The 57,671-nt window shown below is 69.0% G+C and carries 48 protein-coding genes, 1 tRNA gene and 1 pseudogene (2 of these 50 cut by a window edge); 35 read left to right on the top strand and 15 right to left on the bottom strand.

Going from position 1 to position 57,671, the window contains the following annotated elements; all coding sequences use genetic code 11:
• The 3 genes from FZ033_RS05320 to FZ033_RS05330 all read right to left on the bottom strand — a co-directional run.
• Window positions 1-807 carry the beginning of an efflux RND transporter permease subunit gene (locus tag FZ033_RS05320; protein WP_149575124.1) on the bottom strand. The gene continues 2,289 nt to the left of window position 1, outside the view, so the window shows 807 of its 3,096 coding nt (coding positions 1-807); the start codon lies at window positions 805-807; the stop codon falls past the left edge of the window.
• Window positions 804-1,928 carry an efflux RND transporter periplasmic adaptor subunit gene (locus tag FZ033_RS05325; RefSeq protein ID WP_149575125.1) on the bottom strand — a complete coding sequence of 375 codons (1,125 nt, stop codon included), beginning with the start codon at window positions 1,926-1,928 and terminating at the stop codon, window positions 804-806. Before FZ033_RS05325 ends, FZ033_RS05320 begins: the two co-directional genes overlap by 4 nt.
• A 118-nt stretch (window positions 1,929-2,046) precedes the next feature.
• Complete coding sequence (locus tag FZ033_RS05330) at window positions 2,047-3,381, bottom strand: sugar porter family MFS transporter (protein WP_149575126.1); 1,335 nt, start codon at window positions 3,379-3,381, stop codon at window positions 2,047-2,049.
• Window positions 3,382-3,539: 158 nt separating this feature from the next.
• Here FZ033_RS05330 and FZ033_RS05335 point away from each other — a divergent pair, with 158 nt between their 5' ends.
• The 3 genes from FZ033_RS05335 (at window position 3,540) to FZ033_RS05345 (ending at window position 8,359) form a co-directional block, all read left to right on the top strand.
• A complete protein-coding gene (locus tag FZ033_RS05335; RefSeq protein WP_149575127.1) occupies window positions 3,540-4,862 on the top strand; it encodes a DegT/DnrJ/EryC1/StrS family aminotransferase in 1,323 nt (440 codons plus the stop codon).
• 124 nt (window positions 4,863-4,986) lie between these two features.
• Window positions 4,987-6,720: a sugar porter family MFS transporter gene (locus tag FZ033_RS05340; protein ID WP_232847339.1), complete on the top strand. Its 1,734-nt coding sequence runs from the start codon at window positions 4,987-4,989 to the stop codon at window positions 6,718-6,720.
• Window positions 6,713-8,359, top strand: a complete 1,647-nt coding sequence (locus tag FZ033_RS05345) for a GMC oxidoreductase (protein ID WP_149575128.1) — start codon at window positions 6,713-6,715, stop codon at window positions 8,357-8,359. Before FZ033_RS05340 ends, FZ033_RS05345 begins: the two co-directional genes overlap by 8 nt.
• 32 nt (window positions 8,360-8,391) lie before the next feature.
• Here FZ033_RS05345 and FZ033_RS05350 read toward each other — a convergent pair whose 3' ends face one another.
• The 3 genes from FZ033_RS05350 to FZ033_RS05360 form a co-directional block, all read right to left on the bottom strand.
• Window positions 8,392-9,219 (bottom strand): sulfite exporter TauE/SafE family protein, encoded by an 828-nt coding sequence (locus tag FZ033_RS05350; protein WP_149575129.1) that lies wholly within the window; start codon window positions 9,217-9,219, stop codon window positions 8,392-8,394.
• Window positions 9,220-9,273: 54 nt separating this feature from the next.
• Window positions 9,274-9,606 (bottom strand): hypothetical protein, encoded by a 333-nt coding sequence (locus FZ033_RS05355; RefSeq protein ID WP_149575130.1) that lies wholly within the window; start codon window positions 9,604-9,606, stop codon window positions 9,274-9,276.
• A 153-nt stretch (window positions 9,607-9,759) separates the two neighbouring features.
• On the bottom strand, window positions 9,760-10,248 hold the full coding sequence (locus FZ033_RS05360) for a VOC family protein (protein WP_149575131.1): 489 nt from the start codon (window positions 10,246-10,248) through the stop codon (window positions 9,760-9,762).
• Window positions 10,249-10,489: 241 nt separating this feature from the next.
• Between FZ033_RS05360 and FZ033_RS05365 the strand changes: the two genes are divergently transcribed.
• The gene (locus tag FZ033_RS05365) at window positions 10,490-11,614 is read left to right on the top strand and encodes an NAD(P)-dependent alcohol dehydrogenase (protein ID WP_149575132.1); all 1,125 of its coding nucleotides are present in this window, start codon (window positions 10,490-10,492) and stop codon (window positions 11,612-11,614) included.
• 56 nt (window positions 11,615-11,670) lie between these two features.
• On the top strand, window positions 11,671-13,296 hold the full coding sequence (locus FZ033_RS05370) for a bifunctional aminoglycoside phosphotransferase/ATP-binding protein (RefSeq protein WP_149575133.1): 1,626 nt from the start codon (window positions 11,671-11,673) through the stop codon (window positions 13,294-13,296).
• On the opposite strand, the gene FZ033_RS05375 is transcribed toward FZ033_RS05370, so the two are convergent.
• The 4 genes from FZ033_RS05375 to FZ033_RS05390 form a co-directional block, all read right to left on the bottom strand.
• On the bottom strand, window positions 13,250-13,642 hold the full coding sequence (locus tag FZ033_RS05375; RefSeq protein WP_149575134.1) for a hypothetical protein: 393 nt from the start codon (window positions 13,640-13,642) through the stop codon (window positions 13,250-13,252). The genes FZ033_RS05370 and FZ033_RS05375 overlap by 47 nt on opposite strands.
• Window positions 13,643-13,740: 98 nt before the next feature.
• Window positions 13,741-14,793: a selenide, water dikinase SelD gene (gene selD / locus FZ033_RS05380; RefSeq protein ID WP_149575135.1), complete on the bottom strand. Its 1,053-nt coding sequence runs from the start codon at window positions 14,791-14,793 to the stop codon at window positions 13,741-13,743.
• A gap of 233 nt (window positions 14,794-15,026) precedes the next feature.
• Window positions 15,027-16,157 carry a transglutaminase-like domain-containing protein gene (locus tag FZ033_RS05385; protein ID WP_149575136.1) on the bottom strand — a complete coding sequence of 377 codons (1,131 nt, stop codon included), beginning with the start codon at window positions 16,155-16,157 and terminating at the stop codon, window positions 15,027-15,029.
• A 1-nt stretch (window position 16,158) separates the two neighbouring features.
• Window positions 16,159-16,803, bottom strand: coding sequence for a TlpA family protein disulfide reductase (locus FZ033_RS05390; RefSeq protein WP_188079319.1), 645 nt, complete (start codon window positions 16,801-16,803; stop codon window positions 16,159-16,161).
• A 394-nt stretch (window positions 16,804-17,197) separates the two neighbouring features.
• Between FZ033_RS05390 and fdnG the strand changes: the two genes are divergently transcribed.
• From fdnG to FZ033_RS05445, 11 genes and pseudogenes are all read left to right on the top strand, one after another.
• A complete protein-coding gene (gene fdnG, locus FZ033_RS05395; RefSeq protein ID WP_149575138.1) occupies window positions 17,198-20,284 on the top strand; it encodes a formate dehydrogenase-N subunit alpha in 3,087 nt (1,028 codons plus the stop codon).
• 18 nt (window positions 20,285-20,302) lie between these two features.
• Window positions 20,303-21,274 (top strand): formate dehydrogenase subunit beta, encoded by a 972-nt coding sequence (gene fdxH / locus FZ033_RS05400; protein WP_149575139.1) that lies wholly within the window; start codon window positions 20,303-20,305, stop codon window positions 21,272-21,274.
• On the top strand, window positions 21,271-21,990 hold the full coding sequence (locus FZ033_RS05405; RefSeq protein ID WP_149575140.1) for a formate dehydrogenase subunit gamma: 720 nt from the start codon (window positions 21,271-21,273) through the stop codon (window positions 21,988-21,990). The genes fdxH and FZ033_RS05405 overlap by 4 nt, the downstream gene beginning before the upstream one ends.
• An 82-nt stretch (window positions 21,991-22,072) precedes the next feature.
• A complete protein-coding gene (gene fdhE / locus FZ033_RS05410; RefSeq protein ID WP_149575141.1) occupies window positions 22,073-23,014 on the top strand; it encodes a formate dehydrogenase accessory protein FdhE in 942 nt (313 codons plus the stop codon).
• A 10-nt stretch (window positions 23,015-23,024) separates the two neighbouring features.
• Window positions 23,025-24,464, top strand: a complete 1,440-nt coding sequence (gene selA, locus FZ033_RS05415) for an L-seryl-tRNA(Sec) selenium transferase (RefSeq protein WP_149575142.1) — start codon at window positions 23,025-23,027, stop codon at window positions 24,462-24,464.
• A gap of 553 nt (window positions 24,465-25,017) precedes the next feature.
• On the top strand, window positions 25,018-25,746 hold the full coding sequence (locus FZ033_RS05420; protein WP_149575414.1) for a tetratricopeptide repeat protein: 729 nt from the start codon (window positions 25,018-25,020) through the stop codon (window positions 25,744-25,746).
• A 1-nt stretch (window position 25,747) separates the two neighbouring features.
• Window positions 25,748-27,643: pseudogene (gene selB, locus FZ033_RS05425) on the top strand (selenocysteine-specific translation elongation factor); the annotation flags it as partial.
• 93 nt (window positions 27,644-27,736) lie between these two features.
• Window positions 27,737-27,832 (top strand) — tRNA-Sec (locus FZ033_RS05430).
• 29 nt (window positions 27,833-27,861) lie between these two features.
• Window positions 27,862-28,368, top strand: coding sequence for a hypothetical protein (locus FZ033_RS05435; protein WP_149575143.1), 507 nt, complete (start codon window positions 27,862-27,864; stop codon window positions 28,366-28,368).
• A gap of 96 nt (window positions 28,369-28,464) precedes the next feature.
• Window positions 28,465-28,962, top strand: a complete 498-nt coding sequence (locus tag FZ033_RS05440) for a hypothetical protein (protein WP_149575144.1) — start codon at window positions 28,465-28,467, stop codon at window positions 28,960-28,962.
• A 72-nt stretch (window positions 28,963-29,034) separates the two neighbouring features.
• Window positions 29,035-29,442: a hypothetical protein gene (locus FZ033_RS05445; RefSeq protein ID WP_232847340.1), complete on the top strand. Its 408-nt coding sequence runs from the start codon at window positions 29,035-29,037 to the stop codon at window positions 29,440-29,442.
• A 101-nt stretch (window positions 29,443-29,543) separates the two neighbouring features.
• Here FZ033_RS05445 and FZ033_RS05450 read toward each other — a convergent pair whose 3' ends face one another.
• Entirely contained in the window at window positions 29,544-30,245 is a 702-nt protein-coding gene (locus tag FZ033_RS05450) for a M15 family metallopeptidase (RefSeq protein ID WP_232847341.1), read from the bottom strand.
• 426 nt (window positions 30,246-30,671) lie between these two features.
• On the opposite strand from FZ033_RS05450, the gene FZ033_RS05455 reads away from it, so the two are divergent.
• On the top strand, window positions 30,672-31,424 hold the full coding sequence (locus FZ033_RS05455) for a sulfite exporter TauE/SafE family protein (protein ID WP_149575145.1): 753 nt from the start codon (window positions 30,672-30,674) through the stop codon (window positions 31,422-31,424).
• Window positions 31,425-31,498: 74 nt separating this feature from the next.
• On the opposite strand, the gene FZ033_RS05460 is transcribed toward FZ033_RS05455, so the two are convergent.
• Entirely contained in the window at window positions 31,499-32,011 is a 513-nt protein-coding gene (locus FZ033_RS05460) for a MarR family winged helix-turn-helix transcriptional regulator (RefSeq protein ID WP_232847342.1), read from the bottom strand.
• Window positions 32,012-32,179: 168 nt separating this feature from the next.
• Between FZ033_RS05460 and FZ033_RS05465 the strand changes: the two genes are divergently transcribed.
• From FZ033_RS05465 to FZ033_RS05545, 17 genes are all read left to right on the top strand, one after another.
• A complete protein-coding gene (locus FZ033_RS05465) occupies window positions 32,180-33,457 on the top strand; it encodes an amidohydrolase/deacetylase family metallohydrolase (protein WP_149575146.1) in 1,278 nt (425 codons plus the stop codon).
• Entirely contained in the window at window positions 33,454-34,308 is an 855-nt protein-coding gene (locus FZ033_RS05470) for an alpha/beta hydrolase (protein WP_149575147.1), read from the top strand. Before FZ033_RS05465 ends, FZ033_RS05470 begins: the two co-directional genes overlap by 4 nt.
• Window positions 34,305-36,692, top strand: coding sequence for a xanthine dehydrogenase family protein molybdopterin-binding subunit (locus FZ033_RS05475; protein ID WP_149575148.1), 2,388 nt, complete (start codon window positions 34,305-34,307; stop codon window positions 36,690-36,692). Before FZ033_RS05470 ends, FZ033_RS05475 begins: the two co-directional genes overlap by 4 nt.
• Complete coding sequence (locus tag FZ033_RS05480) at window positions 36,689-37,552, top strand: FAD binding domain-containing protein (RefSeq protein WP_149575149.1); 864 nt, start codon at window positions 36,689-36,691, stop codon at window positions 37,550-37,552. Before FZ033_RS05475 ends, FZ033_RS05480 begins: the two co-directional genes overlap by 4 nt.
• The gene (locus tag FZ033_RS05485) at window positions 37,549-38,766 is read left to right on the top strand and encodes a xanthine dehydrogenase family Fe-S subunit (protein ID WP_149575150.1); all 1,218 of its coding nucleotides are present in this window, start codon (window positions 37,549-37,551) and stop codon (window positions 38,764-38,766) included. Before FZ033_RS05480 ends, FZ033_RS05485 begins: the two co-directional genes overlap by 4 nt.
• A 31-nt stretch (window positions 38,767-38,797) precedes the next feature.
• Window positions 38,798-39,958: an ABC transporter substrate-binding protein gene (locus FZ033_RS05490; protein WP_408068467.1), complete on the top strand. Its 1,161-nt coding sequence runs from the start codon at window positions 38,798-38,800 to the stop codon at window positions 39,956-39,958.
• A 197-nt stretch (window positions 39,959-40,155) separates the two neighbouring features.
• A complete protein-coding gene (locus tag FZ033_RS05495) occupies window positions 40,156-41,028 on the top strand; it encodes a branched-chain amino acid ABC transporter permease (RefSeq protein ID WP_138401675.1) in 873 nt (290 codons plus the stop codon).
• Window positions 41,025-42,068, top strand: coding sequence for a branched-chain amino acid ABC transporter permease (locus FZ033_RS05500; RefSeq protein ID WP_149575151.1), 1,044 nt, complete (start codon window positions 41,025-41,027; stop codon window positions 42,066-42,068). The genes FZ033_RS05495 and FZ033_RS05500 overlap by 4 nt, the downstream gene beginning before the upstream one ends.
• A complete protein-coding gene (locus FZ033_RS05505) occupies window positions 42,065-42,889 on the top strand; it encodes an ABC transporter ATP-binding protein (RefSeq protein WP_149575152.1) in 825 nt (274 codons plus the stop codon). The genes FZ033_RS05500 and FZ033_RS05505 overlap by 4 nt, the downstream gene beginning before the upstream one ends.
• Window positions 42,882-43,586: an ABC transporter ATP-binding protein gene (locus FZ033_RS05510; RefSeq protein WP_149575153.1), complete on the top strand. Its 705-nt coding sequence runs from the start codon at window positions 42,882-42,884 to the stop codon at window positions 43,584-43,586. Before FZ033_RS05505 ends, FZ033_RS05510 begins: the two co-directional genes overlap by 8 nt.
• A 131-nt stretch (window positions 43,587-43,717) precedes the next feature.
• Window positions 43,718-46,075 carry an Orn/Lys/Arg family decarboxylase gene (locus tag FZ033_RS05515; protein ID WP_149575154.1) on the top strand — a complete coding sequence of 786 codons (2,358 nt, stop codon included), beginning with the start codon at window positions 43,718-43,720 and terminating at the stop codon, window positions 46,073-46,075.
• Window positions 46,076-46,108: 33 nt separating this feature from the next.
• Window positions 46,109-46,669, top strand: coding sequence for a GNAT family N-acetyltransferase (locus tag FZ033_RS05520; protein WP_149575155.1), 561 nt, complete (start codon window positions 46,109-46,111; stop codon window positions 46,667-46,669).
• A 332-nt stretch (window positions 46,670-47,001) separates the two neighbouring features.
• Entirely contained in the window at window positions 47,002-47,814 is an 813-nt protein-coding gene (locus FZ033_RS05525) for an amino acid kinase family protein (protein WP_149575156.1), read from the top strand.
• 12 nt (window positions 47,815-47,826) lie between these two features.
• Window positions 47,827-48,660, top strand: a complete 834-nt coding sequence (locus tag FZ033_RS05530; protein WP_149575157.1) for an amino acid kinase family protein — start codon at window positions 47,827-47,829, stop codon at window positions 48,658-48,660.
• A gap of 170 nt (window positions 48,661-48,830) precedes the next feature.
• Window positions 48,831-49,244 carry a hypothetical protein gene (locus tag FZ033_RS05535; RefSeq protein WP_232847343.1) on the top strand — a complete coding sequence of 138 codons (414 nt, stop codon included), beginning with the start codon at window positions 48,831-48,833 and terminating at the stop codon, window positions 49,242-49,244.
• Window positions 49,241-50,215, top strand: coding sequence for an SH3 domain-containing protein (locus tag FZ033_RS05540; RefSeq protein ID WP_149575158.1), 975 nt, complete (start codon window positions 49,241-49,243; stop codon window positions 50,213-50,215). Before FZ033_RS05535 ends, FZ033_RS05540 begins: the two co-directional genes overlap by 4 nt.
• A gap of 219 nt (window positions 50,216-50,434) precedes the next feature.
• A complete protein-coding gene (locus FZ033_RS05545; RefSeq protein WP_149575159.1) occupies window positions 50,435-51,211 on the top strand; it encodes a response regulator in 777 nt (258 codons plus the stop codon).
• Window positions 51,212-51,301: 90 nt separating this feature from the next.
• Here the strand turns inward: FZ033_RS05545 and FZ033_RS05550 are convergent, their stop codons facing one another.
• Both FZ033_RS05550 and FZ033_RS05555 read right to left on the bottom strand, forming a co-directional pair.
• Window positions 51,302-51,775: a globin family protein gene (locus FZ033_RS05550; RefSeq protein ID WP_149575160.1), complete on the bottom strand. Its 474-nt coding sequence runs from the start codon at window positions 51,773-51,775 to the stop codon at window positions 51,302-51,304.
• 57 nt (window positions 51,776-51,832) lie between these two features.
• Complete coding sequence (locus tag FZ033_RS05555) at window positions 51,833-53,920, bottom strand: hybrid sensor histidine kinase/response regulator (RefSeq protein WP_149575161.1); 2,088 nt, start codon at window positions 53,918-53,920, stop codon at window positions 51,833-51,835.
• A gap of 359 nt (window positions 53,921-54,279) precedes the next feature.
• On the opposite strand from FZ033_RS05555, the gene mgtA reads away from it, so the two are divergent.
• Window positions 54,280-56,856, top strand: a complete 2,577-nt coding sequence (mgtA, locus tag FZ033_RS05560; RefSeq protein WP_188079320.1) for a magnesium-translocating P-type ATPase — start codon at window positions 54,280-54,282, stop codon at window positions 56,854-56,856.
• Between the two features lie 24 nt (window positions 56,857-56,880).
• On the opposite strand, the gene FZ033_RS05565 is transcribed toward mgtA, so the two are convergent.
• A protein-coding gene (locus FZ033_RS05565; RefSeq protein ID WP_149575162.1) for a LysR family transcriptional regulator crosses the window boundary here: on the bottom strand, window positions 56,881-57,671 show its 3' portion. The gene runs 88 nt beyond the window's last position; the window shows 791 of its 879 coding nt (coding positions 89-879); its start codon lies beyond the right edge, outside the window — the gene reads right to left on this strand; it ends in the stop codon at window positions 56,881-56,883.

A 57,671-nucleotide genomic window follows, 5' to 3' on the forward strand; every position in this document is an offset into this window, starting at 1 on the left:
ATAGCCGCGCCGGATGGTGGCGATGTCGGCGAGGCGGATGAGCCGGCCGTTCACCACGAAGTTCACGTTGGCAACGTCCGCCTCCGAGGTGAAGGCGCCGGACACGCGGATGGAGATGTTCTCCGCCCCGGTCTGGATCTCGCCCGAGGGGCGCACGATGTTCTGGCTCTGAAGCGCCGACAGCACCGCCGCGCGGTCGATGCCGAGGCTGGCGAGCTCACGCATGGAGAACTCGATGAAGATGCGCTCGTCCTGCGCGCCGAGGATCTCGATCTTCGAGACATCCGGCACGTGCAGCAGCTCGGAGCGCACGTCCTCCACATAATCGCGCAGCTCGCGATGGGAGAAGCCGTCGGCGGTGAAGCCGTAGATGATGCCGAAGGTGTCGCCGAACTCGTCGTTGAAGAACGGCCCCACGATGCCCTGCGGCAGGGTGTGGCGGATATCGCCCACGCTCTTGCGCACATGGTACCAGATGTCCGGCACCTCGGCCGCCGTGGCCGAGCCCTTCAGGTGGACGAAGATGGTGGTGGTGCCGGGCTTGGTGAAGCTCTCCAGATAGTCGAGCTTGGGCACTTCCTGGAGCTTGCGCTCCAGCCGCTCGCTCACCTGCCGGAAGGTCTCGTCCAGGGTGGCGCCGGGCCAGTTGGCCTGCACCACCATGGTCTTGATGACGAAGGTCGGATCTTCCGCCCGGCCAAGGTTCTTGAAGGCCATGATGCCGGCCACCACCGAGATGGCCATGAGATAGATGATGACCGAGCGGTGCCTCAGCGCCCAGGCGGAGAGATTGAAGCCGCCGCTCACAGCTGCGTCCCCAGAAGGCGCACCTTCTGCCCCGGGTGGAGCGCCTGCACGCCCGCCGTCACCACGATCTCGGAGGGCTTGAGCCCCTCGGCCACACTCACGGTGGCGGGGCTGAAGCGCAGCACCTCCACGTTGCGTAGGGAGACGGTCTGCGCCTTCGGGTCCACCACCCACACCGCCGGCTTGTCATTGAAGCGGGTGAGCGCGCTGGCCGGGATCTCGATCACCGGGCCGCTGTCCACCACCACCCGGCCGATGACCGTGGTGCCGAGCCGCAGCCCCTCCGGCGGATCGATGAGGCCGACGCGCACGCGGAAGGTGCGGGTCACCGGATCCGCCTGGGGCGCCACCTCGCGCACCCGGCCGATGGCCCTGACGGCGGGATCGCCCGAAAGGGTCACCTCCACCTCGGGATCGCCCGGCAGGGAGGTGAGCAGGGCGGCCGGCACCTCGAACACGGCGTCGCGGCCGTCGCGGCGCGCCACCTCGACCACCGGCTGGCCGGCCTGCACCACCTCGCCGGGCTCGGCCCGCCGCTGGGTGACGACGCCGGCGGAATCCGCCTTCAGATCGGTGAAGCCGAGGCGATCCTCGGCCATCCGCAGGCGGGCCTCGGTGTCCTCCACCTGGGAGCGGGCGTTGAGGAAAGCCTGCTCGGCCTGCTCATACTGGGCGCGGGGGGTGAAGCCACGGGCCAGCAGCTGGCGCTGGCGCTCGTACTGGTTGCGGGTCTGGCTGAGGTTGGCGTTGGCCGCCGAAAGCGCCGCCTGGGCCGAGCGCAGGGCGTTCTGCTCGTCCTGCGGATCGAGCCGCGCCAGCACCTGCCCCGGCTTGACCTGGTCGCCCACATTCACGAGGCGCTCGATGATGCGCCCGCCGATGCGGAAGCCATAGGTGGCCTCGTTCTGCGCCTCCACCTGGCCGGTGAGGGTCACGGCATCGCTGGCCGCGCGGCTGGTGGCGAGAACGGTCCGCACCGGGCGCGGCTCGGGCACCTTCGCCTCGGGCGCCTCGCCGCATCCCGCCAGCAGCAGGGCGCTTCCGAGGAGGACCGCCGATGCTCCCAGCCGAAGGACTGCGGAAACGACGGCGTCGGGCGCGCGATGAATCACGTCGGCCACGGGACAACTCCTCTTAGCGCACTGCAACCGCGTACCCCTATAGCGGAGGTCGCCCGGCGCGGCCAGTGCGCGCATGACCAGCGCAACGTGTTATAATACCTCCTATTGTCGGCCGTGCTCAGCCGCTGGCACCGAGCTGCCTCAGCGGACGGCCGTCGAGCACGTCGGCCTCGATCTCCTCCAGGCCGACGCGGCGCGTCTCCGGCACGAACAGCACCGAGACCACCAGCGACAGCACGCAGACCACGAAGAAGATGCCGATGGTGCCCGCAAGGCCGATGCCCTGCACCACCGACAGGAAGGTGCCGGCGACAATGCCGTTGAAAAGCCAGCTGGTGGCCGAGGCCACCGCGATGCCCCGCTCCCGGATGGCGGAGGGGAACAGCTCCGACATGAGCACATAGGGCAAGGGCCCGAGGCTGAGCGCGAAGGCGACGATGTAGGCGCACAGTCCCGCCAGTGCCACCCACGGCCAGTCGGCCAGCGCCGCGACGATGACGGCGCCAAGGCTCACCGCCATGGCCGCCGATCCCGCGATCAGCAGCGGCCGGCGGCCCAGCCGGTCCACCAGCGCCATGGCGGCAATGGTGGCGATGACGTTGAACAGGCCGAGCCCGAAGGTGGCGGCCAGCGCCGCGACCCCCGCCGGGAAACCCAGCTCGGTGAAGATGTGCGGGGCATAATAGAGAATGCCGTCGATGCCGGAGAAGTTCTGCAGCACGAACAGCACGCTGCACAGCACCAGCACCGCCCCGGTGGCGCCGCGGCCGAGCACGGCGCGCCAATTGGCCCCGTCGGGTGCGCGCTCCTCCCCCATCTCGGCGGAGATGCCGAGCGCCCGGGCGGCCACTTCCGCACGCGCGCTCATGCCCCTGGACCTGAGCCAGCGCGGGCTTTCCGGAAGCAGCAGGACGATAGCGGCGCAGGCCATTGCGATCAGCACCCCGCCGCCCAGCATCTGCTGCCAGGAGGCGCGGCCGATCAGGGCCAGCGGCACCGCATAGCCGGCGAGGATGCCCACGGTGATGGCGAGCTGGAACAGGGAGACCACCGCCCCCCGGTGTCGCGCCGGCGTCACCTCGGCCGCATACATGGGCACCACCATGGAGGACAGGCCGACCCCGAGCCCGATGAGGATGCGGGCGGCCACCAGCATGCCCGCCCCGGGTGCAACCCCTTGTCCCAGCGGGATCAAAATGTAGCCGGCAATCGCCAGCAGGGCGGCGAGCAGGCAGGCGGGACGCCGACCGATTCGCGCCGACACCGGCGCGGCGGCGGCGGCCCCCACGAAGCAGCCGACCAACAGGGAGGTCACCACCATCTCGGTGGCGCGGGTGGACAGGGCGAAAGCCTGGGCGATGGCCTCGACGACACCTGCGATGGATGCTGTGCTGAAGCCGAAAAGAATGCCGAACAGCAGCACCAGACTGGCCGTGAGCAGCAGCGTCTTCATGAGGTCTCTCCGGGAGGTCCGCAGCCGGGGTGAGGTACCCCTTAGCCGTTACACGGAAAGGACTTGTAAGCTGCGGCGAGGCAGGAGCATAAGTACAGGAAAAATCCCGGTCCGACAGGTTTCAATCGACAAATCCGGTATTCAGGGGAGAGCGTCACGTGACTGCCTCGGCCACTGCGCATGAGCACGCCAACCGTCTGGCTATCGAGGGAGGGGAGCCGGTCCGCAAGGCGCCGCTGCCGTGGGAATTGCCCGGCGCCCATTGGATCGGTGACGAGGAGCTGGAGCTGGTCTCCCGCGTGGTGCGCGCCAAGAGCCCCTTCCGCTTCTACGGGCCGGACCTCCAGCACATGGTGGACACCCTCGAAAAGGAATGGTGCGCCGCCTTCGGCCACAAGCACGCGCTGGGTGTCTCCTCCGGCACGGCGGCCCTTTCCATCGCCATGTCCGCTCTTGAGATCGGCCCCGGCGACGAAGTATTGGTGCCCGGCTATCTGTGGGTCAGCTGCGTGAGCGCCGTGGTCCGCGCCGGCGCCATCCCGCGCCTCGTGGACGTGGACGACTGCTTCACCCTCGATCCCGCCGACGTGGAGCGCAAGATCGGCCCCAACACCCGCGCCGCGCTGATGGTGCACATGAGCGGGGCACCGGGGCGTGTGGCGGAGGTCGCCCGCATCTGCCGCGAGCGCGGCATCGGCCTCATCGAGGACTGCGCCCAGACCGCCGGCTCCAGCCAGAACGGCAAGGCCGTGGGCACCTTCGGCGACGTGGGCATCTTCTCCTTCCAGCTCAACAAGAACATGACTTCCGGCGACGGCGGCATGGTGGTGACCGAGCGCGACGACCTGTATCGCCGCATCGTGGCGCTGCACGACCTCGGCTATCCGCGCAACGCCCAGGGCCGGCTCGACACCTCGGACGAGACCTGCCAGCTGTGGGGCGTCGGCGCCCGCATGTCGGAGCTGACCGGCGCCATGTGCCTCGCCCAGATGCGCAAGCTGCCGCTGATCACCGGCGCCATGCGCACCGCCAAGTGGCGCATCCGCGACGCGCTGGAGGGCACGCCCGGCCTCGGCTTCCGCACCATTCCCGACCCGGCGGGCGACACCGGCCCCTTCCTCATCATGACCCTGAAGGACGAGGCCACCGCCCGCCGCTTCGTCGACGCGCTGCGTGCCGAAGGCATCGCCGGGCCGCCCGGGTCGCTGGCCTGCCTCACCATGCGGGAATGGGGCATGCACTGGTACTCGAACATTCCGAGCCTGGTGAACAAGAGGTCCGACAGCCGCGACGGCTTCCCCTGGACCCACCCCTCCAACGCGTTCGGTGCCGACTACAGCTACGCCGCCGGCGCCCTGCCCCATTGCGACGAGCTGAACGCCCGCGGCGCGCTGCTCACCATCGCCTCGACGCTCACGGTGCAGGACGTGGACGACATCATCACCGCCATGCGCAAGGTGGCGAAAGTGGTGCTCGCGTAGAGCACGCGCCGCTCGGCCTGCCTCGCAGGCCGAGCGGGTGACGCGTTCTCGGTCTTGGATTTAGAGCGCGATCCGGGTCCCGCATAACAGACACCAGAAACCGCACTCCGGGAGGGGCGCCCCCATGATGTACCTCATCGCCGCCATAGCCGGCATCGCCGGAGCGCTGTTCGGCTTCGACGAAGGCGTCATCGCCGGCGCCCTCGCGCCGCTGCGCCGTGACCTCGGCATCGACCCCGTCGCCGAGGGCATGATGACGGCCGCCGTGCCGTTCGGCGCCTTCCTCGGCGCCATCGTCGCCGGCCGCCTCGCCCTGGCCTTCGGCCGGCGCCGGCTGCTGCTGGCCGCCGCCGTCCTGTTCGTGGTCGGCGCGCTCCTGAGCGCCCTCGCCTTCGGGCTGTGGACCCTCACCTTCGCCCGGCTCATCATCGGCCTCGGCGTCGGCGTCGCCGCCATGATGGCGCCGCTCTATATCTCCGAATGCGCGCCGGCGGCGCAGCGCGGCATGCTGGTCTCCATCTACCAGCTCGCCATCACCCTGGGCATCCTGGGCGCCTATGTGGTGGGCTACGCCTTCCACGAATCCTGGCGCTGGATGTTCGCGGTGGGCGCGGTGCCCGCCATCGCCCTGTTCGTGGGCATCTTCGGCCTGTCGGACACCCCGCGCTGGCTCGCCGTGCGCGGCCGCGAGGCCGAGGCCCGCGCGGCGCTGGCCCGCATGCGCGAGAAGTCGGAGAGCGATCCGGCGGTGAAGGCCGAGTTCGCCGAGATCCTCACCGGCGCGACCCAGGACGAAAACCGCAAGGCGCGCCTGTCCGACCTCCTCACCCCCCGGGTGCGGCCGGCGCTCATCGTCGCCATGGGCCTGTTCCTGCTGCAGCAGCTCTCCGGCATCAACGCGGTGATCTACTACGCCCCCACCGTGTTCGAGCTGTCCGGCTTCGGCTCCACCACCACCCAGATCCTGGCCACCGCCGGCATCGGCGTGGTCAACGTGCTCATGACCATCGTCGGCATGGCCCTCATCGACCGGCTGGGCCGGCGGCTGCTGCTGCTGATCGGCTTCGCCGGCACCGCGGTGGCGCTCGGCGTCATCGCCATCGGCGCCGCCACCGGCAGCGAGATGATGGGCAAGCTCGCCCTCGGCGGGCTGGTGCTCTACATCGCCTCCTTCGCCATCGCCATCGGCCCCCTGCCCTGGGTGATGATGTCGGAAGTGTTCCCGCTCGACGTGCGGGCGCTGGGCATGAGCATCGCCTCGCTGGTCAACTGGGGCTTCAACTTCCTGGTGGTGTTCAGCTTCCCGGTGCTGGTGGCCGAGTTCGGCCTCGCCGGCGTGTTCGGCCTCTATGCGGTCGTGTGCGTCGTCGGCCTCGCCTTCACCCAATGGCTGGTGCCCGAAACCTCCGGCGTGAGCCTGGAGGAGATCGAGCGCCACCTCGACAGCGGCCGGCCCCTGCGCGACCTCGGCCCCTGCGCGACCTCGGCCGCTTCACGCCCCGTGCCGCCTGAGGAGCGCCCAGCCATGGCCACCCCTCCCGAAGCCACAAGCCCTGCTGCGGCGCCGCTCGATTTCGCTCTGCTCGTGGCGGCGGTGCTGCCGCTCGACCACTACCACCGCGAGCTTGAGCCGCTGCTGCCCGACCTTATCCGCATCGTGGTGCTCAACGACCAGCTCAACGCCGCCTTCCGGCGCATCGCGGAGCGCGCCGGCTTCACCGAGGGCGGCGAAATCGAGCGCGCGCACCTGGGCGACGACGGGCCGGCGGTGCACACCTTCTTCGAATACGTTTATTTCGCCTCGCCGGCTTTCCTGAGCACGGTGGGCGAGTGGCCCCTGGGAGGCGTGCGTGGCTGAAGCGGCCCATTGCGATGTGATCGTCGTCGGCACCGGCGCCGGTGGCGGCATCCTCGCCTACGAACTCGCCAAGGCCGGCCTCAACGTGGTCTCCCTGGAGCAGGGCGGCCAGCTGGCGGACGACCACTTCAAGCGCGTCGACCCGCCGGGCACCGCGCTCGACTTCGGCATCCGCTCCAACACGGTGTGGCCCGCCGAGCCCCACGACAGCCTGTTCGTCCATCCCCTGTTCGAGAAGGGCGAGGACGGCTCCACCGGCTGGCCGGAGGGCGGCTTCCGCCACTACCAGATCATCCAGGTGAACGGCCTGCAGAACCTCTGGAACGGCGTGAGCGTGCGCTTCTCCGAGAAGGATTTCGCCGACTGGCCGTTTCGCTATGCCGAGCTTGCGCCCCACTATGACGCGGTGGAGCGCCGCATCGTGGTGTGCGGCACCCAGGAGAATATCCCCGAGCTGCCCGACGGCATCTATGTGACCCCCAAGCCCCTGCGGCCCGCCGACCAGATGATCGTCGATGCGGTGAACGGCCTCGATGAGCCCTATTCCCGCGCCATTCCCAACCGCAAGGCCATCGACACCCGCCCCGACAGCCCCAACGCCTGCGCCTCCACCGGCATCTGCACCTCCGGCTGCCCCACCGGCGCGGTCTACAAGTTCACCGCCCGCCTGCTGCCGGAGATCGCCAAGCTGCCGAACTACGAGTTGCGCACCGGGGCCAAGGTGGTGCGGCTTCTGCGCGAACCCGGCACGCGGCGGGTCCTGGGCGTGGAATACCGCGACATGGCCACCGGCGAATCCCGCCTGCTCACCGCCGATCGTGTGGTGCTGGCCACCGGCGCCGTGGAGAGCCCGCGCATCCTGTTCAACTCGGCCGACGATGTCGCCCCCGAGGGCATGGGCAACACCTTCGGCCAGCTCGGCCTGCGGCTGCAGGACAATCCCAAGTCTGTGCTCTCCACCTCTTTGTGGAAGCTGTGGGGCAGCGGGCGGGATTTCGACATCGGCTATGGCGACCTGCTCATCCTGCTGTCGCGCGGCACCCTGCCGGACGGGGAGGAATTCCCCTTCATCGGCCATGCCATCCACGGCGTGCCGGACGTGCCGCATTATCTCGTGGGCATGAAGCGCTTCCCGCCCTTCATGAAGGAGCGGCTCTCCCGCTTCATGTTCCACTCCTATGTGACGCTGGGCCTGTTCTGCGCCGGCGATCCCAATCCCGCCAACCGGGTGCGCCCGGCCAACAGCTACGACCGGTTCGGCGTGCGCCATGTGACCGTGGATTTCTCCTCCTCCGCCAGGGCGGACAAGATGATGGACGCCATGGAAGCCTGGGGCCGCACGGTGCTGCGCCATGCCGGGGCCACCTCCATCTATCCGTCGCGGGACAATAGCGGCACCGGCATCCACTATGCCGGCACCACAGCCATCTCGTCGGACCCGGCCAAGGGCGTGGTGGACGCGGACCTGAAGTGCCACGACCTCGACAATGTCTATGTCTGCGACGGCGGCGTGGTGCCGGTGCTGCCCGACAAGCATCTCACGCTCACCATCATGGCCATGGCCCACCGCCTCGCCGGCCATCTGGTGGAAAAGGCCCGCTCCGGCGCGGCCGCTGCCGCCCAGCCGGCCCACGCCTGAAGTCCAAGACCCCGCCTGAAGCCCGCGCGGCTTCAGGCGGGCACGGCTTCCTCATGCCGCCAGATCTTGTAGGCCGACACCAGCAGGATGGCGGCGAGGAGCGGCAGTAGCACGCCGTCCGGCACCAGGCCCAGCAGCTGGCCGCCGATGAGGGTCCCGACCACGGACCCCACGGACATGACGAGGACGAAGCGCCGGTTGCGGCCCAGCACGGCGAAGCTGCGATCCTGGCTGTAGCGGGCAAATCCCGCGAGCATGGTGGGCAGGCTGATGGCGAGCGACAGGCTGCCGGCCAGCTTGATGTCGAGCCCGAATAGAACCACCAGCGTGGGAATGAGCAGTTCCCCGCCCGCCACCCCCAGCAGCGACGCGAAGATGCCAATGGCGAAGCCGCTGCCGGCCCCCGCCACCATCTGCGCCCAGCCGTGAAGCAGCGGCTCCTGCGCGGCGGCGTCGTGCCACAGCGCCAGCACTCCGGCGATGGCGACGAGCAGCACCGCGATCACCCGGTGCAGCGTCCCTGATTTCAGGCGGGTCGCCCAGCCGGCCCCGATCCACGCACCGGCAAGGCTTCCGGCCAGCAGGTCGAGGATGATCGGCCACTGCGCCGCCACCTCCGCCAACGGCACCGTTCGGGCGCGGAACGGGAGGGCGGTGGCCACCACCACCAGGCTCACGGCCTTGTTGAGGATCACCGCCTCCAGCCCCGAGAAGCCGAACGCGCCCATGAGCAGCGGCAGGCGGAACTCCGCGCCGCCGAGCCCGATCAGCCCGCCCAGCGTGCCGATGAGCGCGCCGCCGCCGAACACGCGCGGCACCGTGCGGCGGGCATCGCCCTCCGGCAGGTCGTCTGTGGACATGGCGTGCTCCGGATCGCCGGCGTCGAAGGGGGGCGTCGTCAAGGGATGGCGGCTTCAGCGGCCGCCGCCGGGCGCGGGCACGGCGGCGCCCATGATCGCGCCGATCAGCGCATTGATGCGGCCGAACGCCATGCGCGCCACCTCATTGGCTCGCACCATGGCATCGACGGAACCGTCCTGGTCCTGGTTGGTATGGGCGGCAAGGGCAGCCACCAGCTCGCTCTGGCCGATAGCAAGATTGCGCAGGGCCAGCAGCAGATTGTCGAGATCGCCCTTGGTCAGGGTGAGCTGAAGCGGCGTGTCGTCGGCAAAGGCCTGCCAGCGCTCCATAGCGGCGGGCGGAATCTGCGGCGCGTCGTTCTCGCCATCCGAATTGTCCTGAACCATGAAATCCTCGCTTGAAAAATGACGACGCAGCCGCGCCCTGAAAAGAAAAGACCGGCCCTTCCGGGCCGGCCTCAATCTACACCCGAACGCCCGGGCGCACACCGCGCCTGCGTCTTCGCCGCGCGAGCCGGGATCCTTTCCGGTGGGGGCGCGCTATCCCGCCGCCGCCTGCTCCAGCGCGGCGACATCCAGCTTCACCATCTGGAACAGGGCCTCCATCACCCGCCGCGCCTTCGCCGGGTCGGGATCGGACAGAAGCTGCGGGAGAACACGCGGCACGATCTGCCAGGCGACGCCCCAGCGGTCGCGTAGCCAGCCGCACTGCTCCTCCCGTCCCTCGGCGGTGAAGGCCGCCCACAGGCGATCCACCTCCGCCTGGTCCTCGCAATCCACCTGGAAGGAGATAGCGTGGGTGTATTCCATCTTCTGCCCGCCATTGAGCGCAAGGAAGCGCTGGCCCGCGAGCGTGAACACCACCATCAGCACCGAGCCCTCCGGCCCGGACGGCCCCTCCATGGCGTTGCGGTGCACGCTGGCGATGGCGCTATCCGGAAACAGGGAGACATAGAAGCGGGCGGCATCCTCCGCATCGCCGTCGAACCACAGGCAGGGCGATATCTTCGGTGTGGAAATGGCGGCCATGGCTGCATCCTCGCGGTGTCGTGCCTGAAAGACGTGCGGCGCCCCGCCGGGCCGACAGCCCGCCGGCATTTTTCCCGCCCTCCCGGTGGACGCGCCGCGAAAGCGCCGGACAAGGCGCGGAGACTGCCGCCCGGCGGTTGACCCGCATCAATGCCGCGCCGGCCCCCTCGTCATAACCAGTTACCGCGGCACCGAAGCGTCCCCACGTTTCCCCACCGGGGACGGATCAGGAAGGAACGCCATGACCGACACCATCGAACGCCCCGGCTTCGTCGAGCGCAACCGCCCCGGCAGGGCGAAGATGAAGGCGGCCATCTTCGTGGAGAAGAACCGCATCGTCCTCGACGAGAAGCCGATCCCGGACGTGGGTCCGCTCGATGCCCTCATCCGCATCACCACCACCACGATCTGCGGCACGGATGTCCATATCCTGAAGGGTGAATATCCGGTCGAGAAGGGCCTCACCATCGGCCACGAGCCGGTGGGCATCATCGAGAAGCTGGGCTCGGCGGTGGAAGGCTTCGCCGAGGGCCAGCGTGTGATCGCCGGCGCCATCACCCCGTCCGGCTATTCCAATGCGTGCCTCTGCGGCTGCGCCTCGCAGGACGGCCCGCGCATGAAGCACGGCTTCAAGCCCATGGGCGGCTGGCGCTTCGGCAACACCATCGACGGCGCCCAGGCCGAATACCTCGTGGTGCCCGACGCCATGACCAACCTCGCCCCGGTGCCGGAAGCGCTCGGCGACGAGCAGGTGCTCATGTGCCCGGACATCATGTCCACCGGCTTTGCCGGCGCCGAGAGCGGCAAGGTGCGGATCGGCGACACCGTCGCCGTGTTCGCGCAGGGGCCCATCGGCCTGTGCGCCACGGCGGGTGCCCGGCTGATGGGCGCCACCCGCATCATCGCCGTGGACCGGGTGGGCGAGCGCCTCAACGTCGCCCGCGCCATGGGGGCGGACGAGGTGGTGGACTTCTCCAAGGTGGATCCGGTGGAGGAGATCCTGCGTCTCACCGACGGGCGCGGTGTGGACGTGGCCATCGAGGCCCTCGGCCGGCAGGAGACCTTCGAGGCCGCCCTGCGCGTGCTGCGGCCCGGCGGCACCCTCTCTTCGCTGGGGGTGTATTCCACCGACATCAAGATCCCGCTGGATGCCTTCGCGGCGGGCTTGGGCGACAATCGCATCGTCACCTCCCTGTGCCCCGGCGGCAAGGAGCGCATGCGCCGCCTGATGGACGTGGTGGCCTCGGGCCGGGTGGATGCCCGCGCCCTCGTCACCCACCGCTTCAAGCTGGACGACATCGAAAAGGCCTATGACCTGTTCTCGCACCAGCGCGACGGCGTTCTCAAGGTGGCCATCACGCCTTAAGCTCAAGCTGCCCCGGCGCCGCGCCGGGGCAGCTTCCTCCCATGACGGATCGATCCATGACGGCGCCGACGGACACGCCCGCACCGCCCGCCGCGCCCGACCATGTGGTGGGCGACCAGAGCGCCGTCTTCGCCCTTCTGGAAGATCCCGCCACCCATGGCATCACTGACAAGGTGGTGCGCATCGATACCCACGGCGCGGCGGTCTTCCTTGCCGGGCCGTTCGCCTACAAGGTGAAGCGGGCGGTCTTCTTCCCCTTCATGGATTTTTCCACGCCTCAGAAGCGCCACGCCGCCTGCGAGGCGGAAGTGGCGATCAGCGGCGCGGGGGCGCCGGGGCTTTATCTCGGCGTGGTGCCCATCGTGCGCACGCCGAATGGCCTCGCGCTGGGGGGCGCGGGGGAGACGGTGGAGCATGCGGTGAAGATGCACCGCTTCGACACCGATCTCACCCTCGACAAGGTGGCGGAGCGGGGCGAACTTTCGCCCGACCTCGCAAAGGCGCTGGCGGCGGCCGTGGCCACGGCCCATGCCGCCGCGCCGGTGCGACGCGGGTTCGACACCGCCTCCCGGCTCGCCGCCTACCTCGCCGACAACACGAGGGAATTTTCCGCCCGGCCGGAACTGTTCCCACCGCAGGAGGTCGCCCGGCTGGCGCGGCTGGCGGAAGACGCCCTGGCAGGCATCACGCCGCTTTTGAAAACCCGCAGCGCAGCCGGCTTCGTGCGCCGCTGCCACGGCGACATGCACCTGCGCAACATCGTGCTGCTGGACGGCAAGCCGGTACTGTTCGATGCCATCGAGTTCAACGACGACATCGCCACCTGCGACGTGCTCTACGACCTCGCCTTCCTGCTCATGGACCTGTGGCAGAGGCGGCTTCCCGCGCAAGCCAATGCCATCCTCAACCGCTATCTGTGGGCGAGCGCGGATGACGAGATCGACGGCCTTGCGGCGTTGCCCCTATTCCTCAGCCTGCGGTCCGCGATCCGCGCCAAGGTGGAGGCGGCGGGGCTGGCGCATCTGGCGGGGGCGCAGCGGGTGGAGGGCGAGCGGCGGGTGACCCACGCTTTCCAACAGGCGTTGGACATCCTCGGCACGGATCGACCCAAACCGGTGCAGTTCGGCCAAGTGACGATGGAGATGGCCAAACCCGCCCCGCCGATCTTGTGGGCGGTGGGCGGCCTCTCCGGCAGCGGCAAGAGCACATGGGCGGCCAGGATGGCGCCGGCGCTCGGCCGCGCCCCCGGCGCCGTGATCCTGCGCAGCGACATCGAGCGCAAGCGCCTCGCCGGCGTGGCGGAGACGCAGAAGCTGTCGCCGCAGGCTTATACCCCGGAGGCGACGCAGTTGGTCTACGCCCGCCTGCGGACGCTCGCGGCCCAGGTACTGACCACCGGCCACAGCGTGATCGTGGATGCCGTCCACGCCCGGTCGGACGAGCGCGAGGCCATCGCCAAGGTGGCGCGGGCGGCCGGCGCAGACTTTCACGGCTGGTGGCTGGAGGCGCCGAAAAGCGAGCTGATCCGGCGCGTGGAAGCGCGCACCGGCGATGCCTCCGATGCCGACGCCGCAGTGGTGCGCCGGCAGCTGTCTTATGATCTGGGCGATATCAGCTGGACCCGCGCGCGAGCCTTCAGCACGGCGCCTTTGGCGGCTCAGCCTTCGGATCCACACCCGTGACTACTTCCGGCTGGCGGTCGGGTGAGGCCGGCGTGGAAGCCTGCGGCGTGGTGCCGATATAGGACCCGCCCGACCAGCCGGTGGAGCCTGCCCCGCCCGGCTCGGTGCCGGAACCGGCGCCCTGCGATGGCGGGGTCTCGGCCACATGGGCCGGCTGTTCGCAAACGCCCTTCGCGGGCGCTGCGGTCGCCTCCGCCGCCGCGGGGGATGGCACCGCCGAGGCCATAACGAACATCACCGCCCCGACGATGCCGGTGGCGAAGATCCGCGCGCTGGTGACGGTGCCCTTGGGAATGATCAGGGGAGAGGCGCGCCGGAGCGCCGTCGGAAGTGCGTTCGAGGCCATGGCCGTTCTCCTTTCATCCAAGAGAACGTCCCGAAAAACCGCGTGGTTCCCGTCTCGTCAGAGCAAACGCGGCGGCGGCGAAGCCCCGGTCGGCGGCCTCAGCCCTCCACCACCACCCGCCCCGGCCCCGCTTCCACCGTGCCAATGCGGGCCGCCGCCGCATAGCCGGCGGCGTGGATGGCGGCGAGCAGCCGGTCCGCCGCCTCGGGGGCGCAGGCCACCAGCAGGCCGCCGGAGGTCTGGGGATCAGTGAGCAGGTGGCGCTGCCAGTCGGGGGTGCCCTCGGGCAGGTCCACCTCGTGGCCGTAGCTGGCCCAGTTACGATGGGATGCGCCGGTGACGAAGCCCTGCTGCACCAGATGCTCCGCCTCCGACAGCCATGGCAGCGCCGCCCGCGACAGCCGCAGCGTGGCGCCCGAGCCGCGCGCCATTTCAAGCCCGTGGCCGAGAATGCCGAAGCCGGTCACGTCGGTGATGGCGTGCACCGCCTCGTCCTTCGCCAGCTCGGTTCCGATGCGGTTGAGCCTGGTGACCGAGGCCAGCATCTCGTCATAGGCGGCCTGGCCCAGCGCCTCCTTCTTGAAGGCGGCGGAATAGACCCCCACCCCAAGCGCCTTGGTGAGGATCAGCGCATCCCCCGGCCGGGCGGTGGAATTGCGGCGGATGCGTCCGCGCGGCGCCGAGCCGATCACGGCAAGGCCATAGACCGGCTCGGGGCAATCGATGGAATGCCCGCCCGCCACCGGAATGCCCGCCTGCGCGCAGATGGCCGCGCCGCCGGCGAGGATGGCGCGCACGGTCGCGGTGTCGATCTTGCCCAGCGGCATGCCGAGGATGGCGAGCGCCATCAATGGGGTTCCGCCCATGGCATAGATGTCGGAGATGGCGTTGGTGGCGGCGATGCGGCCGAAATGGTCGGGATCGTCCACCATGGGCATGAAGAAGTCCGTGGTGGCGATGATGGCGGTCTCGCCGTCGAGGTCCCACACCGCCGCGTCGTCACCGGTTTCGGTGCCCACCAGCAGGCGCTCGAACGGCCCGCCCTGCGCCTGTCCGGCGAGCAGGTCCTGCAGCACCGAAGGGGCAAGCTTGCAGCCGCAGCCCCCGCCATGGGCGAGGCTGGTGAGGCGGACGGACGGCACGTCGAGCATGGCGAGATTTCCATTTCCGGGCACGCCATCCGCCTCATCCCCGGCGGAACGGCGCGCCCTCATTCCATTGAATGGCCGGTCCGCTCAGGCTGAACACCTGACCGGACCTTGCCCTGAACCCGCCGGCGGGTACCCCCGTCGCTTCCGCCACGCCCCCGGGGGGCCGTTGCGACTCGAAAGTCGCTCAGGCCCGGCATGGCGACGGGGGCGTTCGCCCCGACCGGCGAGGCTGGTCACACCGCGATTTCGGAGGCGCGGATGACGTACTTGAAATTGTCCGGGTCGAGGCAGTCGAGCAGCCCCGCCGCGTTCGCGGCCTGCGGATACATGAGGAAGCCGAGGCGCGGGCCGGCAAAGCCCGGCAGCGCCACGTCATGGGCGGTGTTGAAGGCAAACCAGTTGCCCTCCCAGGCGCCGAACAGGGCCTTGCGGGCCGCCACCACCTTGGGATCGTCGAGGGCAAGCTTGCCCGGGGGCTCCTCCAGCACCACCTTGCGCACGTCGGCCGGGTCCATGGGCACCCAGCCGAAATCGGAGAGGAACACCTCGGCGCGGCAATGCTGGGCCTTGGTGACGATCTCGGAATTGGCGCCGAGGCTCTTGTAGCCGAAGCGCGAGGGCACCACCCGCAGGCCGTAGACGTCGCGGGCCGGAATATCCTGCGCCCGCACCAGGCCCACGAACAGGGCGTTGAGATCGGCGCACTTGCCACCCAGATCGCCGCTCTTGAGCAGGGCCGCGATATCGCCAATGCCGCAGCCGCGCGTCGCCGGATTACGATAGGTGTTCTCGACGATCCACTCGAAGATGGCGCGCACCTTCTCCAGCTCGCCGCTCTTGCCGGCGACGATCTTGTCGGACGTCGCCTTCACGATGCCGTCGGTGGGGATGAGATCGGTGGCCGCCGTATTGCGCGTGCGGTCGGCGGCGGCGAGCGGGGCCGGCTTGCCGGGCTTCGTCAGGTCCACCGCCCAGTCGCGGCTGGTGGCGCGGCTGGTCAGCTCCACCCGCGGCGCCTTCTCGCCGTCGGCGAAGACGAGATGCAGCATGTCCGCCCCCGAATGGGGATCGCGCACCAGTTGGGCGGAACGGGCATTGGTGGTCCAGCTGTTCTCGCCGGGCTTGAACCAGTCCGGATTGGAGAAGGAGGCCACCGGCAGCCACGCCTGCACCTGCCCCTCCGGCTTCTGGCCCTCCGGCTTCAGGACCTCCACCGTGGTGACGATCTGGTAGCTGCGCCATTGGCCAACCGCAGGGGCGAAGGTCTGCGGGGCGGCGGCCTGCAGGGCGAACGCCGCGCGGGGCAGGACCGCAGCGGCGGTGGCAAGGGCGCCGGCCTTCAGCAGGTCTCGTCTCGTGGTCATGTCAGGGCTCCTCCTGGCTTTCCGTGTTGCTTGCTTTGTTACTTGCCGTATGGGTGGATCGGCCCTGCGGCCGGCCACCAGACCCGTTCACTGCGGCGATGGCCTGATCTGTTTCGGGGCTGTCCCAGGCCACCTCCCCCTCCGCCGCCAGCGCGATGCGGTCTTCGGCGATGACAAAGCTGGCGGGCAGCAGGCTGACGCCGAAGGCGCGCGCCGCCGCGCGGTCGAGATCCATCAGCACCGGCCCCGGCGCGCTCTGGTCGGCGAAGAAGCGGCGCACCCGTGCCGGCACCTCGGCCACATCCACGAGCACCACGCTCACCTGCGGCGCGCGGGCAGCGAACCGCGCCAGCGCCGGCAGCTCGGTGCGGCACGGCGCGCACCAGGTGGCGAAGAAGTGGACCACGGTAACGCCGTGGGCCTCGGCCAGATCGAACGCCGGACCGTCGAGGGCCTCCAGTCGCAGCGCGGGGGCGAGGGGCTGGCCGGCCACGGGACGAAGGGGCTGCGGCGCCTGCTGCGGAACCGTCGCGGATTCGTCCGGAGAGGCCCCGGCCGGCAGGGCGGCGAACGGGCTGGCAAGGACGACAGCGGCGAGAAGCGCCTGGCAGAGCGCCCGCGCTCCCCCAAGCACACAGCCGGCCACGCCCTGATCTTTCGAAGGGAAAGATGAAACACGCTGTGAGCCCCGACCCGCGGGAGCGAACATGATTTTCACCCGCGCAATCTGGATCACGGGGCACGGGGGGTCAACGCTCAAGTCCGTGAAGCCCAACCAGCCCTTCGTCGCATCCCGGCCCTTGCAACTGAAATTTCAAAACCGCACGGCGTTTCTATTCAAAACTTGCGCCTCTATTGCATCGCAACATAAGGGCGAGCGGAAATTCTCGTGGAGACACGCGAAGTTGTCCCTGCGTTAATTGACATAGTTCCAGTTCCAAAATAGCGTCCCAAGGCGTGAAATACGGTATCGGGCGGCCTCCGGGAGCTGCCCTCAACGGTCCCCGGTGCGGGGCGCAGAAGGTCGGAGGTTTCCTTCGATGAACATGGAGCTTTCGCGCCGCCAGTTCCTGAAAACGGCGGGCGCGGGCGTGGCGGGGACAACCCTTGGGGCGATGGGCTTCGGCGCCATCGAGGAGGCCTATGCCTCCACCATCAAGCCGTTCCGCCTCGTCAACACCACGGAAGTGCGCAACACCTGCACCTATTGCTCGGTGGCGTGCGGCATCCTGATCTTCTCCAAGGGTAACCTCGCCAAGGGCGAGAAGGCCGACATCACCCACATCGAGGGTGACAGCGACCATCCCACCAATCGCGGCACGCTCTGCCCCAAGGGCGCGGCCCTGCTCGACATCGTCAAGTCGCAGTCGCGCCTGCAATATCCCATGATCCGGCGCGCGGGCTCCGACAAATTCGAGCGCATCACCTGGGACGCGGCGCTCGACAAGATCGCGCGCGCGTTCAAGGACGACCGCGACGCCAACTTCATCCCCAAGAACAAGGACGGCGTGACCGTGAACCGGTGGACCACCACCGGCTTCCTCGCCGCCTCGGCAACCACCAACGAAACCGCCTGGTGCACGTACAAAGCCGTACGTTCGCTGGGCATGCTGGTGTTCGACAACCAGGCGCGGGTTTGACACGGCCCCACGGTGTCCAGTTTGGGCCCAACTTTTGGCCGTGGCGCGATGACCAATTCGTGGACCGACATCCGGAACACGGACCTCGTCGTCATCATGGGCGGCAATGCCGCTGAAGCGCACCCGTGTGGATTCAAATGGGTTACGGAGGCGAAAGCCAGCCGTGGCGCCAAGCTTGTCGTCGTGGACCCGCGCTTCACGCGCTCGGCCGCGGTGGCGGACTATTACGCGCCGATCCGGCAAGGCACCGACATCGCCTTCCTCAACGGAGTCATCAACTACTGTATCGCCAACGACAAGGTGCAGTGGGACTATGTAAAAGCGTTCACCAACGCCAGCTACATCGTCAAGGACGGCTTCGCCTACCAGGACGGTCTCTTCACCGGCTACGATGAGGAAAAACGCGACTACAACCGCTCCACCTGGGACTACGACATCGGTCCCGACGGCTATGCGGTGGTGGACGACAGTCTCCAGCATCCGCGCTGTGTGTGGAACCTGCTGAAGCAGCACGTCGCGCAGTACACGCCCGAACTGGTCGCGCGCATCACCGGCACGCCCAAGGACAAGTTCCTGAAAGTGGCGTCCATGATCGCGGAGTGCTCGTCCAAGACCAGGACGATGACCTCCATGTACGCGCTCGGCTGGACCCAGCATTCCAAGGGATCGCAGAACATCCGCACCATGGCGATGCTGCAGCTGATCCTCGGGAATATCGGCGTGCGCGGCGGCGGCATGAATGCGTTGCGCGGGCATTCCAATATCCAGGGGCTGACCGATGTCGGGCTCATGTCCAACATGATCCCAGGCTATCTCACCCTGCCCACGGAGAAGGAACCCGACTTCAACGCCTACATGTCCACCCGCGGCTTCAAGCCGCTGCGTCCCAACCAGATGAGCTACTGGCAGAACTACAAGAAGTTCTTCGTCAGCTTCCAGAAGTCCATGTGGGGCGACGCCGCCACCGCGGAAAACAACTGGGCGTTCGACTACCTGCCCAAGCTCGACGTGCCGGCCTACGACATCCTGCGCGCCTTCGAGCTGATGAAGCAGGGCAAGATCAACAACTATGTCTGCCAGGGCTTCAACCCCATGCAGGCCTTCCCCAACCGGGGCAAGCTCTCCGAGGCGCTCGCCAAACTCAAGCTGCTGGTGGTCATGGACCCGCTCCAGACCGAGACCGCCCGCTTCTGGGAGAACCACGGCGTCTACAATCCGGCGGACACGGCCAAGATCCAGACCGAAGTGATCCAGCTGCCCACCACATGCTTTGCGGAGGACGAGGGGTCGCTGGTCAATTCCGGGCGGTGGATCCAGTGGCACTGGCCGGCTGGCTCGCCTCCGGGCGAGGCGCGGAGCGATGCCGCCATCATGGCCGGCATCCACCTGCGGATGAAGGAGCTGTATCGCAAGGAGGGCGGCGCCTTCCCCGATCCCATCCTCAACCTGACGTGGACCTACAAGGACCCGCACGAGCCCACGGCCGTCGAGCTCACCAAGGAGCTGAACGGCTCGGTGCTGACCGACGTGCTGGACCCCAACGATCCCACCAAGAAGGTGCTGGAGGCCGGCAAGCAGGTGGCGAGCTTTGGCGTCCTGCGCGACGACGGCTCCACGGCGGCGGCCTGCTGGATCTATTCCGGCAGCTACACCGAGGCCGGCAACATGATGGCCCGCCGGGACAATTCCGATCCCGACGACACCGGCGCCTACCTGAAATGGTCGTTCGCCTGGCCGGCGAACCGGCGCATCCTCTACAATCGCGCCTCCTGCGACATCGACGGCAAGCCGTGGGACCCCACGCGCAAGCTGATCGAGTGGGACGGGTCGAAATGGACGGGCTACGACGTGCCCGACATCGCCGTGACCGCCAAGCCGCAGGATGTGGGACCCTTCATCATGAACCCGGAAGGCGTCTCGCGCCTGTTCGCCCGGGGCATGATGCGGGAAGGCCCGTTCCCGGTGCACTACGAGCCGTTCGAGAGCCCGGTCGCCAACCTCGTCGCCCCGAAGATCCGGGGCAATCCGGTGGCGCGCGTGTTCAAGGACGACTTCGCCCAGTTCGCCGACACGGCGTCCAAGGAGTTCCCCTACGCGGCGACCTCCTATCGCCTGACCGAGCATTTCCACTACTGGACCAAGAACAACCACGTGAACTCGGTGCTCCAGCCCGAATTCTTCGTGGAGATTTCCGAGGAGCTGGCAAAGGAGAAGAATATCGCCAATGCCGGCTGGGTCCGGGTGTGGTCGAAGCGCGGCTCCGTCTTCGCCAAGGCCTATGTCACCAAGCGCATCCGTCCGCTGATGGTGGACGGCAAGCCGGTGCACATCGTGGGCATTCCCATCCACTGGGGCTTCGTGGGCGCGGCGAAGAAGGGCTTCCCGGCCAACGTGCTTACCCCGTTCGTGGGTGACGCGAACATCGAGACGCCCGAGTTCAAGGCATTCCTCGTCAACATCGAGCCCTCCACCGGGCCGGTGGCGTAAGGAGAAGGAGAACCAGCCATGTTTCCTCCGATCCCCAACCCTCCGGTCACCCCCACCCCGGCGAAGTTCGGCGACACCGACCTCATCCGGCGCTCGGCCTCTAACCTGCGCGTGCCGGTGGAGTTCAAGGAGCCGGTGGCCAAGCTCATCGACGTGTCAAAGTGCATCGGCTGCAAAGCCTGCCAGGCGGCCTGCCTTGAATGGAACCAGCTCCACGAGGAGATCGGCACCTTCAACGGCAGCTACACCAACCCGCCGGACCTGACCGAGAACTCGTTCACGCTCATGCGCTTCACCGAGTGGGTGAACCCCGAGACCGACAATCTCGAATGGCTCATCCGCAAGGACGGCTGCATGCATTGCGCCGATCCGGGCTGCCTGAAGGCCTGCCCGGCGCCCGGCGCCATCGTGCAATATTCCAACGGCATCGTGGACTTCGACCACGACCGGTGCATCGGCTGCGGCTATTGCGTGAAGGGCTGCCCCTTCAACATTCCCCGCATCTCCAAGGCCGACAACAAGGCCTACAAATGCACCTTGTGCTCCGACCGCGTGGCCGTGGGCCAGGGCCCCGCATGCCAGAAGGCGTGCCCCACCCAGGCCATCGTGTTCGGTACCAAGACCCAGATGAAGGAGTGGGCCGAGGGGCGCATCAAGGATCTGAAGTCCCGCGGCTACAAGAATGCGGGCCTCTATGATCCGCCCGGCGTCGGCGGCACCCATGTGATGTACGTGCTGCAGCACGCCGACCAGCCCTCCCTCTATGCCGGCCTGCCGGATAATCCGCGCATCAGCCGCATCGTCGAGGCCTGGAAGGGCGTCACCAAATATGTGGGCCTGGGGGTGATGGGCTTTGCCGCCGTCGCCGGCGCCCTGCACTATCTGGTGGCGGGCGCCAACAAGGTGACGGCGGAAGACGAGGCCAACGCCGAGAAGCTCACGCAAGGCAAGCTTCCCAGCGGCGAACCCGTCCATGGAGGCCAGTCATGAGCGAGCCTTATGACGTTGAATCTGGCGACGCGGTCCATCCCGGCCACCCGGTGCAGGTGGACCGCTACACGGTGGGCGCCCGCATCAACCACTGGATCACGGCCATCAGCCTGATCCTGCTGGCGCTGTCGGGCCTCGCCCTGTTTCACCCCAGCCTGTTCTTCCTCACCGGCCTGTTCGGTGGGGGGCAGATGACGCGCACCCTCCACCCCTGGATCGGGGTGGTGCTGTTCTTCTCCTTCTTCGGCCTGTTCTTCCGCTTCTGGAAGGCCAATCTGTGGAAGAGCGAGGACGGCACCTGGATGCGACGCATCCGCGATGTCATCGCCGGCCACGAGGAGAAGCTGCCGGAACTGGGCAAGTACAATGCCGGCCAGAAGATGGTATTCTGGGGCATGTCGTTGCTGATCGTGGTGCTGATCGCCTCGGGCGTCGTGATCTGGAACGCCTATTTCTCCACCTTCACCAGCATCCCGCAGCAGCGGGTCGCCCTCTTGGTGCATTCGGTGGCGGCGGTGGCGATCATCTGCGTCTGGATCGTCCACGTCTATGCCGCCATCTGGGTGAAGGGCACCATCAGCGCCATGACGCGCGGACAGGTCACCGGCGGCTGGGCGTGGCGGCACCACCGCAAATGGCTGCGCGAGCTGGTCTCCCGCAAGCCGTCGCGGCCCACCTCCCAGCCCACCGGCACGCGGGGGACTCCCGCGGAATGAGGGCAGGCGTATAATGCATGCCCGGCTGCGGCCTCGCGCGGCCGGGCTTTTGCACGTGACCCGTGAGGTTCGTGAGGTTTAAATGGCGCGTTCGTCAGGTCCGTTCTCGAGCCCTCCCGGCTCTGTCTTTCCCGACCCTTCGGTGCTGGAAGGGGTCACTGCGCCGGCCTTCGCCCACCTGCCGGACCCGGCCACTCTGTTCGCGCGCCGCGCCGAGCGCTTCGCCCGCCTGGCCCAGGGCCATCCGCTCGGCCCCTACCTGTCGTTCCTGGCCCACATCGCCCGCGCCCAGCACGTGGCGGCGGAACGTGCCCCCGCGCCCGAGCCGCCCGATGCGGAGGCAGTGGAGCGCGCCCGCGCCCACGAGATGCCGCCGCTCGACCGCAGCCACTTCACCGCGGACGCGGCCTTCGAATCCATTTTCGACCGGCTGTTGTCCCAGGCCCGCGCCATCGAGAAGCCGGAGCCGGCCGAGGCCGCGCTCGCCCGCATGCTGGCCGCATCCGATGCGGAACGCGGCGAGATGATCCGCAACGTGCTGGCCGATTCCATTCCGGTGGAGGCGCTGGCCGAGCATCTTTATGTGGCGTCGGCGCTCCAGGTGCATTTCGCCCGCCTCGCCTCGGTGCTCGATGCCTCGCGCCTCGTGCCGGTGGGCGACGGGGTCTGCCCGGCCTGCGGCGGGCCGCCGGTGGCGAGCGTGGTGGTGGATTGGCCTGCGGCCGCCGGCGCGCGCTATTGCGCCTGCGCCCTGTGCGGCACGTGGTGGAACTTCGTGCGGGTGCGCTGCACCGCCTGCGGCTCCACCGGCGGCATCGCCTATCAGGAGGTGGAAGGCGCAAACGGCGCCATCAAGGCTGAGACCTGCGACACCTGCCATTCCTACGCCAAGGTCCTCTATCTCGCGAAGGACCCGGATCTCGATCCGGTGGCCGACGACGTGGCCAGCCTCGGCCTCGACCTCAAGCAGAAGGAGGGGCCCTACCGGCGCGCCGCCTTCAATCCCTTCCTGCTGGGCTATTGAGGGGGGCGCCATGTCAACGCACATTGCCTCTTCCCCCGCTGCCGCCCCGGTCGCCCCCCTGCGGGTGCTCCCTTCCGTCGATGCGGTGCTGAAGGTCGAGCTGGCCCGCGCCGCCACCGAACGTCACGGCCGGCAGGCCACCACCGCGGCAGTGCGCACCGCCCTCGATGAGCGCCGCGCCGCCCTGCGCGCCGGTGCCGGCGGCCCGGCGACCCCCGATGAGATCGCCGCCAGCGCCCTCGCCCGGCTGGACGCGTCCGCCGGCCCCAGCCTGCGGCCCGTGTTCAACCTCACCGGCACGGTGCTGCACACCAATCTGGGCCGCGCCATCTTCGCGGAAGAGGCGGTGGAAGCGGCGGTGCGGGCCATGCGCAACGCGGTGGCGCTGGAATACGACCTCGACGGCGGCAAGCGCGGCGAGCGCGACGACCATGTGCGCGGCCTCGTCTGCGAGCTGACGGGGGCGGAGGACGCCACCCTCGTCAACAACAATGCCGCCGCCGTGCTCCTCGTGCTGAACACCCTGTCGCTGGGCAAGCCGGCCATCGTCTCGCGCGGCGAGCTGATCGAGATCGGCGGTGCCTTCCGCATGCCGGAGATCATGCGCCGGGCCGGCGCCGAGCTGGACGAGGTGGGCACCACCAACCGCACCCATGCCCGCGATTATCGCGACGCCATCCGTCCCGAGACCGGTGTGATCCTGAAGGTGCACACCTCCAACTACCGCATCGAGGGCTTCACCAAGGAGGTTTCGCCCCGCGAGCTGGCGCAGATCGCGCAGGCCGGCGGGGTGCCGCTGGTGAACGATCTGGGCTCCGGCACGCTGGCGGATCTCAGCCGCTACGGCCTCGTCCACGAGCCGACCGTGCGGGAGGCGGTAGCCGAGGGGGCGGACGTGGTCACCTTCTCCGGCGACAAGCTGCTGGGCGGCCCGCAGGCGGGCTTCATCGTGGGCCGGCGCGACCTCATCACCCGAATCAACAAGAACCCCATGAAGCGGGCGCTGCGGCTGGACAAGGTGCGCCTCGCCGCCATCGAGGCGACGCTGCGCCTCTACCGCGACCCGGATCGCCTCGCCGCGCGCCTGCCCACCCTGCGCTACCTCACCCGCCGGCCGGACGACATGGCCGCCCAGGCCGCGCGGCTTAAGCCCATCCTTGCCGCGATCCTTGGACCCGCCTACACCATTGACGCAACGGCATGCCGCAGCCAGATCGGCTCCGGCGCCCTGCCGCTGGAGACGCTGGAGGGCGTCGGCCTCGCCATTCGCAGCCGCGACGGCAGCGGCGGCGCGCTCAACCGTCTCGCCGATGGGCTGCGCCGACTTCCGGTTCCGGTTATCGGACGGATTGACGATAACGCTCTTGTGCTCGATTTGAGATGCCTTGAAGACGAAGCGGCGTTTCTCGCGTCCGTGACCGCTTTGGAGGGGGCTCATGAGCTGGCTTGACCGACTGAAGGGCAAGGGGGGTCCGGGCGAGGCGCCAGGCGCCGAAGATCCGCCGCGCGTGCGCCCCTTCCCGCCCCGCCCCCAGCGCCCGGCCGAGGAGCGTCCCCTGCCTGCGGAGGCGGACGACCTCGACGCCCTCTTGAGCGACATCGCCTCCGGCCTGTCGGGCAGCCGCGCCGCGAGCCCGGCGTCCGAGCCGGAGAGCCCGCTCCACCGCAGGCCGCGGCTCGACGAGCGCCCGCGCCTTGAGCAGGAGCCGGCGCCCGTGCAGCCGCAGGCTCCGGCCCGCGAGATCCCCACGCGCGACGCCCTGACGCGCGAGGCGCCCGCCTTCATCGCCCCGGCGGCGCGGGAACCGGAGGGCCGGACACGCCCCGAGGCCGCCTTCGACGAGGCGGAGTTCGAACGGCGCCTGTTGGCGGAGACCTTCGCCGAGGAACCCGGCTTCGATTCGCCCGCCCCGCCGGCTGCCGACGCGGAACTCCTGCAGGCCGAACCGGAGCCCGAACCGGAGCCGGAGCCCCCGGAGGACACCCGCACGCCGGAAGCGCAGATGGCGGCCGCCCTCGCCGCCGCCTCCGCCGGGGAATACGAAACCGCCCTCTCCATCTGGGAGCCCCTGGCCCGCACCGGCAATGCGCGGGCGCAGAACAATATCGGCGCCTGCTTCATCGACGGCCTCGGCGTGGACAAGGACCTGGACCTTGCCCGCCGCTGGCTGGAACTCTCTGCCGAGGGCGGCGACCCGGTGGGCCGGCGCAACCTTGCCACCCTCCACTTCAAGGGCGAGGGCGTGGCCCAGGACTATGCCAAGGCCGCAGCGCTCTATCTCGCCGCCGCCGAAGACGGCGACGGCCCGGCGCAGGACATGCTGAGCTGGATGCTGCTGGAAGGCGAGGTCATCCCCTCCGATCCGGTCGAGGCCCGGCGCTGGGCGCTGGCCGCCGCCGACCAGGGCATCGCCTCGTCCATGACGCGGCTGGGCATGATCGCCCACAATGCCCTCGGCATGGAACGCGATGCGGTGGAAGCCGCCCGCTGGTGGCGCAAGGGCGCCGAGGCCGGCGATGCCGACGGGCAGGCCATGCTCGGCGCGGCCTGCCACATGGGCGCCGGCGTGACACGTGACCGCGTCGCCGCCTTCGCCTGGCTGCTGCGGGCCCGCGCCGGCAAGAGCGCGCTGGCGGAGCGCTTCTTCGATGCCGTGCGCACCACCCTGACGCCGGAGGAGGAATCCGCCGCCCAGCGTCGCGCCGCCATCCCGCTGGGGGAGCTGCCCTGACGTGATCATCGGCACGGCCGGACATATCGACCATGGCAAGACCACGCTGGTGCGTGCCCTCACCGGTGTCGATACCGACCGGCTGAAGGAGGAGAAGGCGCGGGGCATCTCCATCGACCTCGGCTTCGCCTACCTGCCTCTGGAGGGCGAGGGGACGAGCCGTGAGGAAGCCCCCCCTTTGGTGCTGGGCTTCGTGGACGTGCCGGGGCACGAGAAGTTCGTGCACACCATGCTGTCGGGGGCCAGCGGCATCGATTTCGCCCTGCTGGTGGTGGCCGCCGACGACGGGGTGATGCCCCAGACCCGCGAACACCTTGCCATCCTCAACCTCCTCGGCATCCGCCAAGGCATCGTCGCCCTCACCAAGGCCGACCTCGTGGACGCCGAGCGCCGCGCCGCGGTCGAGGCGGAGATCGCCGCCCTCCTCGCCCCCACCGCCCTTGCCGGCGCGCCCATCCATGCGGTTTCCGCGCCCACCGGCGAAGGCATCGCCGCCTTGCGCGATGCCCTCGCGGCGGCGGCGCGGCAGCTGGGGCAGCGGGCGGCGGGCGGGCGCTTCCGCCTCGCGGTGGACCGCAGCTTCACCCTCGCCGGGGCGGGCACTGTGGTGACGGGAACGGTGCTGTCGGGAACCGTGCGCGTGGGCGACCGGGTGGTGGTCAGCCCGTCCGGCCTTCCCGCTCGCGTGCGCTCCATAAGGGCGCAGGACCGGGTGGCGGAGGCGGGCGTCGCCGGCGACCGCTGCGGGCTCAACCTCGCCGGCGAGGACATCAGCAAGAGCGCCATCGCCCGCGGCGACGTGGTGCTCGATCCGGCACTGCACGCCCCCGCCGACCATATCGACGCCGAACTCACCGTGCTCGCGAGCGAGAAGCGCCCCATCGCCCAATGGCTCCCGGTGCGCCTGCACCATGCGGCGCGGGAGGTGGGCGCGCGGCTGGTGCTGCTGGGGGATTCCATCGCCCCCGGCGCGGCCGCCAAGGTGCAGTTGGTGCTGGAGGCGCCCATCGCCGCCGCCGTGGGCGACCGCTTCGTCATCCGCGATACCTCGGCCCAGCGCACCATCGGCGGCGGGCGCTTCCTTGATCTGCGCGGCCCCAAGCGCAAGCGGCGCACCCCCGAGCGGCTGGCACAGCTCGACGCCCTCGCCGCGCGCGATCCCGCCACCGCGCTTGCGGCCCTGCTGGCCATCGAGCCCTTCTTCACCGACCTCTCCGCCTTCGCCCGCGACCACATCCTCACCGCCGAGGAGACCGAGGCGCTGGCCGCCCGCCTCGGTATCGTCAAGCTTGCGGCCGGCGACGCGACCCTCGCCGTCGCCGCCGACCGCTTCGCCGATTTCACCCGCCAGTTGCTGGCGGCGCTGGAAGCCTTCCACGCCGAAAATCCGGACCTGCCGGGCATGGGCCGCGAGCGGCTGCGCCTGCTGCTGGTACCGCGCCTGCCCGCGCCGGCCTTCCTCGCCGCCCTGGAAAGCCTCGGCGAAACGGTGAAGCGCGAGGGCGCCTGGGTGCGCCAGGCTGGCTTCGAGGTGCGCCTGTCCGCCGCCGACGAGGCCCTGTGGGACCGCATCGCCCCCCTCATCGGCGGCACCGAACGCTTCCGCCCGCCGCGGGTGCGCGACCTCGCCGGCCTGCTGGGCGTGGCCGAGCCGGAGATGCGGCGCCTTATGAAGCTCGCCGGCCGCACGGGGCGCGTGGACGAGGTGGCCCACGACCATTTCTTCCTGCGCCCGGTGGTGGCGGAGATGGTGGAGATCCTCGCCCGCCTGTCGGGCGCGCGCATGAAGGATGAATTCACCGCCGCCCAGTTCCGCGACGAGGTCTCCAACGGGCGCAAGGTGGCGATCCAGATCCTCGACTTCTTCGACCGCCACGGCGTCACCCTGCGCCGGGGCGATCTGCGCCGCATCAACCCGTTCCGGCTGGACCTGTTCGCCGGCTCGGGAAATGATGCGGCGCTAAGCGATTCGCCGGCGCCGCCCGCGCGGGGAAGAGAAGCGTCCCTGGTGGGGCGTCCGGACTTCAAATCCGGGAGGGGCCGCGAGCCGGTCCTTGGTGGGTTCGACTCCCACTCTCTTCCGCCAGATTCCCCAAAAGCCTTGGGAAAGACGCCATGACCCCGGAGCCTGAACCGCCCGCGCACGAGGCGGCGGTCCCCGCCGCGCCCTCCCCTGCCCCGCCCTCCCCTGCCCGCGCGGCCTTCCTCGCCCGGCTCGATGCGGCCAAGCTCGAGGCCGGCGTGGCGGAGACCGACTTCCGCCGCACGGCGGCCCTGCGCATCGAACAGCTCGCCGCAGCCCGCGCCCATGCCTGGCGGCGCGCCGACCTCATGGCCGCGCTGGTCGCCGCCGTGGATGCAACGGAGGACGCCGAGATGGCGGTCGCCGCCGGGCAGGCGCTGCTGCGCACCCGGCTCGGCTGGACCACCGACAGCGACGCCCGCACCGAGGTGCTCACCCGCTTCGCCGCCGTCGCCCTGGCCCTCAGCGAGGCCGATGCCGGCGGCGCGCCCGAAACCACCCTCGCCGCCTTCGAGGACTGGTACCTTGAGACCCGGCAGAGCCCGTTCTGGTACCTGTTCGAGCACTATCTGACCGACACGCCCCTGGTGGATTATTGAGCGTGCGCTTTAGCTCGAAGTGCATACCGGCTCTCGCGGCAGACAGTGAAATTTAATAGAATACAATTATGGGAACGATTCTCGGCGGATAGAATAATGAACGCAGTTCTCGGGACAATCCTGTTGTTTCTGTCATTCGCAATAATGGCTGCGCTCAATAAGGAGCACCGCGATAGGACTGGTGTAAACATGCCCTCCCGCAAGGCTATGGGCAGGATCCGGCGCAGAGCAAGGCAAAAAGGCATTAGCGAAGCGGATGCTTATGAACACTGGGTAACTCGAAAGCAGAAATTAGCGCATTTCGCGCCTGAAACTGCGCCAATCCAACAACCTGATACTTTTACACCGGAACCCAAATACCAATCGGCACGACCAGAACCCTACAAAGAGCTAACCTTAGATGATCTTAATATCATAAGCGAACGACTGGGATTCAATATTAAAAAACAGTCGTTCGGCTTATTTTATATTATTGGTTCTAACGGGAATCTATTGGAAAACCCATTCTCAAAACCCAACGAATCAAATACAGATTTTAATAAGCGAGATTTGGACGATTTCCTCCTTATTTCCAGAAGGCGAATTCGTCCCTAAAGACATTCTGACTGACCTGATTATGATAATGCCACGCTCTGAACCTCTGGATGGATTATTGAGCGTCCGGGCATGGCCAAGATGAAGACCGCCAAGAAGACGACCCGCAAGGCCACCGATTTCGACCGCTGGCTGTCCGCCACCTATGGCGACAACGGCAGCTTCACCGCGCTGGTGGTGCTGGTGCGCATCGAGGAGCCGCAGGTGCTGCCGCTCGCCTCCACCTTCCTCAACATCGTCGGCGACGAGGTGATCTGGGCCGAGGTGGCCGCCCTGTTCGCCGGGGCCGGGCAGGCCTGGGACGGCGCCGCCTTCTTCGCCCAGACGGATGCCGATGGTCCGCTGGAGAACGGCGAGGCGCGCGGGCGCCTGCGGGCGCTGGAAGGACGGATCGACGCCGACCGGCTGGTGATCAACCAGGGCGACTTCTTCGATGCCAAGGGTCGCCGGCTGAAGGTGGAAGAGATCTCCCCCAATTGAGACCATCGGCTTCGGTCTTCGACCGATGCCACGTGGGTAGGCTCAAGGTGGGTAGGCTCAAGCGCCGCGCGGCTATTGGTATGAGCGGACGCTTCGCCCGCCTATTCGATGGGGAAATCGAAATAGGTGTCCGGAAACGGCTCGGCCTTCAGGGTGAAGTGCCACCATTCCTTGTCGAACGGCTGGAAGCCGTGGCGCGCCATAAGGCCGGAGAGCCGGTCGCGGTTCGCCTTCTGCGCCTTGGTCACCGCATCCGAGCCCGGCCACGAGCGCGGGCTGAACAGGTCGAAGGGCGTGCCCATGTCGAGATCGGCGCCGGTGGCGCGGTCGAACAGGGTCAGGTCCAGGGTCGAGCCGCGCGAGTGGCCGGAGCGGGCGGCGATATAGCCTTCGGCGAACAGGTCCTTCTTGTCCACGTCGGGATAGAAGGTGGCCTTGGTGCGGGTGTCGGCGAGATCGCTCGCCCAGCGGGCGAAGTGCGCCACCGCGCGGGCGGGGCGGTAGCAATCGAACAGGCGCAGCCCGAGCCCGCCGGCCTTCGCTTCCGCCGCCACGGCGGCCAGCGCCTCGGCGGCCGGACGGGTGAGGAAGCAGCGCGCGGCGCCATAGCCGTCCACCCGCGTGCCGACGAAATTGTCCGAGCCGAAATAGCGCACGTCGAACACGGCGTCCGGCACCATTGTGGCCACGTCCACGAACAGGGCCGGACGGTCGGTGCGGGCATCGGCCGCCAGCGGCAGGCCGGCGATGCTCAGGGCAAGGGCAGCGGGCTTCACCAGTCGGTCCATCAGGAAAGAGGGCATGGCGCGGGTCGCGGGGAGACGGTGTGCGCGATCATATGAGCGTCCCGCGCCGAAGAAAACCGGTGGGGGACGGCGGTCGTATCTCAGCTTGAAAACAATCTCCATCGGCCCCCTCTCCCGCTTGCGGGGGAGGGTCGGGGTGGGGGCAGAGCGCCCCGGGCAGAACACCGGCGGCGGGACAGCGGAGAGAGCCTGCCCCCACCCTGCCCCCACCCTGCCCTCCCCCGCCCGAACTCGGCTGTTGCCGAGTTCGGCTTCCGAGAGCCGAGGCCGGAAACATCCGGCCTCGGGCGGGAGAGGGTTCACCGGCGTCTCTCAATCCCGAACCCTGCCCGCCACCCGTCCCGGCGCCCCCTGCCCCCGCCACGCTCTGGCGGAAACGGACGGACAGGGCTATCCCTCCCCGCCTGAGCGGGAGAGCGTGGCGTGATCGTCGATCCGGTGTTCTATGCGGCGGCGGTGCCGGCCACGATCCTTGTGGGCATGTCGAAAGGCGGGTTCACCGGCCTGTCGGTCCTCGCCCAGCCCATCCTGGCGCTGGCCATGTCGCCCATCCAGGCCGCCGCGATCCTTCTGCCCGTGCTCATCGTGCAGGACGTGGTGAGCCTTTATGCCTATTGGCGGCGCTGGAGCGTGGCCGAGCTGCTCCGCACCCTGCCGGCCGCGGTGGCGGGCATCGTCATCGGCTACCTGCTGGCGGCGTCCGTCTCCGACCAGGCGGTGGCCCTGGGCATCGGGCTGCTCTCCATCGCCGAGGCCGGCCGCCATGCCCTGTCGAAGGGGCTCAAGCGACCGGCGGGCGAGGCGGGGCGGGGGTCGGCGGCGCTGTGGAGCGCGGTGGCGGGCTTCGTGAGCATGATCGCCAATGCCGGCGGCCCGCCCATGATGATCTACCTGCTGCGCCGGCCCCGCCTTTCGCCCGAGCAATTCGCGGCGACGACGGCGGCCTTCTTCTCGGTGGTCAACTGGGTGAAGGTGCCGTTCTTCCTCGCCCTCGGCCAGATCACGGGGGCGAACCTTGCCACCTCGGCGGTGCTGCTGCCGGTGGCGGTAATCGCCACCTTTGCCGGCGTGCAGCTGGTGCGGCGCGTGCCGGCTGACCGCTTCTTCGGCATCATCTACCTCATCCTCGCCGCGGTGGGCGCGAAGCTGGTCGTTGACGGCCTGCCGGGCTTCTGAGGCCGCCGGCACGAGCCTGCCGCCGACTGCCCTCTCTTTGGGCGCCTGTTCCTTAGACTATGGCCTGCCCATAATTAGAGCAGGTCAAAAGGCGCCTGCCGCCCGCCGTGCGCAGCGACTATTTTCTTCATAATTTCAATGATTTGAACCCGCTCTTCGGGGCTGAGCATCTCCACGGTCGCGGCGTGGGCCTGGCGGGCCGTGGCTTCCATCTCCTCCAGCAGGCGGCGCCCCTCCGGCGTCAGCGCGCAGCTCTGGGAACGGCGGTCGGTGGCCGAGGTCCCGCGCCGCACCAGACCCCGCGCCTCAAGGCGTTTGAGGGCTCCGGTGGTGGTGGTGCGGTCCAGCGCCACGATGCGCGCAAGGGTGGTCTGGTCCGCCGCCTCCCGCCCCGCGAGGGCGGACAGAAGGCTGTACTGCACCGGCGTTACACCGAACGGGGCGCACAGCTCAGAAAACAGGCTGACATGGATCTGGTGCACCCGCCGGGCAAGGAAGCCCGGCCGGTCGGACAGTGGCCAGCCCGCGTCCGCCAGGCTTTCCGGCTCTGCTTTGGATGTATCTGATTTTGCTTGCGATTTTGTCACGCCCGCGACCCCCTCCGGCGGCCCGGCCGGTCGTTGTTTTGATCCAGATCAAATTCTGGCACATGCCATGCATAATCAAAATACGAAGTATACTTCGCTTTTTCAATGTGGCGCGCCACCGCGCACAGACCGCGCACACAGAGTGCGCAAACATGGACGGAGATCCAGATGGCTGACCCTTTGGGCACCGATATCCTCCTCAAGGGCGGACACGTCATCTGCCCCGCCTCCGGCATCGACGGCACCTATGACGTAGCGATCCGCGACGGGCGCATCGCGGCGGTGGAGCCCACCATCCTGCCGTCGGGCGCGGCTCAGGTGATCGATGTCTCCGGCAAGCTGGTGCTGCCGGGCATGATCGACACCCATGGCCACGTCTACCAGTACGTCACCGGGCGCTTCGGCCTGAACCCGGACATGGTGGGCGTGGACTCCGGCGTCACCACCGTGATCGACCAGGGCGGCCCCTCCTGCATGACCCTGCCGGGGTTCCGGAAGTTCATCGCCGAACCTTCCGATACCAGGATCTACGCTTTCCTCTCGGCCTATCTGGTGGGCGGGCTGGAGGGCCACTACTACCCGAACCTGTACAGCCCCGAAGGTGTCGATATCGACGCCACCGTGCGCTCCGCCGTCGCCAACCGCGACCTGGTGCGCGGCATCAAGGGCCATGCCGAAATCGGCGGCTTCGCCCGCTGGGGCATCAAGGTGATGGAGATGGCGGCGGAGATCGCCCGCCGTGCCGAAGTCCCGCTCTATGTGCATTTCGGCACCCTCTGGGGCCTGCCCGAAAGCGGCGCCAACGGCGAGGACGCCGACACCATCCTGGAGCGCGTCATCCCGCTGCTGAAGGAAGGCGACGTGCTGGCCCACCCCTTCACCCGCCATCCCGGCGGCTTCGTGAACCAGCAGGGCGAGGTCCACCACGTCATCCGCGCCGCCCTCGACCGCGGCCTGAAGGTGGACGTGGGCCATGGCAGCCACTTCTCCTACCGCCTTGCGAAAAAAGCTATTTCCGCTGGTGTCGTGCCGCACACGCTGGGCGCGGACATGCACGGCTACAACACCCATGTGCCCCCGCCCGCCGGCACGCCGGAGGCGCACTATGACGACGAGAACCACCCCTTCAAGGGCCAGGCCCGCTTCAGCCTGACCCAGGCCATGAGCTCCATGATGGCCCTCGGCCTGTCGCTCGCCGACGTAGTGCCCATGGTCACCAGCAACCCGGCGCAGATGATCGGCCTCACCGACCGCCTCGGCGCGCTGACCGTGGGCTATGCCGCCGATGTCTCGGTGCTCGACGACCATCGCGGCCGCTTCCTGCTGCGCGACAACGAGGACACCAAGGTCATCGCCGAGCGCCTGCTCACCCCCGCCTTCTGCCTGCGCGCCGGCAAGCGCTTCGATGCCAAGGCTCCCATCCTGCCCCAGGCGGTGGCGGCGTGAGCGCGGCGGCCGATCCGGCCCCGCAGGCGGTGTGGGATACCCTGTCCCAGGCCGAGCGGGATGCCGCCTACAACAACAACGCCGCGGTGCCGGGCAGCGCCGCGTGGGTGGCCGCGCGCGACCTTGCGGCGGCGGAATTCCGCGCCACGGCGCAGGCCCATCTCGACATCCCCTATGGCGACGGCGCGCGGCAGAAGCTGGATCTTTATCCCGGCCGGGGGGACGCGCCGTGCCTCGTCTTCATCCATGGCGGCTACTGGCAGCGCAACACCCGCGAGGCCTTCGCCCATTATGCACGGGGCCTGCTCGCCCACGGCTGGTCGGTGGCCATGCCCGGCTACACGCTTGCGCCCGAGGCGCGCCTCGGCCAGATCGGCGCGGAGATCGGCGCGGCGCTGGACCTTCTCGCCCGCGATGGCGCGAGCTTTGGCATAACCGGCCCGCTGGTGGTTTCCGGCTGGTCCGCCGGCGCGCAGCTGGCGGTGATGCAGATGGACCATCCCGCCGTGTCCGCCGGGCTCGCGGTATCCGGTGTCTATGAGCTGGCGCCGATCCGCGACACCTTCCTGAACGGCCCGCTGGACCTGTCGGATGAAGAGATCGCGGCCTATTCGCCCCTGCGCCAAGCCCCGTCGGGCAAGCCGCTCGCCATCGCCTACGGCACGGCGGAACTGCCGGCCCTGGTACACGATTCCCGTGCGCTCGCCGCGCAGCGGACGGCGGCCCACGCGCCGGGCGCGCTGCTGCCCATCGCCGGCGCCGACCATTTCTCCATCCTCGACGACCTCGCCCGCCCCGACGGCCGTCTAGTGCGCGCCGCCCTTGACCTGATGCCGGGAGCCGTCGCATGAGCGAAACTCTCGTGCACAAGGGCGCCAGCGCCCGTCTGCCGCGACACGAAGGCGTCGGCGCCCGTCTTCCGCGAAAGGAAGACGACCGCCTGATGCGTGGGCGCGGCCAGTTCATCGCCGACATCCGCATGACCGGCATGCAGGACGTGGCCTTCGTCCGCAGCCCGCTGGCCCATGCCCGCATCCGCGCCATCCATGTGCCGGACGACCTGAAGGGCCGCGTCTTCACCGCCGCCGATCTCGACGGCATCAAGCCTATCCGCGCCGTCTCCGGCCTGCCGGGCTTCAAGGTGTCGGAGCAGCCGGTGCTGGCCACCGGCAAGGTGCGGCAGGTGGGCGAGCTGATCGCCATCTGCGTCGCCGGCACCCGCGCCGAGGCCGAGGACATGGCCGCGCGGGTGGAACTGGACCTCGAGGAACTGCCCGCCCTCCACGACATGCTGGAGGCGCGCAAGCCCGGCGCCCCCCTCGTGCACGAGCACTGGGGCGACAACGTCTTCCTCGAAAGCCTGGTGAACATCAACATCGAGGCCGCCCTCGACGCGCCGGTGAAGATCTCGCGCACAATTTCCACCGCGCGCCAGTGCATGGCCCCCATCGAGGGGCGCGGCGCGGTCGTCCATTTCGATCACCGCAGCGACCAGCTGGTGGTCCACACCGCCAGCCAGATGCCGCACATCGTGCGCTCCGGCCTCAGCGAATGCCTGCAGATGGAAGAAGGGCAGATCCGCATCGTCTCCCCGGATGTGGGCGGCGGCTTCGGCTACAAGGCCATCCTGCTGGCGGAAGAGGTCTGCCTCGGCTGGCTGGCGCAGAAACTGCGCCGCCCGGTGCGCTGGCTGGAGGATCGGCGCGAGCACCTCACCGCCAACGCCAATTGCCGCGAGCACCATTACGAGATCACGCTCTATGCTGAGCGCGACGGCACGCTGCGCGGCATCGACTGCGAGGCGAGCGTGGATAGCGGCGCCTATTCGGCCTATCCTTTCTCCGCGTGCCTGGAAGCCGCGCAGGTGGCGAGCATCCTGCCCGGCCCCTACGACTTTCCCGCCTATCGCTGCCGCACCTGGTCGGTGGCCACCAACAAGTGCCCCATCCTGCCCTATCGCGGCGTGGCGCGGACCGGCGTGTGCTTCGCGCTGGAAGTGGCGCTGGATGCGCTGGCGGCGGAGCTTGGACTCGCCCCCGAAGTGGTGCGGCTGAAGAACCTCGTGCGGCCCGGGCAAATGCCGTTCGACAATATCACCAACAAGCATTTCGACAGCGGCGATTATCCCCTGGCGCTCCATCGCGCGCTTGGCGCGATCAAGGTAGAGGCGGTGCGGGCGCGCCAGACGACGGGCGAGGCGGATGGCCGGCGCATCGGCCTCGGCCTCTCCATCTATTGCGAGCAGGCGGCGCATGGCACCTCGGTCTATTCGGGCTGGGGCATTCCCATGGTGCCCGGCCACGAGCAGGCCGGCGCGCGCCTCACCCCCGACGGCGGGCTGGAGCTGCGCATCGGCGCCCATTCCCACGGCCAGGGGCTGGAGACGACGCTGGCCCAGGTGGCTTGCGAAATCCTCGGCATTCCCGTCGCCCGCACCCGCCTCGTGCACGGCGACACCGCCATGACGCCCTATTCCACCGGAAGCTGGGGCTCGCGGGTGATGGTGATGGCGGGCGGCGCTGTGGCCACCGCCTGCACGGAACTCGCCGAGCGGGTCCGGCGCATCGGCGCCCACATGCTGCAGGCACGCCTGGACGAGGTGCGGCTCGAAAACGGACGCGTGGTCGGCCCCGCAGGCGATGTCACCGTCAGCCAGGTTGCCCACACCTGGTATCGCCGCCCGCAGGACCTGCCAGCGGATGTGGACCCCCACGGGCTGGAGGTGACCGCCGGCTACAAGCCGCAGCGCGACAGCGGCACCTTCAGCTATGCCGCCCATGCGGTGGTGGTGGCGGTGGATCCGGAGCTGGGCGAGGTGGAAATCCTCGACTACGTCATCGTGGAAGATGGCGGCACGCTGGTGAACCCCATGGTGGTGGACGGCCAGATCCTCGGCGGCCTCGCCCAGGGCATCGGCACCGCGCTTTACGAGGAGATGCCGTTCGACAGCTCCGGCCAGCCCTTGGCCTCCACGCTGGCGGACTATCTCCTGCCCGGCGCGCCGGAAGTGCCCCTGCCCTTCATCGACCACATGGCAACGCCCTCGCCCTACACAAGGTTCGGGGTGAAGGGCATCGGCGAAGGCGGGGCCATCGCGCCGCCGGCCGCCATCGCCAATGCCATCAATGATGCGCTGCGCCCGCTGGGCGCGCAGATGCTGCGCGCGCCCGTCACGCCGCGCCGCATCGTCGAGGCCGTGCTTAAGGCCCGCGCCAACAGCAGGAGCGCCGCATGAAGCCCGCGCCCTTCCGCATGGAGCGTCCGCGTGACATCGCCGGCGCCACCGCCCTCCTCGCCGCGGCCGGCGACGGGGCGAAGGCCATGGCCGGCGGCCAGTCCCTCGGCCCCATGCTCAACCTGCGCCTCGCCACACCCGACTTGGTGGTGGACCTCGCCGGCATCGATGCCCTGAGCACGGTGCGCGAGGAGCCGGACCACATGGTCTATGGCGCCCTCGTCACCCATGCCGACGTGGAGGATGGGCGCGCGCCAGACGTGGGCGCGCACATCCTGCGCCGGGTGGCGGGCGGCATCGCCTATCGCGCGGTGCGCAATCGCGGCACCATGGGTGGAAGCCTTGCCCACGCCGACCCCGCCGCCGACTGGGTGAATGCCCTGTCCGCCCTCGGCGCCGAGGTGGAGATCGCCGGCCCCGACGGCATCCGCCGCCTCGCCCTGGGGGCCTTTCTCACCGGCGCCCTTTCGACGGCGCTGGAGGCGGGGGAAATCCTCGTCGCGGTGCGGGTGCCCAAAGTACCGGCCTCCGCCCGCTTCGGCTATGTGAAGCACTGCCGGAAGGTGGGCGAGTTCGCCCACGCCATCGGCGCCGTGCTGGTGGACCCAGCTGCGGGAACCTGCCGCGCGCTGATGGGCGCCATCGACGCTCCGCCCCTCGTCTTCCCCGACGCCGCACTGCTGTTCGGCGGCCGCATCGATGCCGGCTTTGCCGCCCGCTTCGACGCACCCACTGCCGACGCCGCCCTGCGCGCCGCCGGGATGGATGATCCGGTCGACCGCCATGTGCATGTGGAGGTGCTGCGCCGCGCCGCCGTGCAGGCAGCCAACCTCTTCACCGAGACGCGGAGCGCCGCATGAACGCCCTCCCCCGGCCGGAAGGCATAACCCTTGGCGCCTCGTCCATGATCACCCTCACCCTCAACGGCCAGCCCGTCGCTGCGGCGGCCGAGGCGCGCACCAACCTCGCCGACCTGGTGCGGGACACGCTGAACCTCACCGGCACCCACCTCGGCTGCGAGCACGGGGTGTGCGGCGCCTGCACCATCCTGGTGGACGGCGAGCCGGCGCGCGCCTGCCTCTCCTTTGCTGCCGCGTGCCAGGGCGCGGATGTCATCACCATCGAGGGGCTCGACGATGATGCGGTGACCGCAGAGCTGCGCGCCGCCTTCAATCGCGAGCACGCCCTGCAATGCGGTTTCTGCACGCCAGGGATGCTGGTCTCGGCCCGCGACCTGGTGCTGCGCCTGCCGGAGCCGGACGAGACCCGCATCCGCCTCGGCCTTGCCGGCAACCTCTGCCGCTGCACGGGCTATGCCGGCATCGTCAAGGCCGTGGCCTCCGTCATCGCCGCGCGGCGGGCGCAAGGCATCCGCCCGGTCACGGCTGAGCGGCGGCTGGGGCCGGTGGGGGCGCGGGCTGGCGGGGCGACGACAATCGCCGTTCCGCTGGCGGACGTCGCCACCCTCGCCGCGCCGGTGGCGGCGGCATCCATCCTCGCCGAAGACTTCACCCCCGCCCACAGCTTCGAGCAGGGCTTCGAGGTGCCGTTCCCGCCCGCCGACGTGTTCGCCTTCTTCGGCCGGATCGAGGAGGTGGCGGCCTGCCTGCCCGGTGCTGTCATCGACGCCATGCCCGCCGCCGATCTGGTGGAAGGCGGCATGCGGGTGAAGCTCGGTCCCATCGGCACCACGTTCCGCGGCACCGCCCGCATCAGCCGCAATGAGGCCGCCACCAGCGGCATCATCCACGGCGCCGGGGCGGACGGCCGCTCGCGGACGGAAGGCGAGATCCGCTATCGCGTCGAGCCGGGCGCGGCGGCCGGCTCGGCTCGCGTGGCGCTCACCGTGGGCTACACGCTGAAGGGCCCCCTCGCCCAGTTCGGCCGGCCGGGCCTGGTGCGCGAGGTGGCGGGCCGGCTCATCGCCGACTTCGCCGCAAATCTGGAGGCCCGCCTTTCCGGCGCGCCAACCCCGGCGACGGCAGGCCCCGGCCTCAACCCGCTCAAGCTCCTTGCAACCCTGATTTCCCAACGCCTTGGTGCCCTGTGGCGCCGCATCCGCCCCGCTTCCTGACCCTGACTGCCCATTGAGACTGGAGACCCTCATGATGATTTCGCGCAGGACGACACTCGCGGCCCTCGGCTTCAGCCTCCTCGCCGGCACGGCCCTTGCCGCCGACACCATCAAGATCGGCGTCAACGAGCCCCTCACCGGCGCCTTCGCCGCCTCCGGCACCTATGTGGTGAACGGCGCCAAGATCGCCGCCGACGAGATCAACGCCAAGGGCGGCGTGCTCGGCAAGAAGATCGAGCTCGTCATCGAGGACAACAAGAGCAACCCCACCGAGGCCGCATCGGTGGCGGAAAAGCTCATCACCTCCGACAAGGTGCCGGTGCTGATGGGCTCCTGGGGCTCCAGCCTGACGCTGGCCACCATGCCGAAGCTTGAGGAATACCAGGTGCCCATGCTGGTGGAGACCTCCTCCTCCGGCAAGATCACCACCTCCGGCAACCCCTTCATCTTCCGCATCTCGCCGCCGTCCTCGGTGGAGGCCGACGCGTTCGAGCCCATCGCCAAGAAGCTCGGGCTGAAGAAGGTGGACTTCCTCGTCATCAACAATGACTGGGGCCGGGGCGCTGCCGCCGATTTCTCCAAGATGCTGAAGGCCAACGGCGTCGAGGTCGGCCTCACCGAGACCATGGACCAGTCGGCCCAGGACATGAGCGCCCAGCTCTCCAAGCTGAAGGCCTCCGACGCCGACACCATCATGGTGACCAGCGCCGTGGACCAGCTGACCCTGCTGTTCAAGCAGATGGCCGCCCTCGGCCTAAAGAAGCGCGTCATCACCACCGGCGGCTCGCAGAACCCGGACCAGATCATCGCCCAGGCTGGACCTGCCGCCGACAACACCATGCACCTCACCACCTTCCTGCCGTGGTGGCCGGAGAAGACCCCCAACCCCGAGGCCACCGCCTATTTCCTCGGCGAGTGGAAGAAGCGCGGCTTCGAGTTTGCCGGCGCCACCGAGAGCTTCCGCGGCTATGACGGCATCCGCACCGTGGCGGCCGCCATCGCGGCCGGTGGCGGCACCGATCCCGCCTCGATCCAGAAGGGCTTCTGGAAGGTGGACATGGTGGGCCTCAACGGCCCCATCAAGTTCGCCAAGAGCGGCCCGGCCGGCAAGGAAAGCGGCCAGTCCAAGCCCAACGTCTACCTGATCGAGATCACCGATGGGAAGGTGAAGCAGGTTCAGCTCGGCGGCTGATGCCCGCCCTTTACCGGTGTTTCCCCCGCCGTCGCGCGGGGGCGCCGGGGTGAGGGACTGCACGCACTCAACTGCCTGATTGCGCAAGCTATCCCTCACCCCGCTCCCAGTTCCCCGTTCCAAAGGCGCGCAAGCCCCTCCCGCGCGGCCCCGCAAGGCCGCCCCGCACCGCCCCGAATGCCAGACGGACAGGCCAGATGGACCAATTGCTGCAACATATCCTGAATGCGCTGGTGCTCGGCGGCACCTATGCGCTGCTGGGCATCGGCCTCACCTTGATCTTCGGCATCATGAACGTGGTGAATTTCACCCACGGGGCGCTCTATACCTTCGGCGGCTATGCCATGTACCTGGCCGCCGTCGCGCTGGGCCTCAACTTCTTCGTGGCGCTGCCCGTGGCCCTGGTGGCGGGGCTGCTGCTCGGGGCGTTCATCGAATTCACGCTGCTGCGGCCGCTGCGCCGCTCCGACATCGACACAACCATGCTGGTGATGATCGGCGCCGGGATCATCATGCAATCGGGCACGCTTTGGATCTTCGGCGGCGTCGCCAAGGCGGTGCCCACGCCCTTCCCGGCGCAGCCCCTCGTCATCGGGCCGGTGTCGCTGTCCTACGTGAACCTGTTCGTGCTCGCCGCGGCCATTGCGCTCATCGCCATCACCTATTTCACCATCAACGGCACCAGGCTCGGCCGCGCCATGCGCGCCACCTTCCAGGACCACGACACCGCCGCCCTCATGGGGGTCAACGTCTCCCTCATCTACACCGCCACCTTCGCCATCGGCTCGGCACTGGCGGCGGCGGCCGGGGCGCTGCTCGGGCCGGTCTATGTGGTGACCCCGCAGATGGGCGAGCTGGCGGCAGTGAAGGCCTTCGCCATCGTCATCCTCGGCGGGCTCGGCTCCATTTCCGGGGCAACCATCGGCGGCTTCATCCTCGCCTTCGCGGAGGAGCTGGGCGCCGGCTACATCTCGTCCGGCTATCGCGACGCCATGGGCTTCCTCATCATCATCGCGGTGCTGCTGGTGAAGCCCACCGGCCTGTTCGCCCGCGCGGAGCGGATCGGATGACGCGCTTCATCGCCCCCCTCTTCCTCGTGGTCTTCGCCCTGGTTCCGCTCGGGCTGAAGGACCCCTATCTGCTCAATGCCCTGATCATCACGGGCATCCTCACCATCTGCGCCATGAGCCTGAATTTGCTGCTCGGCTTCACCGGGCAGCTCAGCCTCGGCCATGTGGCCTTCTTCGGCATCGGCGCCTATGTGAGCGCGCTCACCGCGCTGGGCTTCGACGTGAGCCTGCCGTTCGGCCTGCGCGTGACCCACGAGGGCGGATCGCCGCTGCTGGGCTTCGCGCTGGCGGTGGGGCTCACGGGGCTCTGCGGCTATCTCATCGGCCGGCTGTCGTTTCGGGTGCGGGGCGCCTATTTCGTCATCGTCACCATCTCGTTCGCCGAGGTGGTACGGCTGGTGGCGCTGAACTGGGTGGAGCTGACCCAGGGCCCGCTCGCTCTCACCGCCATCCCCAACATGGTGCTGCCGGTGCCCGGCCTCGGCGACGTGGCGCTGCGCTCCAAGATGCAGAACTATTACCTGGTGCTGGCGGTGGCGGCGGTGAGCTACCTGATCATCGCCCGGCTGGTGGCCTCGCGCTTCGGCCGCGCCATGCGCGGGCTGAAGGAGAACGAATCCCTCGCCCTCTCCCTCGGCATCAACGCCACCCGCACGCTCACGGTGGCCGCCACTATCTCCGCCGCCATGGCCGGGGCGGCGGGCAGCCTCTATGCCCATTACATCCGCATCATCGATCCGGACGTGTTCCTGTTCTCCTACACCGTCACCATGGTCATCATGGTGGTTTCGGGCGGCAAGGGCACGCTGGCCGGGCCGCTGGTGGGCGGCATCCTCTTCGGCCTGCTGCCGGTGGCGCTCAGGCCCGTGATGGCTCCGGAAGCCCAGTGGATCGTCTACGGCGCCATCCTCATCGCCATCCTGTTCCTGATGCCGCGCGGCATCGTCCCGGCGCTGGAGAGCCTCGCCCTCCGCCGCAGGCCGGCGACCGCCGAGGCCCAAAGCGCGGCAAAGGCCGCCGAAGCGGGAGCGAACCCATGAACCCGTCCATAAGCTATCCTGCCGGCACCGCCATCCTCAACGTGGAGCATGTGGGCATGCGGTTCGGCGGCCTCACCGCCATCGCCGACCTGCATTTCGACGTGCATGAAGGCGAGATCGTGAGCCTCATCGGCCCCAACGGCGCCGGCAAGACCACCGCCTTCAACATCATGACCGGCTTCCTGAAGCCCACCCAGGGCCGGGTGCTGTTTAGCGGACAGGACCTCTCGCAGACCCGGCCGAACGAGATCGCCCGGCTGGGCCTTGCCCGCACCTTCCAGCGCACCAGCGTGTTCGCCGACGACACGGTGCGCGACAACGTGCTCATCGGCCTCAACCGCCACGGCGACGTGGCGCTCCTCGACCGCTTGTTTCCCACCCCCCGCGGCCGGCGCGCGGAGATCGCGGTGCGGGAGCGGGCGGATGCCATCCTCGACCTCGTGGGCCTTGCCGCCCGCGCGGACGAGAAGGCGGGCTCTCTCTCCTACGGCGAGCAGCGCCTCGTGGGCTTCGCGCTGGCGCTGGCGGTGGAGCCGAAGATGCTGCTGCTGGACGAGCCGGTGTCCGGCATGAACGCTTCGGAAACCCAGGGCTTCGTGCGCCTCATCCGCAAGGTGCGGGACGAGGGCGTCACCATCCTGCTGGTGGAGCACGACATGCCCATGGTGATGGAAGTCTCCGACCGCATCGTCTGTCTCAATTACGGCCGGCTTATCGCGGAAGGCCCGCCGGCGGCGATCCGCACCGACCCCAAGGTGATCGAGGCCTATCTGGGCAAAAGCGCCGCCAAGCTGGAGCACAAGGAGCCGGTCCATGCTTGAGATTTCCGATCTCGTCTGCGGCTATGGGCAGGTGGCGGCGCTGAAGGGCATCTCGCTCACCGTCGGCCAGGGCCAGCTTGTCGCCCTTGTGGGCGCCAACGGGGCGGGGAAATCCACCACCCTGCGCTCCATCTCCGGCCTGGTGCCGGCGCGCGGCGGCGCCATCCGGCTGGAGGGCGACGACGTGACCCGCGCCGGTCCGCAGCGCATGCTGCGCCTCGGCGTCGCCCATTGCCCGGAGGGCCGGCGGGTATTCCCGCACATGAGCGTTGCCGACAACCTCGCCATGGGCGCTTATTTGCGCCCCAGCGATGCCGCCCTCAGGGAAGACTACGCGCGCATCTACGCCACCTTTCCGCGCCTTGCCGAGCGGCGGGCGCAGATGGCGGGCACCCTCTCCGGTGGCGAGCAGCAGATGCTGGCCATCGGCCGGGCGCTCATGTCCCGCCCCCGCCTGGTGCTGTTCGACGAGCCCTCGCTGGGGCTCGCACCCAATATCGTGGAGCAGATGTTCGCCATCATCGGCTCCATCCGCGACGCCGGCACCACCGTGCTGCTGGTGGAGCAGAACGCCTTCGCGGCGCTCGAACTGTGCGACTACGCCTATCTGCTGGAGGCCGGCCGCATCGTGAAGTCCGGCACCGGCGCCGAGCTGATCGACGATCCGCACGTGCGGGCAGCCTATCTGGGCAGCTGATCCGGCCCCGGGGGATAACCCGTCTCCCGCTGGGGCAAGGGCGGCGGCGGACGGAGGATGGCCACACTTCTGTCGCCTGCCTGTCATGGAAGGAGTCGACATCTCCCGCCGGATCAGATCGGGTGCCCCACATGGACTATTTCAAGCGCTTCAATTTCCTGTTCGCGACCCCGGTGTTCGACGCCGAGGATCTGGAGGGCGCCCGCTACAACCAGATCGTCGCGGAGATCGAGAGCTCCGGCTTCGAGGTGGTGAAGGCCCGCAACATCGAAGACGCCGAGATCGCGGTGCAGACCGATGCCGCCATCGGCTGCATGCTGGTGGACTGGGGCAAGAAGGGGCTTGAGGGCAAGACCGCCTCCCTCATCAACCTGATGCGCCGGCGCGGCCTCGACTTCCCCATCATCCTGCTGATCCGCCGCAAGCGCTTCGAGGATGTGCCGGTGGAGGTGCTGGACTTCATCGACGGCTACGTCTTCCTCTCCGAGGAAACCCCCGCCTTCATCGCCAAGAACCTCATCAGCCGGCTGAAGCAATATGCCGAGACGCTGAAGACGCCCTTCTTCGGCGCGCTGGTGGATTATGCCGAGGAGGGCAACCAGCTGTGGACCTGCCCCGGGCACAATGGCGGCGTGTTCTATTCCCGCAGCCCCATCGGCCGGGTGTTCATGGAGCATCTGGGCGAGGCGGTGTTCCGTGACGACCTCGACAATTCCGTGCTCGACCTCGGCGACCTCCTGACCCACGAAGGCCCGGCGCTGGCGGCGCAGAAGGAGGCGGCGAAGATCTTCGGCGCCGAGAAGACTTATTTCGTCCTCAACGGCACCTCCACCTCCAACAAGGTGGCGCTCTCCGCCCTCGTCACCGACGGCGACCTGGTGCTGTTCGACCGCAACAATCACAAGGCCGCCCATCACGGCGCGCTGATGATCTCCGGCGGCATCCCGGTCTATGTGCCCACCGTGCGCAACGCCCATGGCCTCATCGGCCCCATGGACTTCGCCGCACTGGACGAGACCGCCCTGCGCGAGCGCATCCGCACCCATCCGCTGGTGAAGGACCCCGACGCCTGGCAGAAGCCGCGTCCGTTCCGGGTCGCGGTGGTGGAGCAGTGCACCTATGACGGCACCATCCACAATGCCGAGATGATCCTGAAGGCCATCGGTCATCTCACCGACTACATCCTGTTCGACGAGGCCTGGGCGGGCTTCATGAAGTTCCACCCGCTCTATGCCGGGCGCTTCGCCATGGGCCTTGCCGACCTCGGCCCCGATGCGCCGGGCATCATCGCCACCCAGTCCACCCACAAGCAGCTGGCAAGCTTTTCCCAGGCCTCCCAGATCCACATGAAGGACAGGCACATCACCGGCCAGAAGCGCCGGGTGGAGCACCGGCGCTTCAACGAGAGCTTCATGCAGCACGCTTCCACCTCTCCCTTCTATCCCCTGTTCGCCTCCCTCGACGTGGGGGCGCAGATGATGAAGGGCCGATCCGGCGAAGTGCTGTGGGACGACACCATCCGCCTCGGCATCGAGCTCAGAAAGAAGATCCGTGCCGTGCGCCGCGAGTTCGAGGAAAAGGAGCAGCGCCCGGAGCGGCGCTGGTTCTTCGAGCCGTTCGTGCCCGACCGGGTGGCCATCCCCGACGTATCGAGCCCCGGCGCGGTGCACGAGGTGCCGTGGGAGAGCGTCGCCACCGACCTCCTCGCCACCAATCCGGCCTTCTGGCACCTCACCCCCGGCGCGTCCTGGCATGGCTTCGAGGGCATGGCGGCGGGCTTCGCCATGACCGACCCCAACAAGCTGACCCTGCTCACCCCCGGCTTCGACCGCGCCACCGGCGCCTATGCCGAGCACGGCATTCCCGCGCCGGTGGTGGCACAATATCTGCGCGAGAACCGCATCGTCGCCGAGAAGAACGACCTGAACTCCCTGCTGTTCCTGCTCACCCCCGGGGTCGAGGCCTCGAAGGCGGGCACCCTCATCTCCGGCCTCGTCGCCTTCAAGAAGCTGCATGACGAAAACGCGCTGCTGGAAGAGGCGATCCCGGAATTTTTCCGCCGCCGGCCGACGCGCTATGCCGGCGTGCGGCTGCGCGACCTATGCGGGGAGATGCACCGCTTCTTCCGCGCCGCGAATGTGAGCGCGCTCCAGGCCATGCAATTTTCCGCCGCGCACCTGCCGGACATCGCCCTTTCGCCCCACGACGCGGCGCGCTGCCTGGTGCGCAACGACGTGGACTACCTGCCCATCGACGCCATCGCCGGGCGCATCGCGACCACGCCGTTCGTGGTCTATCCGCCGGGCATCGCCACCATCGTGCCGGGCGAGCGGCTGACTGAGCGGGCCAAACCCATGATCGACTATCTCAAGATGTTCGAAGCCAGCTTCAACACCTTCCCCGGCTTCGACGTGGAGATCCAGGGCGTCTATCGCGAGACGGATGCGTCCGGCCGCGTGCGGCTCCATACTTATGTGGTCGCGGAATAGGCTTTGGTCAGCTTGGGAGTGTCGGGTTCGTCCATGGAGCAGGAGCAAGCTGTCGTCGTCCGCCCGTCGCGGGAAGCGGACGTGGATGCCATGCTGGCGATCTATCGCCACCATATCCGTCGCGGCGTCGAGGAAGGCGTGGACGACGCCGACACACCGCAGCCGGACGACCTGCGCGAGCGGCGCAAGAACCTGAAGAGCCGGCGCTTCCCCCACCTCGTCGCCACCCGCGGCGAGGTGGTGGTGGGCTATGCCTATGTGGTGCTGTTCCGCAAGCGGCCGGCCTACCGCTACAGCGTCAAGCACTCGATCTACGTGCACCACGCGCATCTCGGCCAGGGCATCGGCCGCCACCTCATGCGGGGGCTGATCGATGCCTGCGCGGCAGCCGGCTTTCGCCAGATGATCGGCTATATCGACGCCGACAACACCGCCTCGCTGACCCTGCACGAGAAGTTTGGCTTCGTGCGCGTGGGCCATCTGCCGGGGGTGGCCTATCGCTACGGTCGCTGGTCGGACAGCGTCATGGTGCAACGCTCGCTGGGCCCCGGCGCCACCACCCCGCCGCCCCCGCTGCCCCTGTCCACCCGCTGAACCGGGAAACGCTGCGGGCGTGCGTCCTCTTCCGCCCGCCTGTCGCAACCGCCGGCGCATGCGCCGCGCGACGGCAAGGACCATCACGCGCAGCGCCAACCGCATTAAATCAACCTTATCAAGAGAATAGCTTGAAATTTCATGCTGCAAGGTCTTGAGGCGTACGGCCTGGACTTCGGCACCCGCTCCAAAGTCCTTAATTGTGCATTCTGTGTCGTTCTTTCCCGACCGGCAAAAAGGTACGCAATTATCGCATATTGCGGGGTCGACCTGCGGGGCGTATCGAACCCGTCGAAACAAAAGCAATACATAGAACGACGAAAGGCACCCCCATGGCCAATACGACGGCGGAGCTCGAAGCGCTCCTCTCGCAGCGATCGCTGACCGACGCGCAGCTCCTGGCGGCGGCGGAGACATCGGCGGACTTCCGCATCCTGCCGGACGCGACCGTGCTCAAGATCGGTGGCCAGAGCATCATCGACCGTGGCCGCGCCGCCGTCTATCCGCTCATCGACGAGATCGTCGCCGCCCGCAAAAGCCACAAGCTGCTGATCGGCACCGGTGCCGGCACCCGCGCCCGCCACCTGTATTCCATCGCGGCGGAGCTGAACCTGCCGGCCGGCGTGCTGTCGCAGCTCGGCGCCTCGGTGGCCGACCAGAATGCCGAGATGCTGGGCCAGCTATTGGCCAAGCACGGCATCTCCAAGGTGGACGGCGCCGGGCTCTCGGCCGTGCCGCTGTATCTTGCCGAGGTGCACGCCGTGGTCTTCGCCGGCATGCCGCCCTATTCGCTGTGGACGCGCCCCGCCGCCGAGGGCGTCATCCCGCCCTACCGCACCGACGCTGGTTGCTTCCTGCTGGCCGAGCAGTTCGGCTGCAAGCAGATGATCTACGTGAAGGACGAGAACGGCCTCTACAGCGCCAACCCGAAGACGGACAAGGATGCCACCTTCATCCCCCGCATCTCGGTGGACGAGATGAAGGCGCGGGGGCTCGCCGACTCGATCCTCGAGTTCCCCATGCTCGACCTGCTCAAGCAGGCCCGCCACGTGCGCGAGGTGCAGGTCGTGAACGGCCTCATCCCCGGCAACCTGACCCGCGCGCTCGCCGGCGAGCATGTCGGCACCATCATCACTGCGAGCTGAAGAAGAACTGCCATGTCTGATACTTCCAACGGCATCAAGCACGTCGCCTCGCCGCTCGCGCGCCAGACCCTCCTCGACGGCCAGCTCACCCGCCCCGTCGCCGGCGTCAAGCCCATCCGCCTCCTGCCCTGGCTGCAGGTGGTGAAGATCGGCGGCCGCGCCATCATGGATCGCGGCCCGAAGGCGATCCTTCCCATCGTGGAGGAGATCCGCAAGCTGCTGCCCGAGCATCGCCTGCTGATCCTCACCGGCGCCGGCATCCGCGCCCGCCACCTCTACGGCGTCGGCCTCGACCTCGGCCTGCCGGTGGGCACGCTCGCCCCGCTCGCCGCCAGCGAGGCCGGCCAGAACGGCCACATCCTCGCCACGCTGCTGGCGCCGGAAGGCGTCTCCTACGTGGAGCACCCGACCATCGCGAGCCAGCTTGCGATCCATCTCTCCGCCGCCCGCGCGGTGGTGGGCAGCGGCTTCCCGCCTTACCACCATCACGAGTTCCCGGGCTCGCGCATCCCGACCCACCGGGCCGACACCGGCGCGTTCCTGCTCGCCGATGCGCTGGGCGCGGCGGGCCTGACCATCGTGGAGGACGTGGACGGCGTCTATTCCACCGATCCGAACGGTCCTGACGGCGCCTCGGCGAAGTTCCTGCCCGAGGTCAGCGCCGCCGACCTTGCCACCGGCGAGGGCACGCTGCCCTTCGACCGCGCACTGCTCGACGTGATGGCCACCGCCCGCCACATCGAGCGGGTGCAGGTGGTGAACGGCCTGGTGCCGGGCCGCCTCACCTCTGCCCTGCGCGGCGAGCATGTGGGCAGCATCGTCCACACCGCCGCCCGCCGCAACTGAGGCCGACCAGCTTCGCTTTGCCCCTCAGCCCCCCTCCCCCGGGAGGGGGGCTTTGCATGCAGCGGTTGCGCTGGCGGCCAGCCCCTCTGAATATCCGACGCCGCCCCGCGAAAAACGCGCGAAACACAAAGGTGCTACCGAAGCGGCTTCGACGGAGCTGGGAGCACCCGATGACCATTTCCACGCCCATCACCGGCAAGACGCGGACCGGCACGACACGGAACTGGTCGCGGACCGCGCGCCGCCTCGTCGGCACCCTCGCCGTGGCCGGCGCCCTTGCCTGCGGGATCGCAAGCGCCGCTGCGGAGCAGGCCGTCAGCCTGTTCAAGATCGTCACCGTGCGCGACGAGATCGTGGTGGGGGTGGGACCGCAGGATGCCACGGCCCTCGGCGGCAGCGATGTCACGGCGGTGGGGCGCGCCCTCAAGGGCGGCGGCGAGCTGACCCTCTGGCAATATGCCGTGCGCAAGGCGCCGGACGGCGAGCTGGAGCAGGCGCCCCTGCGCCGCATCAGCATCATCGGCAGCGACAGCCTCCGCGTGGAGCCCTATGCCACCCCGCTGCGGGTGGTCGCCCCCAAATGATGCGCGCCCGGAAGACGCCACGCCGCAGGCCCCTGCCCCGCATCGCGCCCGCCGTCTTCGCCTCTGGTCTCGCCCTCTGGCTCGCGTCACCGCTCCCGGCGCGGGGGCAGGAGGCGGCCTGGCTCGCGGAGGCAAAGGCGAAGCTGCCGCCCTCACTGGTGGCGGGGCGCGTCATCCGCCTCGATGAGGAGGCGCTGAAGGCCACCGTCGCCGTGTTCCCCGCCGGGGCGGATTCGCCCGCCACCCCCGGCAGCGTGTTCACGCCCCTCCAGGTGCTGGAGGTGGATCTCAAGTCGGACAACGGCACCCTCGCCGTGGCCACGACCACCGTGCGCGCCCGCCGGCCCGGCGAGCCAAGCGACGACGACAGCGAGCCCTACCAGGCCGAACTGCGCGCGGCCTTGGCGGCCAGGCGCAAGGCGGAACCGCAGGTGGAACCATGCCGCATCAAGGGATGGGCGCTCAACGACACCCGCCATAGCCTCCCGGTGCGCGCCGCGCCATCGGCGGATGCGAAGGTGGTGGGCCATCTCGCGCCGGTCCGCGTCACCCCCGACTCCGGACAGGGCTCGGAAGAGGGGTGGCGGGTGGAATTCGACATCACCGGCTACAGCCACGGCTGGTTCCGCATCGCCAAGGCGACACCGCCCGGCACGCCTTATGGTGATCCGCCGCCGAAGCGCTATCCACGGACCTATTCCGGCCCCGGCTGGATCCGCGCCAGCGAAGCCGGCGGGGCCTATGCCAACTCGCAGATGCCGGTGCGGCGCCTTTTGTCCGCTCCCCATGTGGATGCACCGGGCGAGCCGCCGGGCGCCGACGTGGCCGGGCCGGACGGCGCGCTCTCCATCGACGGAACATTGGTGCGCCTTTTCGCCTGCTCGGCGAACTGGGCGCTGACCGAAAGCCGGGACGGCCGCCGCGGCTGGTGGCGCGGCATCTGCTCCAACCAGGTCACCAACTGCAGCTGATACCATCGTCCTCGGTCTTCGACCGATGCCAAGTGGGTTACGCTCAAACGCCGCGCGGGCTTGACCAATGGCCCATGAGAGAAGCTCATGGGCCATTGGTATGACGGGGCAAGGGGACGCTCCCCAACCTGCGCCTTGGCCATTCCGTTCAGGCAGCGTCCGCCCTAGACTGCTCGCTCTGCGGGCATCTGGTGAGGAGGGCGCTTCCGGCGCGCGAGCATGGCGGGGCAATCGACGGGCGGGGAGACGGGCTGGCGCATCGTCGTGGTGGACGACGAGGAAGCACTGCGCGAGACGGTGGCCGAATATCTCGCCGGCCAGGGGTTCCGCGTGCGCTCGGCCGCGAGCGGGCGCGATCTCGACACGCTTCTGGCCGCCGATCAGGCCGACCTCATCCTCATGGACGTGCACATGCCGGGGGAGGACGGCCTCACCCTCGCCCGCCGCATCCGCTCCACCGCACCGACGCCCATCATCATGCTGACCGCGGCCGACGACATCGTCGACCGCGTGGCGGGCCTCGAGGTCGGCGCCGACGATTATGTGGTGAAACCCTTCGACCTGCGCGAGCTGAAGGCCCGCATCCGCGCCGTGCTGCGCCGCTACACCGCGCCCGCGCCGACCGAGCCCTCACCAACCGAGCCGGCGCCCGCGAACGGCACCGCGCCCGCCGGTGCGGACCTGACACCGTGCGGCGTCGTCTTCCTGGACATGGAGGCCCATTGCCTCGTCAAGCGGGACGGCACGCGGGAGATGCTCACCGCCATGGAGTTCGACCTGCTGCGGGTGTTCCTGCAAAACCCCAACCGCGTCCTCACCCGCGACCGGCTGCTCGACCTCGCCCATGACCGGGACAACGAGCCATTCGACCGCAGCATCGACGTGCGGGTGACCCGCCTGCGCAAGAAGATCGAAGCCGACCCGGCCAAGCCCCAGGCCATCAAGACGGTGCGCGGCGTCGGCTACCTGTTCGTGCCCGGCCCCCGGGGCACATGACGACACCTCCGGCCGGGGTCTCCCTGAACGGGAGGCTCCGGCCGGAGGATCGCACACGGAACGGCAGCGCGGGGATGCCGCCGCCCGGGTTCAGAGCGCGCCCGCGGAGGCGGAACGCGAAAGCAGATCGCCGGCCACGTCGGCCTCGGCGGCGACGCCATGGGCCGCGGCGATCATCACGCCGGCCACGACCTCGTAGGCATCGGACCAGGCCCGGCGCAGGTCCATGGAGAAGCGGGGGCCGAAATAGAGCGACAGGGTCTCGATCAAGGCCGCGCCCACCGTCGCGTAGTGCGCGTCGCGCACCCCATAACGGACGTGGCGCACGGCGAGCTGCTCCAGCACCGGAACCACCTTGTCCAGGCTCCGCAGCGAGGCGACGACGAGACCCAGCGCGGCGAAGAGCTTCTGCCCCTGCCCCGCCATGTCCGTATCCCCGAACAGCCGCTTCAGCGCCGGATCAAGCACGAACAGCCGCTCGTAGAACAGCGCAGCCGCCGCGTCCCGGTTCGCGGAAACCTCGGCGAAGCTGGTTTCGAGAAGCGCGATCTGGTCGTCGTGCATGGCCGTCCCTTGCGGTGAACGGGGCGCACTTTGACCGACATGTGTTGCTGCAGGCGGTCAGCTCTCGGTCCGCCGTGTTTCAGTTGTTTCAGGCGGCGGGGCCGCGTCGCGAACGAGAGCGCCGAGGAAGGCGCGCACATCGGCGGGGGTGAACGGCTTCTCGATGAGCGGGCAGCCCGAACGGGCCAGGAAGCGCCCGGCCGACGGGCCCAGGGTATCGCCGGAGATGAACCCGATCCGCGTCGAAAGGTCGGGCCGGTGGCTGAGCAGCCAGTTGTAGAGGCTGGGGCCATCGCCATCGGGCATGCGGATGTCGCACAGGATGCCGACGAAATCGGCCGGGCGAGCGGCGGGCGCAGCCCGGGCCAGCAGCGCCTGCGCCTCCCGGCCGCTGTGCGCCACCACAGCCACGTAGCCGCTGCCTTCGGCGATTTCCGCGAGCAGCCCGGCAATGTCCGGCTCGTCGTCGATGATCAGCACCGATCCCAGATGCGCGCCGGCCGCGTCATGCGCATGCTCCTGCGTGCCGGCTGGCGGCGCTTCGGCGGCGACCTCCTCCAGCGGCAGCTGGATGGTGAACAGGGCGCCGCCATCGGGGCCCGTGCCCAGCTCCAGCGTGCCGCCATGGGCCTCGATCAGCCCGCGCGAGACGGCAAGCCCGATCCCGGTGCCCACCCCCTGGGGCTTGGTGGTGAAGAACGGATCGAAGATGCGCGAGCGGATGTTCTCGGCGATGCCCGGACCGTTGTCTGCAACCCGGATCAGCACGGCGTTGCGGTCCGCATCGGCCGCCACCGAGACGGAGACAAGCCGCTCGCCGGCCTTCTCCTCCAGCGCCTGCTGGGCATTGACCAGCAGGTTGAGCAACACCTGGTGGATCTGCCCGGCGTCCAGCATCAGGCGCGGCAGGCCGGGTTCGACCGCGAGGGACACGTTCACCCCCGAGGCCCGCATGTTGTAGCCTAGCAACTCCACGGCCTCGCGCGCCACGTCCGCGAGATTGGTGGCCCGGCGCTCCGCCTCGCGCTGGCGCGCCATGTCGAGGAAGCTGCGGACGATCCGGGCGCAGCGGTGCGCGGCCGTCTCGATGCGATCACAGCGCTGGATCACCTTCTCAAGGCTGGGCAGGCCCGCGGATCGCACATTGGCTTCCTTCAGCACCTGCTCGCGCAGCAGCATGGTCTGGCCGGTGACCACCGACAGCGGGTTGTTCAGCTCATGGGCGACGCCCGCGAGCAGCGAGCCCAGCGCCGCAAGCTTTTCCTTCTGATGAAGCGCGTTGCGTTGCCGCTTGATCTCCTCCTCCGCCCGCTTGGCGGCGCGCAGGTCGCGCATGTGCGCGGCAAACAGCCGGCGCTCGCCACGGGTCACGTCGGTGATGGCCAGTTCGATGGGAATGCGCGTGCCGTCGGCCAGCAGCGCCGGCAGCTCCAGCCGCTGGCCGATCAGCCGGGTGATGCCGGTGGCGAGGTAGGAGCGCATGCCTGCCGCGTGGGCGGCGCGCAATTCCGGCGGCACCAGCAGCTCGGCGATGGAGCGGCCGATGGCCTCCTCCTTCCGGTAACCGAAGATCTGCTCGGCGGCCGGGTTGAAATCCACCACGGTGCCGTCTTCGTCCACCACCACGATGCCGTCGAGGGCAGTGCCGACGATGGCGGCGTGATAGGCCTCGGCCTCCATCTGCGCCTGCGTGCGCCGGACGATCTCCATCTCCTGGTGCTTCATGTCGGTGAGGTCGCGGCCGACGCCGAAGCAGCCGACCACCGGGCCGGTGATGTCCGCCCGGTAGGGCGAGATCACCTCCTCCAGGTATCTCTTGCCCAGGCGGCCGTAATCGACCCAGGCCACCCGGCGCACCAGCTCGCCGCCGAACACCCGCTCCATGAGCGGGGCGTAGGACTCGAACACGCAGGGCTCAAGGAAATCCTGCACGGGCCGGTCGATCACCTCGTCCCGGCTGCGCTCGATGAAATCCATGAACTCCTGGTTGGCGAAGCGGCAGACGCCGGAGCTGTCGAGAAGCACCGCGCGGCCGGGGATGGACTGGAACAGCGCCGTGAACAGGCCGAGGTCGGAGAGCCGGACGAGGCTTGCATCGCCACGGCCGTCCGGCGCGATCTCCTGCATGTCCAGAGGCGATGTCATGGCGTCCTCCTGCCTCGCCGTCTTCCTGCCGTCTTGCGGGCCCACTGGCATAGCCCCGCGCGACTGGGCTGGGAGCGGCGCCACGCGCGCTTCGGCGAGGCTGAGTAGGCCAGCATTGTTTCAGCCCGGTTTCAACCCGGCCGCCCCGCGCTGGCCGCGCCCTCCGGGGTGACCCGCAATTGATCGCGCCGGACGGCCTTGTCATTCTCCCATGCGCCCTCCCCGGCGATCTCCATGCGGACGCGCCCGGGGCGCGGGCCGGGACGGCGGCGCAATGATCGTGCTTCGACATCGTCCGGACGTACGAAGATGGGCATCATGCCGGGACCCGCGCATGGTCCCGGGATCGGGGGAGCATCTTGAACATCGTCTCCGAGACCTCCCGGCAAAAGCGGCCCGACAGCCTGCGCGCCTTCTGGACCCAGCCCCCCGAAGCGATCAGCGCCCTGCTTGGCTGCGGGCACGACGGCCTCGGCACCGATGATGCCGCCCGCCGGCTTGCGCAATACGGGCCGAACAGCGATGTGGAGGCGAAGGCCGACAGCCTCGCCCGAGCAATCTTCCGCCGCCTGCTGGAACCCCTCTCCCTCATCCTGCTTGCCGCCGGCATCGTCTCGGTGCTGACCGGCGATGCCGTGGGCGGGTCGATCATCGTGGTGATCCTGGTGGTCTCCATCGGGCTCGACACGGTGCAGGAAGGCCATGCCGCCCGGACGGCGGAGATCCTGCGCCGCTCGGTGGCGCTCAAGGCCGAGGTCAAGCGCGACGGCGTCTTCCGCGAGATCGAGGTGGACCAGGTGGTCCCCGGCGACCTCCTGCGGGTGCGGGCAGGCGACATCATCCCCGCCGATGCGCTGATCCTCGAAAGCCGGGCCTTCACCGCCGGCGAGGCGGCCCTGACCGGCGAGCCCTATCCGGTGGAGAAGCGCGCCGGCCCGAGCGCGGGTGAAAGCCCCGGCGAGGCCACCAATGCCCTGTTCCGTGGCGCCGTGGCGCAGACCGGGGAGGCACTCGCGCTCGCCGTCGGCACCGGGCGCAACACCGTGTTCGGCGCCGCCGCCTCGGCGCTGGCGCAGGCGCAGCTGCCCTCGCCCTTCGAACGCGACCTGCACCAGTTCGGCCTCGTGATCGCCCGCCTGACGCTCGGCCTCGTGCTCGTGGTGCTGGCCACCCGGGTGGCGTTCGGACGCCCCGCGCTCGATTCACTGATGTTCGCCGTGGCCCTGGCCGTGGGCCTGACTCCCGAACTCCTGCCCATGATCACCACGGTGACGCTGGCCCGCGGCGCCATGCGGATGGCCGCCCGCAAGGTCATCGTCAAGCGGCTGGCCTCCATCCACGATCTGGGCGCCATGACGGTGCTGTGCACCGACAAGACCGGGACGCTGACCTCGGCCGAGATTACGCTGGCCCGCAGCCTCGATGCGGCGGGGGCCGACGACCCGCGCGCCGCCCGGCTGGGTGCTGTCGCGGCGGACCTCGGCGGCGATCGCGGCGCGCTCGATGCGGCGCTGGTGGCGAGTTCCGCTGAGGCTGCGAAAGGCTGGGTGCTGTCGGGCCGGCAGGCCTTCGATTTCTCGCGCCGCCTGGGTTCGGTTCTGGCAGCCGGCCCGGAAGGGCCGCTGCTGATCGTGAAGGGCGCGCCCGAAGCGGTGCTTGCCCTGTGCACGGCGCAGCGGGCCGGCGATGTCCGCTCGCCCATGGGCGAGACCGAGCGCGCGCACGCCCTCGAAACGGTCCATGCCCTGGCCCAGGACGGCCTGCGGACCATCGCCATCGCCTCGCGGGCATGGTCCGGCGCGACCCATGAGATCGAGGCCGACGACGAGAAGGAGCTGGTGTTCGAGGGCCTGTGCGCCTTCGCCGATCCGCCCAAGGCCACGGCGGCAACCGCCATCGCCCGGCTCGGCTCGGCCGGCGTGCGGCTGAAGATCCTGTCGGGCGATGATCCCATTGTGGTGAAGCGCCTCGCCGGCCTCGTCGGGCTGAACGCGCAGACGGTGCTGTCCGGCACCGACATCGCCGCGCTGAGCGACGATGCCCTGGCCGTCCGGGTGCAGACCGTGGACGCCTACGGACGCCTCGCGCCCGACCAGAAGTCGCGCATCATCAAAGCCTTGCAGGCTCGAGGCGCGGTGGTGGGCTATCTCGGCGACGGCATCAACGACGCCCCGGCGTTGAAGGGGGCGGACATCGGCCTGTCGGTGGCGGGGGCGACGGGCGTCGCCCAGGCCGCAGCCGACATGATCCTGCTCGCCTCCGACCTCGAAGTGGTGGCCGACGGCGTTCAAGAGGGCCGGCGGACCTTCGCCAACATCCTCAAGTACGTGCGCATGGGGGCAAGCTCCAACTTCGGCAACATGCTGTCCATGGCGGTGGCCTCCATCGCCCTGCCGTTCCTGCCCATGCTGCCGACGCAGATCCTGCTGAACAACCTGCTCTACGATCTCTCGGAGATCGGCATCCCGTTCGACGACGTGCGCCCCGAGGCGACCCAGCGACCGCAGGTCTGGGACATGCACGGCCTCCTGCACTTCGCCGGCGTGATGGGGCCGCTCTCCTCGCTGTTCGACTTCCTGACCTTCGGCGCCCTGCTGTTCGTGTTCCACGCCACGCCGGACGCGTTCCGCACCGCGTGGTTCCTGGAATCCATGGCGACGCAGATCCTCGTCATCTTCATCATCCGCACCAACGGCCGGCCGTGGCAGGACCTGCCTAGCCCGGCGCTGGCCATCTCCTCGCTGGTGGCGCTCCTGGTGGCACTAGTGCTGCCCTTCACGCCCATGGGCGCCTGGTTCGGCTTCGAGGCGCCGCCGCCCGCCATGCTCCTCGGCATCGCCGGCGTGGTCGTCACCTATCTGGTGTGCGCCGAGGTGCTGAAGCCCCTGGCCCTCAGCGGACGAAAGCGCATCGGGGTCGCGCCCGGCGCACCGTGACCCGTGACTATTGTGCCCGGCCGGTCACGTGTTGCCTGTACCGGCGCGGTGGCTGTCCTCGACAAGGGCGATCAGGTCCTGGCGGATCGACAGGGTGCGGCTGTAAAGGCCGATGGTGCGTGTCGGCTGGGGCGGCGGCAGCGGCAGGGTCACCACCCTCGCCCCTTCAAGGCGCGGCCCGGTCCAGTCCGGGATGATCGCCACCCCGAGGCCTGCGGAGACCATGGCCACGATCCCGTCCAGGGCGTCCAGTTCGATCCGCTCGCGCACCACAATCCCGGTGGTGCGCAGAAAACGGTCGACGATCCGGCCGCCCCAGTTGCGCCGGTCGTAGCGGATGAAGGCCTCGCTGGAGAGCAGCGAAAGCGGATCGCGTCCGGCGCAGGCGGGAGGCGCGATCAGCACCAGCGGCTCGACGGCCCAGGGGCTGAAGCGCTCGCCCTTGCGCAAAGGCGCGGGCGGCTCCACCACGATGGCGGCGTCGAGCGAGCCGTCGAGCACCCGCTCGCACAGGTCGAGGGAGGTTCCCGGCTCGATCATCACGTCGAGGTCCGGATGACGCTTCGTGAGGGTGCACAGCAGCGGCGGCAGGATCCCGGTGCTTGCGGTGGCGATGGTGCCGAGCCGCAATTCGCCGGCGATGCCGCCGCTGTCGCTCGCGCGCCTTTGGAGGTCGGTGGCCTGGTCGACCATGGCGCGCAGGCCCGGCAGCAGCCGCGCCGCAGACGCGGTCGGCGCGATGCTCCGCCCGGCCCGGCCGATCAGCACGGTGCCAAGCTCACTCTCCAGCGTCTTGATCCGCAGCGCCACGGCCC

It is taken from the genome of Xanthobacter oligotrophicus (genome assembly GCF_008364685.1).
Lineage (GTDB): Bacteria > Pseudomonadota > Alphaproteobacteria > Rhizobiales > Xanthobacteraceae > Xanthobacter > Xanthobacter oligotrophicus.

What these genes read in the sequence shown, in the direction of transcription:
- FZ033_RS05535 (WP_232847343.1), top strand. Translation starts at nt 48,831, where the DNA reads ATGACCATTTCCACGCCCATCACCGGCAAGACGCGGACCGGCACGACA.
- selA (WP_149575142.1), top strand. Translation starts at nt 23,025, where the DNA reads ATGTCAACGCACATTGCCTCTTCCCCCGCTGCCGCCCCGGTCGCCCCC.
- FZ033_RS05350 (WP_149575129.1), bottom strand. Translation starts at nt 9,219, where the DNA reads ATGTCCACAGACGACCTGCCGGAGGGCGATGCCCGCCGCACGGTGCCG.
- FZ033_RS05520 (WP_149575155.1), top strand. Translation starts at nt 46,109, where the DNA reads ATGGAGCAGGAGCAAGCTGTCGTCGTCCGCCCGTCGCGGGAAGCGGAC.
- FZ033_RS05540 (WP_149575158.1), top strand. Translation starts at nt 49,241, where the DNA reads ATGATGCGCGCCCGGAAGACGCCACGCCGCAGGCCCCTGCCCCGCATC.
- FZ033_RS05370 (WP_149575133.1), top strand. Translation starts at nt 11,671, where the DNA reads ATGACGGCGCCGACGGACACGCCCGCACCGCCCGCCGCGCCCGACCAT.
- FZ033_RS05495 (WP_138401675.1), top strand. Translation starts at nt 40,156, where the DNA reads ATGGACCAATTGCTGCAACATATCCTGAATGCGCTGGTGCTCGGCGGC.
- FZ033_RS05550 (WP_149575160.1), bottom strand. Translation starts at nt 51,775, where the DNA reads ATGCACGACGACCAGATCGCGCTTCTCGAAACCAGCTTCGCCGAGGTT.
- FZ033_RS05435 (WP_149575143.1), top strand. Translation starts at nt 27,862, where the DNA reads ATGACCCCGGAGCCTGAACCGCCCGCGCACGAGGCGGCGGTCCCCGCC.
- FZ033_RS05490 (WP_408068467.1), top strand. Translation starts at nt 38,798, where the DNA reads ATGATGATTTCGCGCAGGACGACACTCGCGGCCCTCGGCTTCAGCCTC.
- FZ033_RS05475 (WP_149575148.1), top strand. Translation starts at nt 34,305, where the DNA reads ATGAGCGAAACTCTCGTGCACAAGGGCGCCAGCGCCCGTCTGCCGCGA.
- FZ033_RS05510 (WP_149575153.1), top strand. Translation starts at nt 42,882, where the DNA reads ATGCTTGAGATTTCCGATCTCGTCTGCGGCTATGGGCAGGTGGCGGCG.
- FZ033_RS05440 (WP_149575144.1), top strand. Translation starts at nt 28,465, where the DNA reads ATGAACGCAGTTCTCGGGACAATCCTGTTGTTTCTGTCATTCGCAATA.
- FZ033_RS05515 (WP_149575154.1), top strand. Translation starts at nt 43,718, where the DNA reads ATGGACTATTTCAAGCGCTTCAATTTCCTGTTCGCGACCCCGGTGTTC.
- fdhE (WP_149575141.1), top strand. Translation starts at nt 22,073, where the DNA reads ATGGCGCGTTCGTCAGGTCCGTTCTCGAGCCCTCCCGGCTCTGTCTTT.
- FZ033_RS05525 (WP_149575156.1), top strand. Translation starts at nt 47,002, where the DNA reads ATGGCCAATACGACGGCGGAGCTCGAAGCGCTCCTCTCGCAGCGATCG.
- FZ033_RS05330 (WP_149575126.1), bottom strand. Translation starts at nt 3,381, where the DNA reads ATGAAGACGCTGCTGCTCACGGCCAGTCTGGTGCTGCTGTTCGGCATT.
- FZ033_RS05355 (WP_149575130.1), bottom strand. Translation starts at nt 9,606, where the DNA reads ATGGTTCAGGACAATTCGGATGGCGAGAACGACGCGCCGCAGATTCCG.
- FZ033_RS05485 (WP_149575150.1), top strand. Translation starts at nt 37,549, where the DNA reads ATGAACGCCCTCCCCCGGCCGGAAGGCATAACCCTTGGCGCCTCGTCC.
- FZ033_RS05505 (WP_149575152.1), top strand. Translation starts at nt 42,065, where the DNA reads ATGAACCCGTCCATAAGCTATCCTGCCGGCACCGCCATCCTCAACGTG.
- FZ033_RS05465 (WP_149575146.1), top strand. Translation starts at nt 32,180, where the DNA reads ATGGCTGACCCTTTGGGCACCGATATCCTCCTCAAGGGCGGACACGTC.
- fdxH (WP_149575139.1), top strand. Translation starts at nt 20,303, where the DNA reads ATGTTTCCTCCGATCCCCAACCCTCCGGTCACCCCCACCCCGGCGAAG.
- selD (WP_149575135.1), bottom strand. Translation starts at nt 14,793, where the DNA reads ATGCTCGACGTGCCGTCCGTCCGCCTCACCAGCCTCGCCCATGGCGGG.
- FZ033_RS05500 (WP_149575151.1), top strand. Translation starts at nt 41,025, where the DNA reads ATGACGCGCTTCATCGCCCCCCTCTTCCTCGTGGTCTTCGCCCTGGTT.
- FZ033_RS05530 (WP_149575157.1), top strand. Translation starts at nt 47,827, where the DNA reads ATGTCTGATACTTCCAACGGCATCAAGCACGTCGCCTCGCCGCTCGCG.
- FZ033_RS05555 (WP_149575161.1), bottom strand. Translation starts at nt 53,920, where the DNA reads ATGACATCGCCTCTGGACATGCAGGAGATCGCGCCGGACGGCCGTGGC.
- FZ033_RS05375 (WP_149575134.1), bottom strand. Translation starts at nt 13,642, where the DNA reads ATGGCCTCGAACGCACTTCCGACGGCGCTCCGGCGCGCCTCTCCCCTG.
- FZ033_RS05385 (WP_149575136.1), bottom strand. Translation starts at nt 16,157, where the DNA reads ATGACCACGAGACGAGACCTGCTGAAGGCCGGCGCCCTTGCCACCGCC.
- FZ033_RS05365 (WP_149575132.1), top strand. Translation starts at nt 10,490, where the DNA reads ATGACCGACACCATCGAACGCCCCGGCTTCGTCGAGCGCAACCGCCCC.
- FZ033_RS05420 (WP_149575414.1), top strand. Translation starts at nt 25,018, where the DNA reads ATGGCGGCCGCCCTCGCCGCCGCCTCCGCCGGGGAATACGAAACCGCC.
- FZ033_RS05405 (WP_149575140.1), top strand. Translation starts at nt 21,271, where the DNA reads ATGAGCGAGCCTTATGACGTTGAATCTGGCGACGCGGTCCATCCCGGC.
- FZ033_RS05480 (WP_149575149.1), top strand. Translation starts at nt 36,689, where the DNA reads ATGAAGCCCGCGCCCTTCCGCATGGAGCGTCCGCGTGACATCGCCGGC.
- FZ033_RS05545 (WP_149575159.1), top strand. Translation starts at nt 50,435, where the DNA reads ATGGCGGGGCAATCGACGGGCGGGGAGACGGGCTGGCGCATCGTCGTG.
- FZ033_RS05445 (WP_232847340.1), top strand. Translation starts at nt 29,035, where the DNA reads ATGGCCAAGATGAAGACCGCCAAGAAGACGACCCGCAAGGCCACCGAT.
- FZ033_RS05340 (WP_232847339.1), top strand. Translation starts at nt 4,987, where the DNA reads ATGATGTACCTCATCGCCGCCATAGCCGGCATCGCCGGAGCGCTGTTC.
- FZ033_RS05360 (WP_149575131.1), bottom strand. Translation starts at nt 10,248, where the DNA reads ATGGCCGCCATTTCCACACCGAAGATATCGCCCTGCCTGTGGTTCGAC.
- FZ033_RS05450 (WP_232847341.1), bottom strand. Translation starts at nt 30,245, where the DNA reads ATGCCCTCTTTCCTGATGGACCGACTGGTGAAGCCCGCTGCCCTTGCC.